We start from the raw sequence: 57671 nt of genomic DNA on the forward strand, positions 1-57671 counted from the left end.
CCCTGAGGGCTGGTTCCGGGTCAAGGAGCTAAGCGGGGGTGCTATGCTGGATATGCATATTCATGACACAGACGTCATTAACTGGATTTTCGGCATGCCGGAGAAGGTGCAATCCCTAAGCCGAAACATCGTGCCTGGCAGCGGTTATGATATCGTCTCCACGAATTATAGCTATGAAGACGGCAAAGTCCTCAACGCTCAATGCGACTGGACGCTGCAGGGAGATTTCGGTTTCTCCATGGTATACCGGGTTAATTTTGAAGGCGGAAATCTGGTGTTCGAGAACAATGAGGTAAAGGTTAATCCAAACGATGCTCCCGGCTTTATTGCTGAGCTTTCGCCGGATATGGGCTATTATCGGGAAATCCGTTATTTTGTCGAATCCATTATCAACGGGACGTCGATAACTGTTGCAGAGCCGCAGAGCACGCTGGCATCGCTTGAGATTCTTGAAGCTGAAATTCTCTCAGCCGACCGCGGCGGAGAAGCAGTGGAACTTGGCAAAATCGAGCCGACGGCAAAGGTCTAAAAAAGCATATCCGCAAAAAAAAAGGCGTTGAAAGATAACGCCTTTTTTTGTTTTCCTTAATAAGGATAAGCGTTCGGCACACTGCAATTAAACAAGCCGGTTTTTCAGCCACAATCGGTAAACGATATAGACCAGCAGCAGGAAAATCCCGTACAGTCCGACTACAAGCAGGGTGGTATTCAGATCGGTGAACATACTTTTGCCTAAATAGGAGAAGACCAGGATCGCCGGTATTTTACCGAGTGTCGATGCCGTAGCGAAGGTAAGAAAACGAATGGAAAGAAATGCAGGATAAATATTGACAATAGCCTGCGGGAAAATAGGAATCAGTCTTGCCAATAAGATGGTCAAAAACGGATTCTTCTCCAACATCACGGACCACTTCTCCAGCCGTTTATATTTCCCTAGAAGGCTTCTGCCCTGTTTCTGAAAATAGAACCGTACCGCCCAATAAACAAGAATGGAAGCGATCGATGCCGCCGCCCAGCTGAAAACAGCGCCAAAGAGCGGACCATAGAGGTAGCCAAGCAAGCCGATGATAATTTTGAAAGGCACTACTGGAATGAGCAAGAATCCCAATGTGATCAGAAACATCAGCGGATAGGGAGGGCGGCTGTACATCATCCAATCGGTTATTTCATGCCGGTAGACCAGCAGGAATAAAGCAGATATCAGATAGATCAGCAAGGTTTGCCAGAATTTCATCGCGATCTCCTTTGTGCCGGTACGTAAGGTATGTCTTATCCTTATTGTACATGCTGGCATGTGCCAATTGCATGCAATAGTCAAAAAAATTACAAAACAGTCATAATTCTGCCTTATGGATAGGTTCGCAAGCTTCTTATAATAAGATATCTGTTGGAAAAGTTGGAGGTCGATAAAATGGGGCTACAGGAGAAGAGCGCGGCAGTCCCGGGTGCGAAGATCAGAACAAGCAGCGCCAGAAGAAGAAAGGAAACGCTCGCCGGCTATTTGTTTACAGGTCCCATGCTGCTTGGGATTGTCGTGTTCACCTTGATTCCGGTTATTATGCTGTTCACCTTAAGCTTCACGGACTGGTCATTCGTAACCGGTTACAGTAAAATTCGATTCATTGGTTTCGGCAATTTTATCAAGCTGTTTCAAGATGACGCTTTCATCCAGACGCTGCTCCATAATCTGTTTCTCATCCTTGCCGTTCCGATTGGCATGGCCTTCGCTCTCTTGTTTGCGGTTATTCTGACCAAGCATGTGTATGCGCAGGGATTTTTCAAAATTATTTTTTTCATGCCGCAAATATCAAGCGTAGTGGCCGTTGCCGTCGTATGGCAAGTGTTGTTCCATCCGTCATACGGTCCAGTGAACGGGCTGCTGATGTCGCTTGGCTTGGACAATCCCCCCAAATGGCTGGCGGATACCCGTTATGCGCTGCCTTCGGTTATGATGCTGATGATTTGGATCGACATGGGCGTGTCTCTTATTATCTATATCGCCGGCATCAACAACATTCCGCAAGATCTCTATGAAGCGGCGGAAATGGACGGGGCAAAAACATGGCGCAAATTCAAAAGCATTACCTTCCCGCTGCTTACGCCTACGAGTTTCTTTCTGCTTATTACGGGCATTATCGGCAGCTTTAAAGTGTTTGCCCTCATTAAGGTGCTCACCGATGGAGGTCCGGCCGATTCTACCTCCGTTATTGTCAGCAAAATGTTCCAGGAGGGTTTCGTCAATTTAAAGACCGGCTATTCCTCTTCCATGGCTGTCGTGCTGTTCGCCGTCGTCTTGTTGATTACCTTTCTGCAGTGGATTGCGCAACGGAAGTGGGTGCATGAGTAATGGACAAAATTGCTGGATCGCGTAAAGGAAATACAGGGAAAGTCGTCATGACGGCCATCATGTTCGTCATCGGCATCGTGTTCCTCCTGCCTTTCATCTGGATGCTGTCCTCCTCCTTCAAGCCGGAAGCAGATATTTTCAATTATCCGGTGGAATGGATTCCCAAGCATTGGCAGATCATTGATAATTACCGCGCCGTATGGGCAGGCAAAGCGAATTTTGCCCTTTATTACTGGAACTCCGTCAAGGTTACTTTGATGACTACGCTGCTCTCGGTTGCAGTTTCCGCTCTGGCGGCTTACGGCTTTACAAAGATCCATTTCCGTGGGAGAAATATTCTCTTCTTCTTCATTCTGGCTACCTATATGGTGCCTACCGAGGCGACGCTGGTTCCTCTGTTCGTAATGTTTCGGTCCGTCGGGCTGTACAACACACATACGGGTCTTATTCTGCTGGGAGGCTTCAGCGTGCTGGGAACGTTCCTGCTGCGCCAGTTTTTTCAGGGGATATCCACTGAATTCATGGAGTCGGCCCAAATGGACGGGGCGGGGCACTTTACGATTTTTACCCGGATCATGCTGCCGCTTGTAAAGCCGGCGCTGGCTACTTATGGTATTCTTCGCTTCATCTGGACGTGGAATGACTTCCAGACTCCGTTCATTTTCCTGAGCGATAAGAAGCTGTTCACCATCCAGCTTGGTATGAATGCCTTTGCGGACCGCAACGGTCAGTTCTATTCCTTAATCATGGCGGCTTCCGTTTCGGCGATTATTCCGCTGTTAATCGTATTTATTATCGGTCAGAAGCATGTCATTGAAGGCATCAGCTTTGGGGGCGTTAAAGGGTAAGGAAAAACTCGCGAGGCTGAGCCGAGATGTTAAGAAAGTAAAAATAATTTTAAAACAGTCATATTTATTTGCTTCTTAATTAAAGGCCGGATGTTAGCATTAGTGCACAGTCAACATTTCATATAGGAATGTGGCGATAAAGGATTTATATTTCACAAGAACGATCTGAGGAGGATTCATATGGTAAAGAAAACAATGGGGATCTCGGTTATGGTTGCGCTTGCAGCAGGCTTATTGGCTGGCTGCGGCGGCAATACAAACAACAATGCGAATCCAGACCCGGCCAACACCAGCAAACCGGTTAATTCCGCGAATTCGGGTACGGAACCTGTGGACGAAGCCGTTACGATTAAGGTGGTAGGCTGGTCGCCAGGGGAACAAATCGCGCCGCTGATTGAAGAGTACAAGAAGGTGAAATCCAATGTGACCGTGGAATATATGCCGCTCGTTGACAATTCCGACTCTGTTGCAGGCATGCAGAAGCTTGATCTGCTGGTTGCCTCCGGCGATAAAATCGACGTCGCATTCCTGCCGGGAACCGGCGATTATTCCAAACGGGCCAGTCTGGATCTGCTTGCGCCGCTCAATGATATGATTGCGGCTGAAGGCATTACCCTGGCAGATGAATATATTGTCGATCCTTCCATTAACGGCAAGGTTTACGCGCTGCCGGATACGTATGAGAATTATTTTGTCCTCCTGAACAAGGATATGCTGGATAAAGCAGGATTGCCGATTCCGACAAAATGGACTTGGGACGAGTATCTCGAATATTCGAAGAAGCTGTCCAACGGGGAGGGGGCAAATAAAGTATTCGGCACCTACTTCCACTCCTGGCCGATGTACTTTGAGCTGGGTCTGATTAATCAGCCGAAGGACAATAATCTCATCAACAACGGCGCGCTGAAAATTGACAGCGCAGAAATCCGTAAATCGCTTGAAATTCGCGATCAGGCGGAGAATGTGGACAAAAGCGCGATTCCTTATTCCGATACGATCTCCCAGAAGCTCGCTTACCGTTCGGTTTATTTCTCCCAGAAGGCCGCGATGATTGTGACAGGCAACTGGATGATCACCGATGCTGGCGGAACGGAAGAGTTTCCGGCAAATTTTGTTTCAGCGTTTGCGCCCATGCCGTCCAATTCGGCGGACGCCCCTTCCGGACTGAGCCCGGCAAACGGCAACTTTATGGCGGTACTGAACAAGTCGGAGCAGAAGCAGGCTGCTTATGATTTCATCCGCTGGTATACAACCAAAGGGGAAGAGATCAACAATGGCTACTCTGCCTGGAAAAAACAGGATGTGGATAAATTTATTGCCGCTGTCAAAGAGAAAGCAAAAAGTCCGGACAAAATCGATGCGGATTCCTTATCCTATGTCATCAAGAACAGCCCGACAGCCCCTATGACGATACCGCCGGCTTTTCAATCCGAGCTGGATGAGGCTTATGTGAAGGAAGCGGAGAAGTTTATTCTCAAACAGCAGGACCTGGAGACCACGATCAAAAACGCCAATGCGGCTCTGCAAAAAGTCGCCGATGCCAACAAATAAGATCTGGTTTCTATGTTAGAATAAGATAAGCTTGGCATCCTTTCCCGATCCAATGCGATTGGCCGATTTCGGGAAAGGATGCTTTTCCTGACTAAAGCAGATTTCATCCGGCTGCTGCTTCCATCATTATATGGGCCATGCCTGCAAACACGATCTGTAATCCATTGCAACAGGGGGTAATCATGGCCGGCTATTTCCGCAATAAAAGCTGGAGAAGGAGTCTGCGTTACAAGCTTGTCGTTACTTCCGTGCTTTGTTTGCTGCTGCCTTCTTTGCTGACCTTGTGGGCAAGCGATTATTTAACAAGAAATATCGTCCGTGCCCAGGTTGTGGACAATGAGCGAAAAGCGCTTGAACTGACGGATGTTTATATTTCAGGCTTGTTCGATAATATGATCCGCATCTCCAATTCGATCCTGTTTGAGAATGATATTAATATATCCTTGAAGGAAATCTGGCAGCGCAGCCGCTCCAACCAGCAGGATTATGCGAAGGATACATTATCGGCCAAATATTATATTAACAAGAAGCTCGAAAATATCGCCTATGCCATGGATAACGTAACGATCGCGCTGATGACGACCGAAGGCCAATATTTTACCAACACGCCGAATCTGGACGATGCATTCAAGCCTTCCGAAATTGTCCATGAACCTTGGATGCAGCGGGTAAAGGAACTTCCGGCCTTTAAAGTGGATTGGGTAGGCTTGATAAGACGCCCTCATGATTCCGGCCGGTCGGGTGACCCTTTCTCCATCGCCATCGCGCGTAATTTGCGTATGTCCACCAATGAAACCTATGCCTATCTAATTGTCAGCATACGGGAAGACCAATTGAGCCAAATCTTCTATCACGACAGCAACGAGCGGCAGGAAACGCTCCTGCTCGACGAGCAAGGTACGATCATCGCCAGCAAGGATACCAGGAAGATCGGCAGCCCATTTGTATTCAGCAGAAAGGAAATGAATCCGGATTCCGGCATCGTTCAATACGATAAGGAAGCGTTTCTTCTGAGCAGGCACAGTTTGCCGTTCGGCGGCTATGAGCTGGTAAGTCTGAAGCCTTACAAGGAAGCAGTCAATCAGATTCATACGGTTTACAGGCTTAGCTTTGTGATCCAGATCGCAGCCGTGCTGCTTTTTCTCATTCTATTTATTTATATGATCCGGCAGTTTACCAAACCTGTTATGAAGCTCGGACAAGTCGCTTCGCAGGTGGAAGGCGGAAACCTGTCGATCCGCTCCAATATCCGGGGACAGGATGAAATCGGTCATCTGGGAAAAATGTTCGACCAGATGCTCGAAAGCGTCGAATGGATGATGGCGGAGGTTACCAGAGAGCAAACGCAAAAGCGCAAAGCGGAGCTGGCCATGCTTCAAGCCCAGATCAATCCGCATTTTCTCTTTAATATTCTGAATTCCATCCGACTTCGCATTCTGATGAGAGGCGACCATGAGAATGCCGAGCTGTTATCGTCGTTATCGGGTCTGCTGCGCATGACTATCCAGCGGGACGACGAATGTATGCCGCTGCACGAGGAACTGCATATCGTGGAGAAATATGTAGAACTGCTTAATTTCCGGCAGCTTGAGAAAGTGGATCTTGAAATCAATGCGGCATCGGATTGCCTGGCTGTTCCGATTCCCCGGTTCCTCCTTCAGCCGATTATTGAAAACGCTTATATTCATGGCCTGGATCAGAGCGCAGGCCGGATTCGTATCAGCGCCCGTCTGACAGGCACGCTGCTCGCGATCCGGATTGAGGATAATGGAAAAGGGATCGCTTATGAAAAGCTTGAGTTGCTTCGTCAGGAGATGAGCCGGGTCCGTGATGCGAGTCCATCCGTGCAGTCTGCAAAGCTGTCGAGCATCGGACTGTCCAATGTCTATGAGCGGATGTATCTGTTATACGGCCGTCAATTTAAGCTATCTATTGACTCCAAGCCTGGTATCGGGACGATGCTGCAAATCAACGTCCCCATCCGTATTTCACAATAATCATGCAACAAGGGGGTGAGCGGCTATGTATTCCGTCATGCTGGTGGACGATGATTTCCCGGTGCTGGAGTTTCTCTCCAACATGATCCCGTGGCGTGAGCTGGGACTTGAACTCCATTCCGCTTGCAAGAACGGAGCCGTCGCTCTGGAGAAGGCGGTGATCCATCCTCCGGATATGGTAATAACCGACATAGGCATGCCGCAGATGGACGGCATTCAACTGATCGCAGAGCTAAAGCAGCTCAAGCCGGATATCCGCGTTGTCATATTATCATGCATGGATGATTTCGGCTATGCCCAGAAAGCAGTCCGGCTGCAGGTGCATGATTATATGCTGAAGGAAACGATGAACCAATCCCAAATGTGCGAGCTGTTGTCCAGACTGCGGAGAGAGCTTGATCATGAGAAACAGCTCTCTGCGCAGATGGACAATATCAGAAGCATCAATGTCGAGAATGAATGGGCGTTCAAACAAAAACTGCTCCATAGGATGCTGCAGCCTGCCGGGAATACCGGTAGTCCGGGATGGATCCTGGAGGCGCAGAGGCATGGCATCGAAATGCAGGGCAAAAACTATTTGCCGGTCATGTGCTACATGAATCGGGACGTAGAGCTACCTCAACAATATCTGCAGGATTCGCCGATGATGGTGGCACTCATGGCCGCGGTCGAAGAATTGCTGCAGACGCAGCCAGGTGTTCTTGTCCTGCCTAACCATGAGAGGGAATATATCCTTCTGCTCCCCTATCGCCGGACATTAAAGGAAAATGCCTATGAAACGTTCAGTCCCCTCATTCAGGAGCTTTGTGTGCAGCTTAAAAACCAGCTTGGCGCCGTCACGACCTGCATCTTCGGCCGTGCAGGAAACGCTCCGCAAACGCTGGGCACCGAAGTTTCCCGGCTGCTTGCAAGTGCCGGGTCGCAGCGTTTCTATCTGGTTGAAGGCGGCGTCTATAATGATGCTGCGCTAGCCGGGTTTACCAGTGAAGATTTATACAAGCATTATGCGGACGCTTCAGGTGAAATCCGCGATGCGTTTCTGGAGGAAGATGAGGAGAAGCTGGATGAGCTAGTACTCCACTGGATGGGGCTGATCCGCAGCAGCCGTCATCCTCCGGAAATGGTCAAGGAATGGACGCTAAAGATCCTTTATGACATCCAATCCAGACTGCAGGTTTTGCAGCATTACCAGACCACCTTTTCCATGGAAGTGCTCCATAAGGCGATCGGAGAAATCAGCACAATGGACGAGCTGGTTGTCTGGATACGGAAGTTCTTCCGCGAGCGGCTGCCGCTTGTACGGTTGATTTACAGCCAATCCAGACGTTCGGAAATTCTGGAAGCGCAGCAGTATGTAACCAAACATATCCATTTGAAAATCACGCTTGAGGAAGTAGCGGATATGCTGCACATCAACTCCAGCTATTTCAGCCGTCTGTTCAAAAAAGAAACCGGTGACAACTTCATTCATTATGTCACCTTTGCCAAAATGGAGCGGGCCAAAGAACTGCTGGGAAAAACCAATATCAGTGTGGAGAAAATCGCCGAGCAGCTGGGCTACGATAATAAAAGCTATTTCACCAAGCTATTCAAGAAGCATACTGGCACAACACCTGGTGAATATAGAGGAGCTTGATACCTTGGGAGGGATCAACACGGTCATGGTACAACTCATACCCATCGCGAACATCGAGTTAGAGGCTGCGACAAGCCTGTGGAATGACGAACTGGGGAGCGAATTTCCCATGCGCCCGCAGCTGCTTCGTCAAAGCTGGACGGAAGACCGCAATGTATCTGCTGCGGGTTCCTGGGCAGCCATAGATGAAAGCTGCAACCGGCTTGCCGGTTTTGTCGTTGCCAAAACATGGAACGACCCGTCGGAGGGCATTTCTTTTCCTTCCGAAGGGGGCTGGATCAGCGTTCTGCTTGTCCATTCCGACTATCGGAGGCAGGGGATTGGCAGCCTGCTGCTTCATAAAGCGGAACAGGCTCTAAGGGAGGCGGGCGTAGTCGACGTTCATCTGGGCAATGATCTGCACAGGCGGCTGTTCCCGGGACTGCCCGTACCAAGCCAGGCAGCTTCCGCCTGGTTCGAGAGCAAAGGCTACCGCTGTACGGGCAGCCTGCAGGACTTGCTGTGCCAGTACCGGAAGGATGAACCTGTTGTGACGCCGGATTTCGAAGATATTTCCATACGCTTGCTGAGGGAGGATGAGCATGGGCGCATCCAGCGCTTCATGCATGAGCATTTTCCGGGAAGATGGGATTATTCCACGCGTGATTATTGGAAAGCAGGCGGGAGTGGGCGGGAGTTCGTCGTGATGGAAAAGGCTGGGGAGCTGATCGGATTTTGTCGTATCAATGACTCCGCTTCGCCGCTGCTTGCGCAAAATATTTACTGGTCGCCGCTTTTCGAGGGGGAGCTGGGAGGCGTTGGGCCGCTCGGCATAGACAGCGCCTATCGGGGAAGAGGTTATGGCGCGGCTATTGTCCAGGCGGGCATAAGTATCCTTCGCGGCCGCGGCATAGGTAATATCGTCATCGACGCCACGCCGATTGCCGCCTTTTACGAACAAATGGGCTACCGCATATGGCGTACCTATAACCTGTACAGCAAACATCTGTAAACCTGTCGACCAGCGCTGCGGCACTAACAAGCCCGGCCTGCCCCTCCAAATTGGAACTGGAGGAAGACCTGCCAGGCTTCTGGTAAAATAATTTTCTGAAATTTCTATGGGAAGAATTAAACCGTTTATGGTGCGTATGCTTCTGCGGCAACTCTTATAGCTGGACGTTCAATAATTTCCGGCGAACGGGCTTTGGGGGATGATTTTCCGGTCAGGGGCCTGCCCCATGAAGCGGTTCCTTCTCTCCCAGGTCAGATCGGCATCCTTGCGGGCCGCTTCCACATTGCCTTCATAAGCCGTATCCACCACCCATTTCTTGCCGAAGCCTGCATGAACGACTTCATCTGCCCAATCGAAATCCTGAAAGGTGGTCATTAACGGGTCTTTAGCGGTATCCCGGGCGAATTCCCATTCCTCCCGCTTGCCCGGCGGGTACTTCATAGCCGCCTGTTCAATCGCGACTGTCAGATGCACATATGCTTCTTCGGGACCGAACAGGTTTTTGGAAACTTCATAGAAGCCGATCCAGTTGGGAGCTTCATACACATCATAACCGAGCTTCCGCAGCGCCGCTTCGCCGAACCAGGAATGCCGGACTTCATCCCATAAATGCCGGGCAGTATCCAGGTAGAAAGCCCAAGGTCGGCCAGTTGTCTCAAACAGCACATAAGCAACGCCTTCGGCCGGCGACATCTCGAAGTAACGGGAGTACATCATCATTTTGAAGCGCCCTTCGTCACTATCTTCAAAATGGATGTCCTTGAATTTGGTGACGGAGGACGTGTAGCGGCTGTCGCGCGGACTATGGTCCGGCAGGACAAAAGGATCGGTGAGGAATTCGTCGGAATCCGGCATTTCCGCGGCTGGTCCGGTCCCATCCGCGCCACCGCCTGCGGCCAGCAGCCTTGCTAGATAAACGTTCCGCTGCTGCAGGAAGTCAAGCTCATCCTTGCCGGCGGATGAGGATAGATGGGCGATCGCTTCCCGGCCCCAGGCGATTTCATCCTCTCTGTCGAGAAGCTGGTGTCGGAGGATATGCAGCGTAGGCTGGTCTACGATAGGCTGGGCCGCTTCCATATACCGGCTGATTGCTTCTATCTGAGCCGGTTTAATAACCTCAAAAAGGGCACTCAGCAGTTCCAGTGTGCCGGGGGAGTCGAGTACCGCGTTCATGAGAGCATCCAGCACGGGGCCGGGACTTTTGTCAAACGCGGACGACCCCATACGAAGCTGCTTGCAGCGGCCGCGAAGCTGATCATGATGCACGGCGTCGAGCCATGACACGCGGGCCAGAATGCCTTTGATCTCATATTCCGGACAGGCGATCATCCGACCTGCGGCAATCCGCATGATTTTTCTGTCAAAATAAGCGATATGGCGCAGCCGTTCAGCCGATTCGGCGACAGACAGCCCGACTTTGTCCCAATCCTTGATGCCCATAAATGGATCCAGCATGGCGCAATATTCCTCCTCGTGCATATATAGTGACGCCCGATAATGAGGCGATTACCCATAAGATTAGCGGATTAAGGATGAAAAGGACATTCACCAAAGCACATGTTTTTTACACGATTTGGTCTATCTTTCAGCTATCATCAAGGGAAAGACCCCCTGTGGGAAGGAAGGTGAAAAGCATGGCTCTTCAGATTGAAGAATTGAAGCTATCCAATGCTTACGGTAAAGTATTCTGCGAGCCGGGCTGGCGGTGGAATACGGTCGGTCGTCCTTTTGAGGATTTTGACCTGTGGTATGTTTGGAGCGGAGAAGGGGATTTGATCCTGAACGGGGTGCGCGGTCCCGTCTCGGCTGGCAGCTGTTATCTGTTCCGGCCCGGGGATGAAACAGTGGGCAGGCATGATCCGGAGTCGCCCCTCACGGTGTCTTTTATTCATTTTCAAATGCCCCATAGCCTTGCAGGATGTTATCCGTCTTTTCATCAAATTAAAGACCGGCTTACGTTTGAAACCTACTTGACCCGTTATGCCCGTTCTCTGATGGAGAAACAAAGCCGAAGCGAAACGGAGGCCCTTCATCTGCTTTTCCTGCTGCTGCTTCAGTTTGCGGACGAAGGAACAAGTGAAACCGATACGGGATTGAATGAAAATCAAGAGCTGCTGTCAATCATTCATGAATCGGCCGGCTATATCCGCCAATTTCCAGGCATGAAGCATACAGTGGCCTCATTGGCCGAGCGTGCGCGTTTGTCGGAGCGGTATTTCTCCCGCAAGTTCCGTGCGATTATGGGCAGGACGCTGGAAGCTTATGTGATCAATATGAAGATTGAACGTGCCGAGCATCTGCTTCGTTATTATGGGATGAACGTCAGCGAGGTTGCCGATGCCCTGGATTACGGCAGCGTTTATTACTTCAGCCGCCAATTCAAGCAATACAGGGGTATCGCGCCGTCAGAGCTGCGCAAGCGTTAAAGCCGTATACCGGATTAGTCACTTTTTGAGCAGGAAGAAAAATTAAGTGCTAATAACTTGCAGGATATGCGGTTAATCTGTCAAATTATTTAATGAATCCGTCAATTTATTTTTATTTTAAGTTGTTATAGTTTAATAACATTCATACAAATGCATTTGAGGAGGCGTTTGAAATTGCTTGGAAACCGCTTAGGCGTTCTGACCGATGAGGTTTCGGTAGTATTGGAGGAAGCGTTGGACTGGATTGCGGCTCAAGGGCTGTCGCATGTGGAGCTGCGTGTCATAAATGGAAGAAATATAGCGGATCTGGAGGATCATGAAGTGCGCGAGGTTCGCTCACAGGTAGAGAAGCGCGGACTTTATATCTCCGCAGTCGCATCGCCTTTGTTTAAATGCAGACTGGATGCCAGCCGCACGGTGTCTTCCGGAGATACTTTCGGACAAAAGGAAGAAAGCGTCGAAGCGCATTTCCGCAAATTGGATCGCGTCATTGAAATCGCTCTCATGCTGGGTGCCCCGCGGATCCGCATATTCTCGTTCTGGAGAGAATTGCAGCCGGAGCTGTACAGCAAAGAAATTGCGTCGCATCTCAAAAAAGCAGCCGAGCGCGCAGAGCGCTCCGATGTTGTCCTGCTGCTGGAAAACGAGCCTTCCTGCAACGCCGGATTTGCCGAAGAGGTCGCCGATATCGTTGAAAGGGTTGATTCGCAAGCTTTGCGCGGGTTGTGGGATCCCGGGAATGAGGCCTACGGCGGGAGGGAAGCTTATCCTCGCGGTTATGAGAAGATCAAAGGTGCGATAGGTCATGTTCATCTGAAGGATGCATATATTGGTGCTGACGGATTGCCCCGGTGCGTTCCACTGGGTTCAGGCGATGTTCCGGTGATCGCACAACTGAAAGCTCTGGAAGAGGATGGATATGAAGGGCTGTATACCATTGAAACGCATTTCATTCCAGCGGGCGGTTCCCAGATGACCGGCACGCGCATGACGCTGGATGCCTTGCGTGCCTTACTTGGCGAGGTGAGAAGATAATATGAAGCAGTGGCGAATCGGGATCATCGGCTGTGGAGGTATTGCAGGCTTCCATATTCAGGCGATTCGGGAGATCGGACACGCGAAGCTGATTGCCGTATCCAGCCGCAGCCGGGACAAGGCCGAGACAATAGGAAAGCAGGAGAATTGCGATTGGACGGATGATTACAAGGAGCTGCTGGACAGGCGCGATATCGATCTTGTGTCGGTAACGACGTCCAGCGGCAGCCATTATACAATTGGCCGGGAAGCTCTGCTGGCTGGCAAGCATCTGGTCATTGAGAAGCCGATGGCGATGCTCGAGACCGAAGCGGCCGAGCTGATCGCCATCGCTGAAGCGAACGGACTGACGATATCGGTCATCTCCCAACGACGGTTCGAGCCCCAGCATCAGCTTCTAAAACGTCTTATGGAGCAGAACAAGCTGGGAAATCTGCTGTTCGCCGAGGTGTCGGTTCCTTACTACCGTTCGCAGGATTATTACGACAGTGCGGCGTGGCGCGGTACGATTCAAGAGGATGGCGGTTCATTGATGAACCAGGGCATTCATTCCATTGATCTGCTGCTTTGGCTCGTTGGACAGCCAGTCGCTGTCTCCGGTAAAATCGCCACTCAATCCCATCAGATCGAAGCAGAAGATATGGGGGTCGCGATTGTTACCTTTGCCGGCGGCGCAATCGGTACGATCATGGCCTCTACCAATATTAAGCCGGGTTTCCCGGCAGGCATTAATCTTTATGGAGATAAAGGAACGGTTAAAGTCAGCGGCAGCGATATTATCCATTGGTCAGTGGAAGGGATGGACGAGCCGGAGCTCGGACTGACCGGCCAAAGCGGCGGGGTCTCCGATCCTCTGAGCATTCAGCATATCTATCATCAGCTACAATATGAGGACATACTGGATGCGCTTGCGAGTAGCCGCGAGCCGCTCGTAACCGGAAGAGACGGCATGGCAAGCGTTCAATTGATCCGTAAAATCTATGAAAGCTCGAAGCTTGGCCGTGAAATGCGGCTGGATGAGCCTTCGACAGACATCCGGAGGGATTCTTGATGAAAATAGCAATGTTCAGCGGCGCATTAATCGAATACAGCATCCACGAAGCGCTTCAGATCGCCCAACGCATCGGCGTTGACGGCTTGGAGATTGCCGGCAATGAGCCTCATTTTTCGCCAACGACCAGCAGCTTGCGGATCAAGGAAATCAAGCGGCTGGCCGACAATCTGGGACTCGCAATTCCCGCTATCGGCGGTTATGCGGGAAGATTCTCTGAACTGGGCGATGCGGATTGCGAACGGGAATTCGAGAATATCCGGCGCATGCTGCCCAAGGCAGCGGAACTTGGAGCGTCGCTCTTCCGCGTTCAGACGGGAGGACCGAACGGTTTTCTGGCACAGGAGTATCACTATCAGAAATCAGCCCATTTTATTGACAGATGCGCCGAGGAAGCGCAGCAGTACAATATCCGTATCGCGCTTGAAATCCATAACCAGTCGATCATTGAGACGACAGATGACTGCAGCCGACTGCTGAAGCTCATCAAACGGGATAATGTCGGCTTTATTCATGACGCGGGGAACATGTATATTACGGACACCGATTACGGCCGTGATTCCGTTCTTCGGCTTGGCAGCCGCCTGTTCCATGTGCATGTAAAGGATGAGCTGCGGATACCCGAGGCAGGAGATCCAGGCACGTTCACCAATTTGACGCGGCATGGCCAGGAAGCCTTTGTCCAGTGCAGGCTTGGCGACGGAGGCGTCGACCATCAGCCTTTGTTTGCGGCACTTGAAGAGACAGGGTATGATGGCTGGGTTACCTTGGAGTGTTTCGCTCCTTACCCCATCGAGGAGCGGTTTCGGCATGACTTTAAGGAAGTGCGCAGCTTGCTGGCCAGCAAATCCTGAACATACAGCTTAACGAGGAAGAGGAGGATGTATAGATGAATCGGGAACCTTTAAAAGTCGGTATTATCGGACAAGGCCGGAGCGGCCGGGACATTCACGGGAACCTGCTGGTGCGGATCCCGGGCTATTACCGGATCGCGGCTGTCGCGGACGCGCTTGCGGAACGCCGGGAGCGGGCAGAGAAGGAATACGGCTGCCGGTCCTATGAGAGCTGGGAGGCAATGGCGGATAACGAGCAGCTGGATCTGATCGTGAACGCCTCGCCAAGCGATCAGCATTACAGCGTCTCGCTGGAGCTGTTAAACCGTGGGTTTCATGTACTGTGCGAGAAACCTTTGGCTAAAACGCCGGAAGAGGTTGACCGTCTGATCGCTGCATCGCAGCGTTCAGGCAAGATACTGGCTGTATTCCAGAATTCGCGTTATCAGCCTGCTTTCGTACAGATCCGGAAGGTTATCGCATCAGGCGTTCTGGGAAGAATTGTTCAAATCGACCTGACCAGCAGCAATTTTGCCCGCAGATGGGACTGGCAGACGCTGCAAAGCAATAATGGGGGAAATCTGATGAATACAGGACCGCATCCACTGGACCAGGCCCTTCAGCTGTTCGGCGGCGATACTACGCCCAATGTCACCTGCATCATGGACCGCGCCAACACCTTCGGCGATGCAGAGGATTATGTCAAGCTGCTGCTGCATGGGCATGGCCGCCCCACCATAGATATTGAAATTTCCTCATGCAGCAATTTTCCCGGCGAAGCTTTTGTGATCCAGGGAACGCATGGCGGTCTGCATGGCGATACGCGGCGGTTGGAATGGAAATATTACCGGCCTGAGGAAGCGCCGCCCCAACAGCTTGTCAGAGGACCGCTATTAGATTCGAATGGCATGCCGGCTTACTGCAGCGAACAGCTCAAATGGCATCAGGATGCCTGGGATCTGAACATGGAGGTGGGCAGATCGGCATTCGATCATATGACGGAGCAGGTTTATCGGATGCTGTACCGGACATTGACAGAAGGGGCTCCGCTTGAAATTACACCGCTTCAGGTAAGAATGCAAATGGAAGTGATGGAGGAGTGCCGCCGCCAGAATCCGCATATCTATCGTTTGGACTCGAATCCTGCAGATACGGCGGATCTCGTCTGACCACAACGATGTGAAATAGATATTGACCGAGCCGTCCCATAAAAGGATTGCTTTCTACTCTGCCATTGTGTAAAATAGTGGAAATTTAACTTTGAAGGAGTGGGAGTATGGGGTGGAATCTCAAGGGTTATAAGAGATGGACCTTACCTGTATCCCCCTTTTTTAATGAAACACTAAAGCGCTCCATGCTTTAGTGTTTTTATTTTGTTCGGTTCGTAAAGATTGTTGCTATTCTTCATCTCTCACAGCTTTTTCATTTCATGCAGAACGTACTTTTCCTGAATCCAGGGAAGACATTACAGAGGGGGAAAACTAGTGGTTGACATCATAGTTAGACGAAAATTTAAAGTTATTGGCAAGATGGGGGAGGGACTTGCCAGAGAAGGTCCTGTTTGGATACCGCCATTATGGAAAGAGGCAAACAGTAATTTTGCTCTGAAATAAGCAGTCTTGTAAAATTGAATTCTGATGGTAGTATTGCTGGGATTTGGGGTGCTATGAGTGATGTGGATGGAAAGTTTGATAGGTGGAAAAATGAGGGGAAATACCTAGCGAGGTGTGAAGTTTCAGATGACGCTGAAGCCCCGAATGGCTGGGTTAAATGGTCCATTCCATCATTTAAATATGTTGTGGTTAAGTGTAATCAAAATTCCTATAAAGAAATATTTAATCATATCATTGAAAAATATTTACCTGATCATGCTTACACATTGGTTGGAGCCGTTCAAGAATTTTATGACCCAAAAGATAATAACGGAGAATTGTCTTTATTTTTCCCTATTGAGAAGATCTAGCACTTTATACGATACCGCCTATTGAACCCCTCTATTAGATTAACGGGTTGATATGAAGCCGTATCACATAAAGCAACAATATTTTAGAAAAGAGCCTATTATTTTGTTCGGGAGGCGGGATTCCATGAGCATGTACAGAAGAGTACTGATTAAATTAAGCGGCGGCGCCATTGCCGGACAAAATGAGTTTGGATTTGACCCTATGAAATTAAATCATATTTCGGATGAGATCATGTCCGTGCTGGAGATGGGAGTTGAGGTTTCCTTAGTCATTGGGGGAGGAAATATATTCCGAGGCAGCATGGCCGAGAGCTGGGGCATTGAAAGAGCAGAGGCGGATAACATTGGGACGTTGGCTACGGTGGTCAACAGCCTGATGCTAAGGGGAGTGCTGAAAGCCAAAACGGATAAAGAAGTCAGGGTAATGACGGCCATACCGATCAATTCGGTCGGTGAGCCCTATATCCGGTTAAGAGCGATTCACCATCTGGAGAAGGGGTATATCGTGATTTTTGCGGGAGGCAACGGGCAGCCGTTTGTCACCACGGATTACCCTTCCGTACAGAGGGCGATCGAAGTGGATTGTCATGCTCTGCTTGTAGCCAAGCAAGGGGTAGACGGTGTTTACGACGGTGACCCGAGGCAGAAGCCGACGGCCAGGAAATATAAATCGCTGCATTACAATGACGTCCTTCATCATAATTTAAAGGTCATGGACCAGTCCGCGTTCATTTTAGCCCGCGATTATCATTTGCCCATCCATGTATTTGACTTCGATAAGCCTGGGGCTATGAAAGAAGTTTGTGAAGGTAAGCGCACGGGGACGATGATCAGCGGTCATTCCATTCTGGAGATGGAAGAGAGCTGATTGGGAGTTGTGGCTTCCCGAACAGCCAAGACAGAGTATGGAACAACGAGCAGCTTTACTTACGATGCACTGAACCGGGTCAGCACGTCTTCCCAATACAACCAGACGTATCAATATGATAACTGCGGCAACCGACAGACGATGACGACTAAGCAGCCGTTTGACCGACCCGACAGTACGACCACTTATGATAAACGGAATCACTTGAAAGCTGTAGTGCTTCCAAGCGGAAGTGTAATTTACCGATACAACGGGGATGGACTGCTATGGGAGCGAACAGAGAACAGGCAGACGAACCACTATTATGGGGACGTGGATCAGATATTGGCCGAAGCAACTGTCTCCGGTGGAACGGCAACGTTGAAAGCCCGTTACATTCGCGGCCAGGGATTGATCGCCCGCGAAGATGATAGGAACAAGGCGTATTATGTGCAGAACGGTCACGGCGATGTCGTCAACCTGGTGGGTCTCACAGGGATGGTCATAGGGAATAGTTACAGCTATGATATATTTGGTAATATTGCTGAGCAGCAGGAAACGATTGCACAGACCTTCAAATATTCCGACGAGATGCAGGATGCCTCAACAGGGCTCCAATATTTGCGGGCGAGATGGTATGATCCCAGTATCGGGTGGTTCATAGGAGAGGATACGTATGAAGGGGAACTTAGAAATCCATTAAGTCAGAACTTGTATACGTATGTGCATAATAATCCATTAACTAATATTGATCCGACTGGTAATTGGTGCACTTCTGCTGATGGAAATTTGTCTCGTCCGGGGGGGGGGGGGGGGGGGGGGGGGGGGGGGGGGGCAATGGTGGCAAAGCAGGATTCGAGATTTTTGGTGACGTAGGTACGTCAAAATATATCGATGATAGCATATTCTTTAATTTTGGTAGGGATATTATTGAGAATGGAAAAGTTACTGGGAAATTCTATCCTAAAAATGCTTTCCATATCGAAGCGGATAAAACGGGTATATCCAATGCATTTATTGGATGTGCATATGATAGTGAGTGTTTAAACTTTGTAACCTTTGGAGTATCAGGAGTCGTTGTGAAAGCCCCAGGAGTAGTCAAATCAGTTGGTAATGGTTTGAGTAAAGCATGGCCCTGGATAACAGGATTATTTGCAAAAACTAAATACATGGGTAAATCGTTTGAATCTTCTGGGAAGAGCGTACAATTGGGTGTTGATCCACGTACATTAAACCCCACCAAGGATTTAAGCACATTAAATCCTACTAGGGTCCAGAATGCTGTAAAGTATGGGGGAGACAAGACTATCATCGTTGATCGAAAGGGTAATGTACTTGATGGACATCATAGGTTACAAGATGCTATTAATACAGGTAAATCGGTAGATATACAAATTGGACATAACTAGGAGGCTCACGAATGAATAAAGAACTAGTGAAGTTTCTACTAATACTTAATAAATTACTTATTATTTCTCGATATAAAATAAATGAAACCAATGTATTGTCCACTCTTAACCTGATACAAAAAAAATCTGTTCATTTAATGAATGGTAGAGAAGAGGCTATAGAACAATTAATAGAGGAAGCACTGCTGATAGATGGTAAGATAATATTAGATATTGAAAATCAATATTCCAGTAGCTATAACGAAATTTTATCAGAAACTCAATGCAATACTATATTTCAATATCTCCAATTAATCAATGTCGTTATTGAGGAGATAAAAGCCTTAATTTTACTGAATAAATATCAAAGAGCATTCGAATTAGTGGATGCCATTCACTGCTTACCAGAAATGTTAATTCAAAAGAATTGGAATGCGAGGGAGTATTGGGAGGTATTTATACATCCATATAGAGAAAAATGGGATTCCTCTTTTTTGTTTGAAATGGAAAATACAGATATAAAATAACTTAAATTTGGTAGAAGCCAAATGCAAGTGTAACAATGAACTGTAACCCGTAAAATGTCACTTTTTTAAGTGTCCATCTTATGGGTTACAGTTCACAACACCATATGGCTTTCTCTTCACTTTTCACTCCCCCCCCCCCTCCCCCCCCCGGTAACGAATGAAGCAGGCGGCTGTAATCGAACTTAACCATCATTAGCTCAGTATGACATTTCAATATTTGTTTGTACGCACGAATTCGGGGCGGATGCTACCTACTGTCCGGCTGCATGGGGAGTCCGGAACGCGACTTCGCTGCAGAAGATTGTCACACTGTTTCGTAACCAGCCTCCACTGCCTCGGAGGATTAACCTGTATTCAATCATTATCATTGGGAATATGTTCGTAAGATTATGCTTTTTAGAGTAGGAAAATATACCCTTACATAGTTAACGAATAATTAGAGCGAAGTTTGATATGAAGGAGACCATTTTATCTCCTCTTGCTGCGGAATCATCATGGCGAAAACAAACTGGAGATCTAAAGCATGTAGACATGACGATGTTATTCTGACCAGCCCCATAATGACCTAAATAGGTCCCCACTGCTATGCAAAATATATTTGGCAATGTGGACGGAACGATTAAGAAGCAAGAGGCACGTATATGACTTGGCTTAACATTGATAAGCAGACGAAAATGGCGGTAAGCGCGTAAATTATAAACCCTTCATTGCTTATATTCCAGTTCGTGCTTTATAATGAATTCATTATGAATCATCATGTATTATCCGTGCCGTTTCATTTTCTGGCATGGAAGGAGCCGCTATTTAGCAAATATGTAATGGGTATTTTCTAGGAGACTATTTAAACATACGGGACCCGTATGTTCAAATGGTCTCCTTTTTTTGTGCCCAAAAACAAGGAGGAATTTGGAATGCGAGAATTTGTACCGGCTGGCTTCACCATGAGTCAGTCGCCGATCAAGTGGTTTTGGGTTTTCATCCACGAAACGCTGAGGAAGTATACCATCTACTCAGAAGATGAACTCAATGATCGGCGATGGGACTTGCACGATGAAGGATTTGATTTGCTCTGGGATTCTGCCATGAGCCGCCCCGAAGCAGTCCGGTATATGGAAGAGTTCTATCCGGATTACTCTCGGTTTGAACCGATCCCCACGCCTATTATATTCCGTCAGGCGTGTGACTTCATCAACAAGAACCATCGACATCATGTTGCTCCTCAAGGGATGAAGTTTGCCCTTGGTATTAGCAATGGCCAAAAGCTGGTCGGCGTTCTCACTGCGGGCAGACCAATAAGCCGTCATCAAGATGATGGACTCACGTTGGAGATTACCCGCGTCTGTGTGAACGGGGCTTACATTCATCTTTGCAGCAAGCTGTACGCCACGGCGCGGCGTATCGCGCGGGAGATGGGCTATCGCTCCCTCATCAGGTACATTGGATGAAGAATCCGGTTCAACTTTACGAGCTACCGGTTTCAGTTCATGGGTAAGAACACTGGTGGCAGTTGGAACAGTAATTCCTGCTCCAGGGTAGACAAGCATCCAACAGGACTTAAGAAACTCTGGAAAATCGAGATCAAAGGCGTTTAATCGGAAATCATCAAATTAATGGAGGTATATCGAAATGCCTTTGGTAAATTGGGTTTTATCGCCTTTCAAACAATGTGTACAGATGGGAATGATCTGCGCGATTCTATCGGCATTGTCGGATGAAGAGGTTCGACTTTACACCGTCCGAAGCAACGGACTTTCCGTTCATAGGTCACATAGACTTCCATCCTGGTTTACTTCCGATACACTGAACCGGGAAGCACGTCTTCTCAATACAATCAGACGTATCAATATGATAGCCGTGGCAACTGACAGACGATGACGACTAAGCAGCCGTTTGACCGACCCGACAGTACGACCACTTATGATAAACGGAACCACATGAAGGCTGTAGTGCTTCCAAGCGGAAGTGTAACTTACCTATGGGGATGGACTGCTATGGGAGTGAACAGAGAACGGACAGACGAACCACTATTATGGGGACGTGGATCAGATTGTGGCCGAAGCAACTGTCTCGGAAGAAAAGCAACGTTGAAAGCCCGATACATTCGCGGCCAGGGCCAGATCGCCCGCGAAGATGATAGGGCAAGGCTTATTATGTGCAGAACGGTCATGGCGATGTCGTCAACATGATGGATCGTATGGATGACCAGGCTGAACAGCAACAACTATGATATTTGGCAGTATTGCTGAGCAGAAGGAAACGATCGCGCAGCCCTTCAAATATTCCGGCGAGATGCAGGATGCCTCAACAGGGCTCCAATCTTGAAGCTGATTAAAACCATATTCTATGAAAAAAGAACAAGGTTGCCAATTAAGGCGGCCTTGTTCTTCTTTCTCAAACGAATTGCTTCTGTGAGGAGACAATACTTCTATAATCTTTGGGGGACATGCCTTCATTTTTTTTGAAACACTTGCTGAAGTAGAATGCATCATTAAATCCAACTAATTCCGATACTTCCCTAATATTATAATAGCCTTCCTTAATCAGTTCTTTAGCTTTGTTAATGCGCACTTGAATCAAATACTCGATCGGAGTGCTGCCGGTAATTTCTTTGAACATCACTTGTAGGTAAGATTTGCTTATTTGTATATAATTGGAAAGTTCTTGCATTTTAATTCGATGGGTGTAATTCTCCAGAATATATTGGGATACCTTATCGACCTTACGGATCTTGTCGTAATTAAGAGATTGTTTAGAAGAATGCCAGAGGAATAATAGATTCAGAATCTCCATGTAATATGCTCTTTCTTTTATTACTTTGTTAAACGTATTAGGTGATACCCATTCTTGGGAAAGCGATTGGAATAGAGAGAGTATTCTAGAAAATAAATGGGTGTCTTTGATTTGAAGAAAGGAGTTTATAGGAAGAGGAATGTCCTTTTTATACCAATGATCGTTATCATATAGTAAACAAGAGTATTGAAAATCCATGCCATAACATTTCATGGGGTTATTCTCAAAGGTATATCCCCACCTCACATCGCCAGGTTTAAAGTAGATTAAATCACCTTTGGATACATGATGTTCTTCATTGCAGCCAATCACTGCTTCTCCATCATAAACCAGAATGAAGGAATGCGTTTCCCAAACTTTCCTGGGGTTTACCCACGAGCCATTGACTTTCCTATGCACGACTCGGCTAAAATGAGGAACCATATTATGTAATTCGCCAAGTGCATCATTCATTCAATCGCCCTCTGATCTGAATATGAAATCATTGATTAAACAGATGGTATCACAAGTGGATATTTCATTTCAAGTGTGAATAATAGATACAACGTTGCTTGATCTGCAAGTCCATATGAAATGAGCTCCATCGCCGAAGTGCAATTATATAGTACATAAACAGGTTATTAATACATGGTTTAGACTTTGTTTATTATGATAGTATGGCCTTATTCCAGATTCAATCGATTGAGGAGGTCAAATTATGAGGATCCACTCCACGAACCCTTTATTTAATATCCGAAATAGCGTGCACCATCCAAGGTTTATTGCTCACCGTGGTTTCACTGTTGATGGGCCTGAGAATTCATTTCCTGCTTTTACGGCAGCCGGCGCCAAACGTTTCTGGGCGATCGAGACAGATGTCCACATTACACTGGATGGGGTTCTGGTCTGTAATCATGATAGTACAATTGACAAAATGTATGACGGGACAGGGAAGATCAGCGAGATGACGTGGGAAGATATCCAGAAGTATGCCATAAATGTCGGAAATCACGTTGAAACATTCCCATTGGATCAACGAAAGATGCCGACTTTTGAACAGTATCTTCGGATATGCAGGTATTATGGGAGTGTCCCCTTTATCGAGTTGAAAACGACAGGCATCGTTAATGCCGTACTTGAAATGGTTCGAGAATATAATATGGAAGATTATTCGGTGATCTCTACCACTAAATTACCGATGTTGAAAGAGGTTCGGGAAATTACAGAACGTCTATATATCCATCATATATTAAGTAATATGGAAACAGCACCGGAGTTAAGCGAATTAGGAAATGCAGGAATTCAACTTGACTACGCTGATGTATCTTTGGTGCCTGAATCGGATGTCAAGCATCTACACAATCTTGGCCTTAATGTATGCATTAGATCGCAGGATACGGAAGAAGGAGTCAAAAATGCGATCAAAATAGGAATGGACTACATACCGACGAATACCATTTATCGCCTGACTGTCTGAAGGCAATTGGCAATTCTATCGATCATCCGTATTAGACGAGAAGGAGAAGGTGAGACCTTACAAGATGAAATTTGATTTGCATACACATCATGACCGATGCGGTCACGCCGAAGGAAAGATTGAACAATATATTCAATCCGCCCTAAAGCAAGGACTTAAGGCGATTGGCATATCCGATCACTCTCCCTTCTTCGGTATGGAGGAGGATCAACCCTTACCCGGCATCGCGATGGCCAAGAGCGAGTTTCCCCATTACATCAAGGAAGTGCTCGAGCTTAAGAAGAAATACGAAGGTCAGATCGATGTGCTGTTGGGGGTAGAATCCGACTTCTTCCCCGAATATGCCGAAGTCTACAGACAAGTATATTCACAATATCCTCTTGACTATATCATCGGTTCCGTACACTATGTGGAAGGCATCACTATTTTCAATAGAAAACGCTGGGACCAGTTGGATGAAGCCGGCAAAATCAGGCTTAAGGACAAGTACCATGACCTGATCGTGCAATCCGCTCGCAGCGGGATGTTCGATATTCTAGGACATATTGACGCGATGAAGGGACGTTACCCTGAATTCAGTGAAATCCCATCCCGGAATCTGGAGAAAGCCATTAAGGCCATCGGCGAATGCGATATGACGATCGAGATTAATACCTCAGGCAGTACCAAGGATGTTGGCGGATGGTATCCGTCCGATCACATTCTCGAACTGGCATTGCACTCGGGCGTTAAGGTAACTATGGGTTCGGATGCCCATATTCCGGGAAGGGTAGCGGATGAATTCGAGTTTGTTACGAGGCGCTTGAAAGAAATCGGTTTCCATGAATGGGTTTATTTCAAAGAGAGAAAACGAATCAGCGTACCACTATAATGGCAAGCAAGATTGGTCTGCAAGCCGTATTGCACCCCTTAGAATAACACTGGGAAACCCTTTGGGTGTGTCCCATGGAAATTCTTGGGGGTGCATTTTCCTGTTCAACATCCCCTTTGCCGTGGTTGGCAGCTATAGGGTTCATTAGCAAGTTTGTGCCTTCCACGCATGCTATTCGGATCGTCTACAATAAAGGAGCAAATCTGCTAGGTAAATTATGATGAGTAACGTGAATTAGAGAAGGAGAGCGATTTTGAATGGAAAAGGGCTATGATGTGCTGATCGTCGATGATGAACCGATCATTCGCAAGGGTTTAAAGAAGATGGTAGAAGTGAGTGGCCGTCCGATCGCTGAGATTCGCATTGCTTCTTCTGGAGAAGAAGCGCTTGAGCGTATAAAGGAATCACTTCCTCACTTTGTATTTACAGACATTCGTATGTCTGATATGGATGGAATCGAACTATCCAAAATCATTCAGCAGCAAGGTTGGCCCTTGCAAGTCGTCGTCATTTCGGGCTTCGGGGAATTTCAATATGCTCAGAAATGTTTATCCTATGGTGTCAAGGAATTCTTACTTAAGCCGGTCCGATCAGATGAGTTCGGCAGAGTGCTGGATAAGTTGATCGACGGCGTCGGAATATCGAAAGCAAGAATAAGCCTTTCTATGTTGGAATTTGATATCGGCATGGAACGGATCAGTGATGCGATCTGGTACTTGAATGAGGACAACTTGCATTCGTGTCTAACTGATTGGAAGCGCTATACCGTCACACTTCATCTGACAATGCAAGACTTTATCCAGCTGTATCAAGACGGACTTGATCGTGTAAACAAGCTTCTTAATCAGAAGGACATATACCCATTCGATAAAGTGCCTAATTTGGTGTCAGCCTCGAACGCGATGCTGGATGAAGGACTTGTATGTGCGCATTTTGAACAATCGATCTTTTCGATATTTCAAGATTTGCAGCGTAAGCGTAAGGGGAACGTTATTGACCCCATCAAAGCGGCCAAGGACTATATTGAGTCGCATTTAAATAAAGAAGTTTCGCTGGAGGAGGTGGCTGTTTATTTGGGGCTGAATCCCTCCTATTTCAGCCAGCTCTTCAAACAAACGACCCGGGAGACATTCGTGCACTTTCGTATGAAGAAGAGGATGGAAAGGGCACAACGACTGCTGCATAATGCTTCGCACCGCATGTACGATATCGCGGAAGAGGTCGGCTATACGGATTACTCACATTTTGCCAAGACGTTTAAGAAATGGTTTGGTATCTCTCCTACAGAGTATCGATCAAAGCTCGGGATCGATTAGGAGGTGCATGCAATGAATCATTTCTCTTTGTCGCGACGACTAATTTTGTATTTCTCCATCGTGATTGTAGTTACATTGTCGCTGGTTGGCATTTACTCCTATGTGGCTGCATCGAAGGTGTTGGATGAACAACAGGAAAGCAGGCTGCGGCAGATCGTTGGCGGTACGGTCAATCAGACCGAATTGTATTTACAAAGCTACGAGCGAGCCGGGAATGTCCTCATAACGAATGATAGTGTCAAGCGTTTTTTGGATATAGATCCAAAGGACAGCTACTCCTACATTACGTATTTAAATGCGATCAAAAGGGACGCGATCGCCACCGCATTCGAGCATTTTCCACATATGAATTCCATTTATTTACTCGGTAAACACGGTCGTTATATTCTTGAAAACAATTATGTTGCCCCTTATTATGAAATTGACAATCCCAGAGAATTGTATGATACGTACGCTGATATTATACAAAACAACAGCCGAATGCATATTCTCAACATGGCTTTAAGACCGGAATCGGATCGACGCGTTATTACGCTGGTGCGTCCTTTTCGCGGTTATTCGTCCTTTGATTACAACGGTGTGTTGGCCATAGAAATCAATGTTGCGGAGTTATCGACGTTGTGGGAGAGAATCGATCTTGGGCATGGGGGTTATTTTTTTATTGTGGATTCGGAGGGGCGTTATATATTCCATCCCGACGAAGATCAATTCGGTCAACCGGTCCCTGCATTTATCGCCGATTCCTTACAGGGTGACGAAGGTTCTATCATCGTAACTGATGAATCAGGAGCAAAGCATATGAATGTATGGAATTATTCCCCTTATTCCCGCTGGAAACTTGTCGTTTCCGTACCCATGAAGGAGCTGCGACTGCCTGCAACCGTGGTAAGGAATGTCGTGATTAGTGTTGGAGGATTCGCTTTGGTACTTGGTTTATTGATGGCTTTCCGTATTGCCCAATCCATCACCAAGCCAATCAAGATATTGAAAGAAGGCATGCGCCAGACCGAGCGGGGCAATTGGCAGATGATCCCGAAGTTGGTGAGAAAGGATGAGATCGGGTCACTGATCCAAAGCTACAACAAGATGGTGAAGAGGCTTTCAGAAATGATCGAGAAGGTATATAAATCTGAGCTTGAGCGCCAGCGTGCAGAGTTTCAAGCTCTGCAGTTGCAGATTAATCCGCATTTCCTATACAACACCCTTGAGACGATCAATTGTTATGCAGTAATTAAAGAATCCAATGAAATTAGAGAAATCGTTGATGCTATGGCTTTTATGCTGCGTTATGCACTTCATATGAATCTGAATGAGATTACGGTTGCGAACGAACTAAACCATGTTCGGAATTACTTGATTATTCTAAACCATCGTATGGAGCATGAGTTTGAAATCGATGTGGATATCGCGTCTGAATTGTTACTAGAGAAGATGGTGCGATTTACGCTGCAACCGCTTATCGAGAACGCATTCGAGCATGGCTTCCGCAAGAGAATCGCAGAGCAACATCGAATTCGTATACATGCCTGGATAGATGAGCACGATTTTTGCATGACGGTAGAGGATAACGGGTCAGGGATATCCGCAGAGAAGCTAGCGGAAATAAGATCAACACTGCTGTCGAAGCAACTTTCCAATAAAATTCCGCAGGGAAGACTCGGGGACAGTATAGGGCTGTTAAATGTACATCGGCGCATCCAGATGGCCCAGGGTGAACAATATGGACTATCCATCGATAGCTATCCAGGCAAGGGGACGATGGTCACGATCCGAATGTACCTTGAAGGCAGGGATACCTTCTATTGAATGACCTAAAAAAAAACCATGATGGATAAAATGAATTCCTGTTCTGGCGGGTTGGCAGGCGATAAGATAGGGAGACAAAATAAAGAAGGAGGCATATCTTTTGAAATCACAACCCGCAACAGCTGATCGCCCGCCCGCTCGCCAAATTCAGGAGGTACCATTGCTTCGCTATATATTGAAGCATAAAATGCTGTATTTGCTATCGCTGCCAGGAATCATTTACTTCATTATATTCAAGTATATTCCGTTGGCTGGCGTTGTTATAGCCTTTCAGGATTATAATATTTTTAAGGGCTTCTCGGGAAGTGAGTGGGTGGGACTGGAACATTTCCAAAGAATGTTCCAGTATATGGATTTCTTGCGAATACTAAAAAATACGTTACTTATCGCCCTTTATGACTTGTTGTTTGCATTTCCTGCCCCGATTATCATCGCACTCTTGTTGAATGAAATTCGCTTACTGATGTACAAGCGTATCATTCAGACGGTCATCTACATGCCCCACTTTCTTTCCTGGGTCATTATAGGAGGTATTTCCATGGCCGTTCTTGGTGTTGATCAAGGACTGTGGAATCATATTCGTGATTGGTTCGGACTTGAACGGCTGTTCTTCCTGGGAGATGCGAAATATATTCGCGAAGTCCTTGTCGGCGCAGGGATATGGCGGGACACGGGCTGGGGGACGGTTGTTTATTTGGCCGCGATCGCAGGAATTAATCCAGTATTGTATGAAGCCGCCGAGGTGGACGGAGCGAATCGTTGGAAGCAGACGATATCGATCACCGTTCCATCGCTATTGCCGACAATTGTCATTTTATTTCTACTGCAGATTGGCAACTTCCTAGACTTTGGTTTTGAGCGGGTCTATATATTTCTGAACACACTGAATATTTCCAGTGGAGATATTTTGGATACGTATATTTATCGGGTAGGTTTGCTTGATATGCAACTAAGCTATACAACCGCCATAGGTATGTTCAAGTCTGTTGTAGGGTTGTTGTTACTTGTACTCGGAAATACAATCAGCCGTAGAGCAACTGGCGAGAGCTTGTATTAGGAGGTGAGGATCAAATGAGAAAAGTTACAAAAGGAATGCGCATTTTTCAGCTTTTTAATGTGATATTCCTTGGATTAGTCGGAAGCGTTTCGATCATACCGATTGTGAATGTATGGGCACAATCGTTCAGTGGAGCTAATGCAATTCTGAACGGCAAAGTATTATTGTGGCCGGTCAATTTTACGCTAATTAATTATGATTATGTGCTTCACAACGAAACGATCTGGAGAGCGTTTGCGATTTCTATCTTTCTGGCATCTGTTGGGACAATGATCAATCTGGTGATGACGTCTTCACTTGCCTACCCGCTTTCACGGCCGGAGTATCGGGGTTCCCGCGTAATCCTGTTGTTTATTATGTTTACGATGATCTTTAGCGCCCCGCTGGTGCCGGTCTATTTATGGATAAAGCAGCTCCAGTTGCTCGATACGCTTTGGGTCTTAATTATTCCCGGTGCCATTAGCGCGTTTAACTTCTTTGTCATGCGTTCGTTCTTCCAGTCAATTCCTTCCGAACTTATAGACAGCGGGCGTATGGACGGCTGCGGAGAAGCTCGCATTTTGTGGGGGATTGTCCTACCGTTGACCAAGCCGGTGATGGCGACGATCGGCTTGTTTTATGCAGTCAATCATTGGAACAACTATACATCTGCTGTTTATTTTATTAATGACCGAAAGCTCTATCCTTTGCAAGTGAAGGTTCAAGAGATTATTTCCAATGCAAGTATGGTTATGCAAGAGGGTGTGTCCATCGATATCAGTCAGATGACGCCAGAAGGGATTAAGATGGCCGTCGTTCTCGTATCGGCGCTTCCTATGATTATCGTTTACCCGTTCTTGCAGCGCTATTTCGTTAAGGGATTGCTCATTGGCTCGATCAAATCGTAAGCCATCACCTAAAAAAAAACCAGAAATCATAAAGAAAAACAATGTACCTTTCGTCTGCATGGCATTAGAGTAAATAAAGAATATTGGCGATATTCATAATATTGAAACATTGGGGGAGTAGAAGTGAGTAAGAAAAGAGTGCTTTTGGCAGCGGTTTCAATGGTCCTCGCGTCTGGCGTATTGTCGGCATGCAGCAGTTCGAATAATGGAAATAATGAGGGGACCGGAAATCCGAAGAAGAGTGCAGATCCATCTCAGCAAGAGGAGGCAGCCAAATTTTCTCTGGTCTTTACCGGCCGCGGGCAGTATGTTGAATCGCTTACTGATATCAATAAGGATCCATATGTAATGGAGATGGAAAAGCTGTCGGGAACTGATCTGGATATCCAGTTGATTCTAGATAAGGATTTTGACCAAAAAATGACGTTATTGATGAGTTCAGGGGATATCCCGGATGTGGTTCTTGCGAGAGGGGGAATTTATGATTCGGCGCTTGCTGGAGGAGCTAAGGCAGGAGTGTTTATGGAACTGGACGACTTGCTGAAGGAGCATGGTCAAACCTTGCTGGAGAAGATCCCACAGGCGGCATGGGATCGAGTCAAACTTGACGGCAAGATTATGGGGATCCCTGCCTGGAGATCAGTTACGAACAGCGAAGCTACCTATATTCGAAAAGATTTTATGGAGAAAGCTGGGATCACCGAAGTACCGAAAACAGTGGACGAATACTTGGACATGCTGAGGGCATTTAAGAAAAATGGCGTGGAAGTACCAATGCTGGCTCAAGATAAATTCAGGCAGTCGAAGCAATTCTTTGGGGCGTATGATGTCCACCCTACACAATATGAATTAATCGATGGCCAGGTAGTTCCAAAGTTTTTCAAAGTGGATGCCATGATGAAAGCGTTGAATGTTTACAAGACGTTACTTGACGAGGAACTAATCAGCAAGGAATTTACGACGAATAATGCAAACAATCTGGCCAACAACGTATACACCAATAAGCACGGCTTATTTATGCTCGGACCGGCATCGCTGAACGCTGTGAATGCCAAATTATTGGACTTGAATGCCGAGGGAGAATTTATCAATGCAATGTCCCCAGTGGGGCCGGACGGCAAGGGAGGACCACCGGAAGGCAGTCCCGTCGTTTCGGTGATCATGGTGAATAGCAAAGTGTCTCAGGAGAAAGCGGAGAATATTATCAAATTCTTTGAGTGGCAAGTGTCTGAGGAAGGCGCAAAATTCCATACGTATGGGATTGAAGGAAAAACGTATACGGAGGAAAATGGCAAGATCAACTATACTCTGCCTACAGAACCAGAAGAGATTAACCGACAAGAATTCCATCAACATTACTTATGGTGGATTAACGAGAAGTCTTACCAGCCAAGAGAACTAATCGATCCCGCATCCAAGCCAGTTATCGATTGGCTGACGAATGAACTGGTGAAGGAAGGCCGCGGTTCGATTGAATTCGATCCGCCGCTGGAAGGAATTCAGAAAAATCCTGACTTGGCGGGCGATTCCGACTTCATCATGGAGCATATTATGAAAATGATCTATGGGCAAGAACCAATTACGAACTGGCCCAATGTGATTGAAGAATGGAAGAAGCGCGGTGGAACCGGGCTTATCGAAGAAGCGACCGAACGCTACAATAGCAAGGATGGAGTATACCTGCCGATTGACTAGGTAATTACACGGGTTAAGCACACTTCCACTTGGTCGAAAGATGATGACCAGGCTGAAGTGTGTTTTCTCTTTGGGTTTCAAGTCGATAAGTACCTGTTACGAAGTGAAATCGAAGTAAGGTGGGAACGGGATATGGCTAGCAAAGATAAGAATAAGCCGAACATCGTATTTATTTTGACTGACGATCAGGGGCACTGGGCGATGGGGTGTGCGGGAAACGACGAGATCAGAACACCGAATATGGACGCATTAGCGGATAGAGGTGTACGTTTTGAAAACTTCTTTTGCGTCTCGCCGGTATGCTCCCCTTCACGAGCTTCGTTGATGACAGGGAAAATACCTTCCTGTCATGGCGTTCAGGATTGGATTAAGGTTGGGAATATGCATTACGAAGGGCAAGCAATCGAATATTTAAAGGATCATAAAGGGTATACGGATTATTTGGCTGAGAACGGCTATGTATGCGGGATATCAGGGAAGTGGAATCTAGGTGATAGCTTGAAGCCGCAGAAGAGCTTCTCGCACTGGTTTGTGCACAGAGCTTCTGGATCGTCCTACAACGATATACCGATGGTAAGGGAAGGTGACGTTGTCGAAACCAAAGGTTATCTAACGGATGTCATAACTGAGGATGCGCTTGAATTCATCGACAGTCAAAGTCAGCATGACAATCCATTCTATATAAGCATTCACTATACTGCACCGCATAGTCCGTATATTGATCAACATCCTGGGGATCTTGTAGCTTCTTATGATGATTGCGAGTTTAAAAGCTGCCCACAAGATCCGACTCACGAATGGGGTCAAGAATATCCCATTACTCTGCAATACAGTGACTCACTTGCATCGCCAGAGAGGACACGACCCATCGACGTCAAAGAGCATCTTAAAGGGTACTATGCTTCGATTACTGCAGTAGATAACAATCTTGGCAAGATTGTAAAGAAAATTGAGTCATTAAACCTTTCAGAAAGCACACTTATTATATTTACCGGAGATAACGGATTTAACTGTGGTCATCACGGCATTTGGGGCAAAGGCAACTCAACGTACCCTCACAATCTATATGATACTTCTGTCAAAGTCCCAGCGATCTTCAGCCAGCCTGGCCGTATACCTCAAGGGGTTGTAAGCAGTGCGCTAGTAAGCGGTTATGATGTAATGCCTACATTATTAGACCATGCCGGCGTTACTTTTACACCAGAAGAGAAGATGCCTGGAAGGAGCCTAGGTCCCATCATGCAAGGCACATCGTCAGATGATGAAGAATCTGTCTTTGTATTTGATGAGTTGGGTGCTGCGCGAATGATTCGGACAAAAGAATGGAAATATATTCATCGTTATCCGCTAGGGCCATGTGAATTGTACGATTTAACGCAAGATCCGGGTGAGAAATACAATTTGCTCGATAAACAGAATGCAAAGCTAGACTCGCCAGATCAGGATGATTTAGTCGCAAAGTTGAAGCATCAGATGGAATTATGGTTTTCTAAGTATTCCGATCCTGATAAAGACGGACGTCACTCAGGCGTGTCGGGAAGAGGACAAATTAACTTAGTTGGCCTTCAATCAGAAGGGAAGCCTTCATTTAATCCTCTGGAAAAGGTCAAGAACATTTTATCTCATGAAAGGTAGTATACGATGAATGTACTGGATGTCATATCGATTGACCTTTTATCTCAGAATTGGCTTGATAATAGGGAAATTTTTTTACGTATTATTATAAGCGGAATCCTCGGATTGCTTATCGGCTGGGGTCGAACAAACAAACACAAGCCGGCAGGTGTCAAAACCTATTCATATGTTACATTGTCATGTACTTTAATCACAATTATTTCTATACATAGTGCTGCCCAGTACAGTGGAGATTTTGAATCAACGATGATGGACCCAATGCGCCTTGCGGCACAAATTGTCACAGGACTTGGATTTATCGGAGCCGGTGTTATTCTAAAAGACGGTTTACAAGTGAAAGGATTAACTTCAGCAGCCATGATTTTTTTTTCAGGTGGGATCGGAATTGGAATTGGTGCAGGCTTTTACGAATTTACCATCTTTGCCATGATTACATCCATGGTGATTTCAAAAATCGGAAGCTTTCTGGAAAGAAAACTAGAACGCAAACAGCAAAAGGCGGATCCTATTCCATTCGACTGGGAATTAAAGCTTTAAACCAAAGGAGGATCAGCCATTGAAGCTGGCGGTTGGCATTATCCTTGATTTTATTGAGCATCATTCATGTCATTTATGGAGAAAAAGCACATATCAGTTTATTAAGGAAACTGGATTCAAATGAAAGCTTAATAGGTTTGTTAGATCAGATAATCGTTAATCATGTGCCTTCAGCCCAGTTGCCTGTAATATTAAACCGCAATCTTTTTATGTGCCTTTTCTGCAGTTTTTACCACGATCACTTTCAGACTTAGCCGCAATGGAGCGTTGGCATGTTCTACGGAAAAAGTCTTTTTTATTTTTATGAGATTTTTCACAAACGCTTTGAATCCCTTCTCCTCGTTATCGGACATCACTTTTCATAAAGTGTTGACATTTACACTAGTGTCATACTTTAGAATTTGCTTTGAGGGTAATGAAACCTAACCATATAAGGAGGAAACAATATGAGTCGATTATCAGATAGAGATGAAGCAATAACAATGAGCAACGACCGCTCACCGGTGACCGTCATCGGTTTAGGTCTCATGGGCAAGGCGCTGGCCGCCGCTTTCTTGAAGGGGAGCCACTCAACAACCGTCTGGAACCGTTCTGCAGGGAAAGCCGATGACCTCGTCGATCTGGGAGCGGTTCGTGCTGAGACAATATCTGAAGCGGTGTCTGCGAGCAAGGTGGTGGTTGTCTGCTTGTCTACCTATGAAGTTATGGATGAGCTTCTGGCTCCCCTGGGTAATGAACTCTCAGGGCGTGTACTCATTAACCTTACCAACGGAACACCGGACGACGCCCGCAAGACTGCAAAGTGGGCTATCGACTGCGGTGTCGACTATTTGGACGGGGCGATCATGGCCGTTCCACAGATGATTGGAGCGTCCGATGCCCTTCTCTTTTATGGTGGACAACAGGACCTCTTCCAGGCACACGAGCCGTTGTTAAAGCTCCTTGGGGGCAACACTACCTATCTAAGTGATGATCCCGGTGTTCCCATGCTGTATAACTTGGCGCTCTTGACGATACTCTATGGAACCGGAGAAGGTATGCTACACGCGCAAGCCATGCTGAGTACGGCGAACATCTCCGCGACACAATTTCAGCCTTACGCGGCTGCGTGGTTTAACAACGTGATTCTACCGTTATTTTCGTCCCTTGATGCCGCGCGTGAAGTTGACGAGGGTGATTATGCCACAGAGGTGTCGAATATCAATACCAACCGGTTAGCGCTTGGACACATTATAAAAGCAAGCGAGGAATTGGATATATCTGCCAAGTGGCTGGCTCCCAATAAAGCTTTATTAGATCAAATGGTTAACGATGGCTACGGCGAGGATAGCCCTTTTCGTGCATTCGAGACCATCAGTCCGGTGCGGCGGAATAAACGTTCATAATCGAAATTGTCAGATCGACTTGCGTCACAACGGTCGCTCATGACCCCTCCAACGATTTTGCGAGATAAGAGATCCATGAGAGTGGACACGTTTCTGAAGCTGATCAAATGCCTTCGTCTGGAATCTTTTGCGTTCTATCGTTTTGCGGTAGCGGCCATCTTCTATATACTAGTCATGATGTGATATACAGCCAGCTGACTCCTGAGGAGAAAAGCTGGCTTTTACTCATTAAGGGAATGTTCAGAGCGGAAGCCGTCCAACTGACGGGCAAATTCGGCTCACACTCAGCTGGAAAGAGGGGATTTTTGGCCGGGATCGAATTACTTCTTATTACGCCGGATAAGGAGGAACAGCATGTCTAGCAATGGGAAATGTTTATTGCTGCTTCGACCGATCGAAGAAAAGGAGATTTTGAACCTGAATTCTCAATAAGAATTTATGGGGAGGAATCCACGTGGAAAAGACAATGAGGGCTTTGTTAAACGATTCAATCTTGAAGGAAGCCGCAGGCATGTATGGATTTGATCATGGCGGGTTGACCGACTTGCACGGGTTTCAAAATTTTGTTTATCTTGCGGAGCGGGATTTGCAAGCGTATATTTTAAGAATAGCCCACAGCTCCCATCGGTCGTTGGAAATGACGGAGGCCGAGCTGAAATGGATTCAATATTTGGTTCGCCACGGGGTGAATGCGGCCGCGCCGATCACTTCGATTGACGGCAAGCTTGCGGGTAGGGTGAAGCTTGACGATTCTTATTTTGTGGTGACTGCTTTTGAGAAAGCGGCCGGCGGCAAGCCTGACTATATGACGTATCTGGAAAACAACGATATGATCCGGAAGCTGGGCCGCATGACTGGGAAAATTCACGCTTTATCAAAAAAATTCCCGGCTGACAAGAGATGCTTGCAGCGGAAGAATTGGTATGGAAATCATTACCTGAGCAAATTTGCGGATTATATTCCTGCTCCCTATACGCATGTGATAGAGAAAACCAATCAGTTTCTGAACGTTCTGCATTCATTGCCTCGGGATCCGGATTGTTTCGGCTTGATTCATGGGGATATCCATCTGAACAATTTCCATGCTCATAACGGCGAGCTGACCCTTTTTGATTTTGATGAATGTGAATACAATTGGTATGTGGCGGATATCGCCAATCCGCTGTTCTATGTGACACCCCTTCCGAGCGATGGCAAAGAGAAACGGGATCGGGCAGCGAAGCGGTTTTACGATCATTTTATGGACGGGTATGCCCGGGAGAATACGCTTGACGCGTTGTGGCTGAAGCGGATGCCGATGTTCCTCAGACTCCGTGAAATTCTGGTATATTCGGGCGCTTTCCGCAGTCTGGATTTAAATGATCTGCATCCCTGGTCGAAAGAAATGATCGAGACGACAACAAGAAATCTTGAACATGATTTGCCTTTTCTGGCGATCGATTTTGCGTAAGCAGCAGGAAGATATGACTGATAGGGAGGAGGTTACGCATGAACCCCGAAATTAAAATCCGGCAAATGGCAGAAACCGATGTGGCCAAGGTATATCAGGAACTGTCGGAGCATGACATCAGAAAACCGCTGGAATATGTTCAAACCTGTTGGGAAGGAAACAAAACGGGAGAACGGATCACGCTTATTGCCGAATACGACGGCAGATTTGCCGGCTGGCTGCATCTTTTAACCAAATCGTATTATCCCTTCTTTGCTGAGCAGGGCATTCCGGAGATTAATAATTTTGATGTCGTACCACCTTTGCGCCGACTTGGAATAGGCAATGCTTTAATGGACACCGTCGAGCAAATCGCGTTTGACCGTTATGGAATCGTAGGGATCGGAGTTGGCCTTTATTCCAGTTATGGAAATGCGCAAAGAATCTATGCCAAAAGAGGATATATCCCTGACGGCAGGGAAATTATGTATCACGGCGAGCCGCCCGAGCTGGGCAGTTATGTCGAGGTAGGACATGATTTGGCGTTGTATATGACAAAAAGCCCAATAACTCAAAACAAGATGGAATAGCCATTATGGATCGACGGCAGGCCAATCGGGATTCCCCGATTGGCCTGTTTGCCGTATAAGATCAAGCGCGAAACGCAGCAGGACGTTCCTGGCTGGCTTCAGCCAATGCAAGGCGAAGCGCATCTGCCGCAAGGTCCGCTCCGTATGAAGGCGTACCCGGCTGCTGGCGCCAGGATTCATGCAGGCCTCCCGCATCCACCGGATCAAATCCAAGCTCATCCACTAGCTTCATCACGACCGCTTTGGCGGCAGGATCGTCACCTGCTACCGGCAGCGCGATCCGTCCAGGCGAGCCTGCAGGCAAGCCGCGTTCCAGCAGGTTCCTGGCCGCAATGCCATTGAACACTTTCGTTACAGGCCTTCCCAGATGCTGCTGGACCCAGGCGCTCTCGGTTAAGCCATCCTCAATTTGCCCAATCCGCCCATCGCGCTGAGGGTAATAATTGCTGGTATCGATAATGGCGGTATGCCTGCCCGCTCCGTCGAGAATGCCGGAAGGGAGAAAGGGGATATTTTTCTGCGGAATCGTAACAATCACAATGTCGGCTCCCTGCGCGACCTCTGCCGCATAAGCCGGCTTGGCTCCGGTTTCAACAGCCAGATCCTGAAGTGTCTCCGGTCCGCGGGAGTTTGCAATATGCACATCATGTCCCAGTTGTGTAAGACGGCGGGTAAGATTGCCTCCGATATTGCCGGTGCCAATAATTCCGATTTTCATTAATATCCCTTCTTTCTTGGATAATAGAGTCCTTACGAGATAACTGTAACTAAATCAATTACATTAGTCAAACGAAAGTTTTAATAAAATGTTAAAGGATATCATTCGTAATTTAAGTAATATATGGAATTTTATAGATTTGCTTGTGTTACAATGGAAATAATCTGGAAGTAGGCACCTAATAATCTGGAATGGAGTGGATGGATTGAAAGGCGATTGGCCAGGAAGAGCTGAAACTCGCATTCGACGGCAAGAAATCGCTGGACGAAGCGCTCACTACCGCACAGGTCAAAGGCCAACAGCTCCTGTCCTCGGAACAGGCAAAGGACAAAGATAAACCGGCCGGGAAGGCGGCTAATGAGGGCACTACCGAGGCCCAACTGACAACGGAATAAAGTATTTATTCATCAACAAACGGCTTCCTGTCATGCCCTATGCGGCAGGCAGGGGCTAATTTCAGCTTACACCCCGAATATTAAATAACCAACGGTCATATACAGAAACAGCAACAACAAGAGCGTTGAATGACCGATAAAGGCCATCAACGCAATCTTGTTCCTTCTGGATAATGCTGAAGCAGCCGCGAGCAATCCAACCGGACTTGTCACAATAACAAGGATATATCCAATACCCTGTAAGGGATCTCCGGCTTTAAATGGGAAAACAATACTGTATAGGATGGCAAACGAAGCCAATATAAATAGCGCCAATGAGAGTATAGATAAAATCCGTTTGATCATATTCGCCAGCACCTTCCAGTATCTTTATGATACCTTGGCTGCCATATGAAGGTAAGTCCTATTTCTCTGTGGTACCTGCTTTGCGGCATAATCGGGACTGTCCGATTTCAGTATTTGGAAATGAGAACCATCATGATCGACATGTCAATTAGAAGGGCTAATGGAGAATTAACAGAGACGAGGAATGGAAGTGATTATCTGAACCGTCACGTATGGTCACATACGATATGTCACCCATGTTGATAAGGTCGATGGTGGCAGGGTTCATGTGGCAGGAGGAACATGCTAGTTTTTAATCATGGACAGGATGGTATGATAGACTTGGCTTGCTTCGTTATTCAGTTTCAGTTGATCTTTGTATTGACTTTGCATATGGCGCAGAAGCTCGCGGCAATGCCTGATTTTCTCCTTTTTGGGAAAGGTTGAATTATTAACCAGCCGAGCACTTTCCATAAAATCCTTTGGAGTCTGATACATGATTGAATCCCCCGATATCATTGCTTATTCGATATTAAACATCTTCAATGGGTCTCAAACGGCTTTGCTGTTGATTATTCCAAATACGTGTTTACTGCCGACACAATTGAATCGATATTCATCAGCAGACTGGCGTTATCGGTCGATTTTTGTCGTTTACAGGCGGGTTCAATGATATTTGAATGATAGGAAAATAGTGGGAAATAGTTGTGAGGCCTCTTTACTGCATGCTTTATAACCCTTACAATTTAGGTATATATTAGGATGTTGGCCTGTCGAATTTAATAAGGGGTGACGGAATGATGAACAAGAATACAGAGGACGTTATCGAGCTTGTAGAGTATACCCCGAAATATGCGCAGGCTGTCGCCGCCATGTGGAACTGCAGTCAGGAAAGCTGGGGCGGAGGCAGCCGCATCCGCAGCGGGGAAGAGGTGGATCAGGAGCTCCGGAACGCCGGAAATCTCAAGGTTTTTCTGGCACTGGACGGGGATGAGGTAGTAGGATACTGCAGTTTCTCCCAATACCAATTTGATGAAGGCGCGCTTTATGTTCCTCTCCTGAACGTACGACCGGATTACCATGGGCGCAAGATAGGCAGGATGCTTATTCTTCAAGCGGTGAAAACCACGGTGGAGATGGGTTGGCCACGACTTGATCTGTTCACTTGGGCGGGCAATACCAAAGCGGTGCCCATGTACAAGAAATGCGGTTTCTTCTGGGAGAAGAAAGAAGATGCCGTGCATTTGATGAATTATATGCCTTCGGTGCTGAAGATGGAAGCGCTGCAGCCTTATCTGGAGAAGCTTGACTGGTATGCTGACAGTAAACGGGTGATCGAGATTTGTCCGGATGGGCGTACGGAGAACGGTTTTGATTTCCTGGAGTATGTCTGGGAGAAAGACGACATCCGGCTAAAGGTGGAATTTGAGAAAACGGGCAGAGGCATATGCCTGATCGATACCCCTGACTATACGATACATACGTTAATCGAAGATCATAATCTGGTATTTGGAGGCCGTTATCCCGTCCGGTACGAGATTCGCAACAAAACGGGAAAACCTCTCCTGTGCGCCATTAAGGGACGGGACGACAAGAATATCCGTTTCGGATTGGAACAGACAATTGAGGTGTCGGATTCCCATATTGTTGAAGGTGAATTTGAGCTTATGCCCGTCCATGAGGAGCAAAGTGACTGGAAGACGCACCCGGCCGTTGTTTCTGACTGGAGAATCAACGGGAAATCCATTGAGCTGCGGATGGGCGTAGCTCCCCTGTTTCCGGCCAAGATGAAGCTGGAAGTGAAGCCGCAGGAGCAGTATCTCGGAGTTCGGGAAGAGGCGCTTGTTTCTTTTGAGAATAATTATCCGGAAACGACGGTGTTTGAATTCGAGTTTCCCTCGAGCGGGTTCATAAAGTTCGACAACCCAATGCTGTCCGTTGAGATTCCGGCGAAAGGGAAAATCGCTGTGTCGGTGCCGTATGTTTTGAACGATTTCGGGCTGTTCTCGGAGGATATGGTCATTACGGCCCGATGCGGCAGCTTGCCCCCTATCTCGTTTACAACAAGGCTTTGGGGTCTCTTTAAGGGATTATCGGGGAGGTATGGAGGCGATATTACGGATCATTGGATCGCCGTGAACGGACCTTATTCGATCGGCCTGAACAAAAACAACAATGAACTATGGGCCTCCCATTTCTTGAGAAGCCACCACACAAGCTGGACATTTCCCCGTGTCGGGAAACCTTATTCGCTGGAGTTTAGCAAGAAGAAGGCAGAGCAAGTGAGGATATTCGCCGAAGGAGATGTCATGGTTCTGGAAGCGGATTACCAGTCGGAGGATTTTCCCGGTGTTTCGTTTACTTCCTGCAACCGGTTGAATGCCGTTGGAATCGTGGAACGTTATTTTGAATTTCGTGAGCCTGGCGTATCCTTGGGAGAGGATATCCGTTTGATCGACGGTTTCTACCACCACTCGGAAGGGCTGGTGCTCCCTTATGACGGGCATTACTATGATTTGAAGGACCAGTATGCCGCGAACTACAACGACTGGGAGATAGATCGTATTTCAGAAAATTGGCTGTTCAGCCGGCATGAGAAATGCTCCCACGGCTTCTGTTGGGATCCGGAAGCCAAGCTGGTGAAGAGCGAATGGCATCTGGGCATTGAATATCAAGTGGGCCGCATGCCTTCAGGAGAAACCGTCCGCAGCGGATCTACTTTCCAGGCGATCGGAACATTCTCGGACTGGTGGGATTTCCGTTCTTATGCATGCAAGCGCAGAGACCGGATCCAGCCTCTTCTGAAGAATCATATTGAACTGAGCGTAAATGATGGCAACCCGTTCGCTACACATGATGCCGACTTGCATCTCAATCAGCACCGGAATCAGCCGCTTACCGGGGAATTGACCCTGTCCTTTCCAATCTCTGCCCGTGAAGCTGTACATGATTCTTTCCGCAGGGAGGATTCCAGGCAATCGGGATCTTACAAGCTTATGTCTCTGGAGCCGGGGACAGTTGAACAGGTCAGGATGGTTTTTGAAGCTGAGGAATTGAGCATTAAACGAAGTACGGTACTGGTTCCGTTAAGCGGGCAACCTGTGCAGCAGGAAATTCGCGGACCGGAAGGGGAACCGACTTTCACTTGCTCGAACGGTGTCTTGACGATTGAGGCTGCGCCTTCATCATTTGGTGCTGCCCTCCATTCTCTTGTTCATAACGGGGAGGAGTGGCTCGATAGCTCATACCCGGCACCAGGCCCGCGCTCATGGTGGAATCCCTGGCATGGTGGAATTTCCGCGGGCATTCAGGGTGTTTCGCCCCTCAGCCAGCAAGAGGAGAAGAGAGAGGCTGATTTTGTTTCTCTAATGGATAATAGGGGGAATAGCTGGAGCGGTTTGAAACTCCGAACCTGCTTTGAGAAGCTGGAACGCTCACGCGGCATGGAGTTGGATTTGTATGCGCTGTTGCTTCCTGGCGCACCAGTATTATGCTGCGTTACCCGGTTGTCCAACAGGACGGGAATGTCTTACAATCAATTCCATAGCTCGATCGGCAGTTTCTTCACCCCAGGCGGTCTACCAGATCAGGGATGGATGGAAGCAAATGCGGATACCAGATACAGATGCGGAAAAACCGGTACAGATATCCGTTCGGAAGGAATTGTCCGGATCGGGTCCGACAGCCGCTCGACCATTTTGCACGCTGTCAACAGGTATCCCGGATCTGGGGCCCAGGTTTATACGAACAACCTGGTCATCCATCATTCCGCCTCGCAAAGCAGTCCGCTGCCTGCTCAGTCGGAGGTATGGTCGGCTCCTGTATTTTTTGTTTTTGCCGAAAAACCGCTCGATTATCAGGATATGCGTTCGTTTGCCGAAATCAGCTTTGAATCGACAGGGAGGTAAACATGTCAATTATCGATATCCACATTCATTTGTCAGACATTGAAAGCTTCCACCACACGGCCCGCGACCTATCAGGCGTGGATTATTCTGCAGCCGGACTCAAGAAAGAGTTTGACGACTGCGGGGTAGTCCTGGGCATTGGAATGGGCGTGGAGGAAGAGACAGCAGGGGCATTCCCGGATTCTCTGGCCGCCAATCCCATGGGTCTTGACCTAGAAGAGTCCGTTCCTTCTTTCTTGATGGAGTGCGTCGGTATCAATCCCGCAAGACTGGCATTGCCGGAGAAGCAGGCGGAGCTGGACCGGATCGAGCAAAGACTCGCTTCCCCAGAGGTAGCTGGAATCAAGCTTTATGCCGGATATTACCATTATTATGTTACTGATAACGTCTATGGCCCGGTTTACGAGCTGGCCAGACATTACAATATCCCCGTCGTGATCCATACCGGAGATACCTATTCCATGAATGGGCTCTTGAAGTATTCTCATCCTCTTACCGTGGATGAGCTGGCTTATCAGCAGCGGGATGTCCGTTTCATGATTTGCCATCTGGGCGATCCGTGGGTAATGGATGCGGCGGAGGTGGTTTCCAAGAATCCCAATGTGTACGCCGATCTTTCCGGACTTGTTGTAGGAGACCGCCAGAAGTTCGACCGCTTTCAGCATGAGCCGCTGTTCATGGATCACTTCAGAAGAGCATTGGTATATGCGGACAATTATGAGAAAATGCTGTTCGGCACAGACTGGCCGCTTGCGCCTGTCCAAGTGTATATTGATTTTGTCCGACAGCTCATTCCGGAGAAGTTTCATGATGATGTTTTTTACCGGAACGCCTTTCAAGTGTTTCCGCGGATCAGACAAAGGCTGGATCAGTTGAACCTGTAAAGAGAGAGGCGGCATATGCGGGTATTCGTTAAATCATAGAGATTTCGCACCCCGGCCGAAGGTGGAATTGTTTCGGTTATCCTCTACGGGTATAATGGACTCGAAAGAAATTGTGTGAAGGAGGCCGTTTACTTGAAGACATTTGAACAGCTGTTGGATGTTTATGCGGAGCTGATTGTGAAGGTGGGCGTCAACGTCCAACCAGGACAAGAGGTTTTTATTAATGGAGCGACTATTGAAATCGCATCTTTTGTCCGTCTTGTGGCCGGGAAAGCCTATGAGGCGGGTGCCAGCAATGTCCATGTGGATTGGACGGACGAAGCATTATCCCGGTTGAAATATGAGAAAGCCGCAGAAGAAGTCTTCACCCGTTTTCCGGAGTGGGAGACAGCGAAACGAAATGCTTTTGTGAACAATGGCGCTGCTTTTATTTCCATTATTTCACCAAACCCGGATTTGCTGAAGGGTATCGATCCCCGGCGGATCGGTAATTTCCAGAAGGCTTCGGGTCAAGGGCTGACCGAATTCCGCAGGGCGCTCCAATCCAATAAAGTCAGTTGGACGGTTGTCGCCGCTTCCACCAAGGACTGGGCTGAGAAGGTGTTCCCTTCTTTATCCGGACAGGATGCCATTGATAAGCTCTGGGCGGCGATCTTCGATTCCGTTCGTCTGCATGCGGAGGATCCGGTTAAAGCGTGGGAGGAGCATAATGCCAATCTACATAAGAAAGTGCAGCTGCTCAACGACAGGAAAATCCATAAGCTCCATTACAAGGCTCCGGGTACGGATCTGACGGTGGAGCTTAACGCCAAGCACACTTGGGTAGGCGCAGGCAGCACCAATAAGGATGATGTTCCGTTCATGGCCAACATGCCGACGGAAGAAGTGTTCACCGTTCCCCAGCGTAATGGCGTGAACGGCTATGTTTCCAGCACCAAGCCGCTCAGCTATGGGGGCAATATTATCGACAGGTTCAAGCTGACCTTCGAAGAAGGACGAATCGTGAAGGTTGAAGCCGAGGAAGGGCAGGATATTCTGCAGCAGCTGGTCGATACCGACGAAGGCTCGCATTATCTTGGAGAAGTGGCGCTTGTTCCGCATGAATCGCCGATCTCGCAGTCAGGTGTTCTGTTCCTGAACACCTTGTTCGATGAGAATGCATCCAACCATTTGGCGATTGGGAATGGTTATGCGTTTAATATTGAAGACGGCAAATCGATGTCACTCGAGGAGCTAACCGAGCATGGCGTCAACAGCAGCATCACCCATGTCGATTTTATGATCGGCTCGGCAGAAATGGATATCGATGGAATTCTGAGGGACGGCTCGTCCTTGCCGATATTCCGCAAAGGCAATTGGGCGATATAAACTCCAGGCTGTTCCAGGGCAATTGCTGCTGGAACAGCTGTTTTTTATCAGAGCGCAAGCTAGTGGCTTTCATCAATGAGCAGAAACAGGAGGAGCAATCATGCCATTAACCCTTATGTCATTCAATCTGCGCATCAATGTCAAGCAGGATGGGATAAACGCATGGCCAAACCGGATTATTGCAGCGGCAGCTGCAATCAAAGAGTCAGGTGCAGAGGTGATTTGCACGCAGGAGGGAAGCTTCGCCATGCTCCAGGAGCTAAAGGCGCAGCTGACGGATTATGAATGGATTGGTGAAGGGCGGCGCGGTGGAAACGAGGATGAGCACTGCGCCATCTTCTATCGCCAAGGCGTCCTGGAGCTTGTGGAAAGCGGCAATTTCGGATTGTCGGAGCGTCCCGGGCAGTTGGGCTATGTCAGCTGGGACAGCGCCTGTCCGCGCTTATGCACCTGGGTTCGGTTTAGAAAGCAGAACGGACAGGAGTGGGAAATATTCAACACCCATTTGGATCATATTAGTCAGGAAGCAAGACGGAAGGGAATCGGGCTTATTGTTAAACAGTTAGCCGAGAGGTCCACCGTTACCGGGATACCAGCGGTGCTGGCTGGCGACTTTAACTGTGAACCGGATGACGAGGTGATTGCAGCATTGAATCGTGAGGGATTCGTCAACGCCTATTCGGCAATGGAAAGGCAGGAGATCGGAAGCACCTGGCATGGCTTTAAAGGGGGAGAGACAGGCGAGCCGATCGATTACATTTTCGTAGCACCTGAGGTTCAAATCTCCTCGGTCTATGTGGACCGGAACAAATATGACGACCGTTATCCGTCCGATCATTATCCGGTTATAGCCACTCTTCATATATAGTGATCTATGTGATCTGCCATTTCCTGGTAATGACGATTTCGAGAGCAGTCCAGCCTTTCCAATAAGGCTTGGGCTGCTTTTTGCAGCGGGCTCTTTTTTGCATTCCTTTTTGAATCGCTGACTATTGTAAGTCACCTCCGACATGAAATTGCGGAAAAAGCGCAGGACATCGGTTATAATCGTCCTATCCGCTAAACGTAAGGAGAATGTCCTGTGAATAAAAGTGTGGTTGTGATTGACGACAAGCCGCTTATTCGGAAAGCTATCGTTCAAACCATTAATTGGAGCAAGCTGAACTGTACGGTTGTGGGTCAGGCTGAGGATGGGGTCGAGGGTAAGCAGGTCATCCTGGACTGCCGTCCCGATATCTTGATTACAGACATCAAGATGCCCGGACTTAGCGGGCTTGATCTGGCAGAGCTCATGCAGACTACGTTTCCTTTATCCAAAACGATATTGATTACCGGTTATCAGGATTTCGAATATGCGCAGCGGGCGGTACGGCTGGGCGCTTATGATTTTATCGTCAAGCCCGTGCGTAATGACGAGCTGGAGCGTGTGATCTCGCTGGCCGTCATGGAGATGGACAACAGGCATCTGGAATTAAGCCATACCGAGAGTATGTCGGAAGCAATGAGCAAGTTGAAAGAACAGCATCAGAGCTCGCTGCCGTTTTTGCGGAGCAAATATGTGACCGGGCTGATAGACGGCTCGCCGGAGCCGGGAACGCAGCCGCAAGAAATCCGCGATCAGTTAGGGATCTCCTGCAGCCGCTGCGCCATTCTGATTGTTCGTTCGAAGATGAGCTTTGCGACCATGCAGGGATCGGACAGTACAAGAATCAAGCTGGACATGCAGGCGAAGCTTGCTGATATTGCGCGAAACTCCGCAGCACTGCGCGAATTCGAAGTCATCGAATCGCTTCATCATGACGAGCTCGTGCTGGCCGGCTTGTTTGCCAAGCCGTTGCCTCCCCGGGAAATCAAGATGAAGCTGCAATCCGTCTGCCACGAATTGATCGCAAAAGCGCGGAATCATTACGGCTTGATATGCTGCATTGCTGTGAGCCCCCAATATAAACAGCTGGAAGATCTGAGCCATGCCCATAGAGAAGCTTCCATCCTGATGGACAGCAATTTTTTCAGGGCGGAGGAGCCCGTCTTATTCCCCGAGAATACACATGCCGCTGGGGATGCATGCAAGCATTCCATCATTCGCGATCTCGAACAATTCAACCAGATTCTTGAACATGCATCGGGCGAGGAGACGGTCCTGCATCTGGAGAAGGTGCTTGGACAAATTACAGAATACAGCGAAGGCAATATACTTGTCGCCAAAGGCTTGTTGTCTGATGTCTGCCTTGCCGCAGCCCGCTACTATTTCCGTCTGACAGGGGATGAATTCGGCCTGAACAAACGAATCGACGAAATTCTCGGCGATGTGTACCGGCTGCCGGATATGAAAGCCGCTTCCGATTATTTGGCGTCCTTTGTCAAAGAAATCAAGTGCAAGCTGGAGTCAGGCGACAAGGAATACAGCCTCGTAGTGAAGAAATCGGTGGACTACATCAACAACCATTTCTCGGAGAATTTAAGCTTGACGCTTGTAGCTGAACACCTCGGCATCAGCTCCAGCTATCTGAGCCGTCTGCTGCGTCAGGAAACCGGGATAAACTTCGTGGACTTGGTGTACAAGGCCAGAATTGACGCAGCCAAGCGACTGCTCAAGGATCCCAGAAACAAGGTGAATGAGGTCGGCGAAATGGTCGGCTACAAAGAGTATGCTTATTTCTATCAGGTTTTCAAGAAAATAGAGGGGATATCACCGAAGGAATATAAGAACCGGGGAAATGAAATGAGAAGCGCAAGTGCCAATCCTGACCCAGAGTCGAAGGATGGATAACTTAAAATGATAACGTTTACAATCGACTGGTGTTATGCATGCGATGAAAACATAGCGGAATGGGGAAGGAATGCTTCCTTCTATATGCGAGCCGGGGGTGACAGCAATGCGCGCCATTTTAAATTATTTCTTGAATGCCAAGCTGAGAACCAAGTTTTTGTTGTCCTTCACAGCGATTATCCTGGTGACGGTTCTGATGATCAGCGGTGTCAACTATTTTGTTTCTGTTGGTGCAATCAAACGCAATTCCGGTGAATTCTCGAAGTATCTGATCGGCCAGATCGGGATTAATCTGGAGAAACGGACCACAGACATCGAAGAAGTAGCTTTCCAACAGTACCGCAGCGCAAGCTTGAGCCAGCGTCTTGGCCAGAAAGCGGTCACTGCGGAGGAAACCTATGTCAGAGACAAGTATATATCGGATTTTCTCACTGAAATGCTGTTTACCAAAGATTATTTCCTCTCTGTGCTAATTATTGATGTGAACGACAAAAGGTATTCCTTGGAACGAAATACATTACAGAATTACAATGAGAAGCTTCTGAACCGGCTTGATATGGACAGCATCCGGAACAAACGCGGCAAGGCGGCCTGGTTTCAGGGAGAGAACGGGACCATCTATATGGCCAGATCGCTTTACGATATCTCCACTTATAAATATGCCGGCATGATTGCCATTGGCCTTGAGAGCAGCTATGTCAGCAGCATTATTACGAATGTGCACACGTTGATGGATGGGGATATTCTCATTCTGAACGAGAAGAACGAGCTTTTTGTACCGAATGAGAACGGGACTGACCTGGCCAGGTATTATTTGGACAATAAGCTGTATTTGTTTGATTCGGACAAGAAAGGTTTTGCTTTCGGCGGCAAAAATTATATCACTACACTGATCTCAACGGTGTACGATAAATGGAAAATCGTGCAAATTATCGACGTCGGACAGCTGACACGCGGAACGGACAGCATTAAATATTGGACGATCAGCACCATTCTGATCTCGCTGGTCATCGCTTTTATGATGGCGGCTTTCATTTCCAAGAATATTACCGCCAATATCAGGCTGCTGCTGCAGAGCATGTCCAGCTTCTCGCTGGATTTCAATTACCATGTGATTGTGCCCAAGAGCCGCGACGAAGTGGGTCTGCTTGCTGCCAAGTTCAATTCCATGGCCGAGAAGATCAATGATCTGTTCAACTCGGTCTACCGCGAAAAGCTGCTGAAGCAGAAGGCGGAATACCGCACGCTGCAGTTCGAGTACAAAGCGCTGCAGGCTCAGATGAATCCGCATTTTCTGTACAATACGCTGGAATCGATCTACAGCATGGCCAAGATCAAAGGCGAAGAGGAAATTGGCGAAATGGTCTATCTGCTCGGTCAGCTGCTGCGCGAGAGCATTGGCAAAAAAGGGGATGTCATATCGCTGTTGGACGAAATTGCTTTTATTCAGAACTATCTGTCCATTCATAAAATCATCTATGGCGACAAGATTGAAGTGGTGTACCAGCTTGATGAATCATTAATGGATTCCCGCGTGCCCAAGTTTATTCTGCAGCCGCTCATTGAGAATTCCGTGATTCATGGCATTGAGGAGAAGCCTGGCAAAGGTATAATCGGGATCCAGATCAGGTCCGAGGAAGGTGATCTGGTTATTGAGGTCAGCGACAACGGCGTAGGCATGGAGGCCGATAAGATACAGCGTCTGCTTGCGCCGGAGCTCTACGGGCCACCACCGGACAATAACAGACATACCAATGTGGGCATTATCAGCGTGCATAAGAGGATCCGGATTTTGTATGGCGAGCAGTATGGTCTGAGCATAAACAGCCGGGTTGGGGAAGGCACGATTATCCGGATCCGGCTCCCGATCCTGCATGAGGACTCGGCCAAAATCTCATAAGCGTGCCTTCCCTGAAGGTGACAAGCTTACCGCCCCCGTTGTCAAAATAGCTAATATAAACGCAAGAATCTCCAATAGTAAACGCTTACCGTTCTTGTAAAATGGGAGTTGATCGAAGCGCAGGAAGGAGTGGAAGGCAATGACCGGGGCTTTAACCAAAGCAGAAATCGAAGGAACAATCGAGCATGTCCTGCATGGGATGAGGAACCTGAAACCAACCATTAAGGAGAATGTCAAGGACAGCATTATTTCCATGGATGTCTGGGACTGGTCACAGGGCGTCGGCTTGTTCGCTCTGTATTTGTATTACAAGGAAACCGGCAGGAAGGAGATTCTGGGCGAATTGACAGCCTGGTTTGACCGGCATATCGCCAAGGGGCTGCCAGGAAAAAACGTCAATACGATGTGCCCGCTGTTAACCATGAGCTATCTCTATGAAGAGCTCAAGCGTCCGGATTATCTGGCAATATGCCGCGAATGGGCGGAATATGTGCAAGAGGAAATGCCTCGCACACCGGAAGAAGGACTTTCCCATTTGACGGTCACAAGCGCCAATGAAGGCCAGTTATGGGATGATACGCTGTATATGACCGTGCTTTTCCTTGGCCGGATGGGTGTGCTATTGGGCAGGGATGATTATGTACAGGAGAGCATGCATCAATTTCTGGTTCATCTGAAATATTTAACCGATGTCCGGAGCGGCCTGTTCTTCCATGGCTGGACCTTTATGGAGAACAGCCATTTTGCCGGCGCTCTGTGGGGACGGGGAAATGCCTGGTATACCGCGGGTCTGGTGGATTATCTGGATATGGTACCCGTACCCGGCGGAGTCCGAAAATTTCTGATCACTTCGCTGGAAAGGCAGGTTGAAACGCTCGTCAGCCTCCAGAGCGAGGAAGGCATGTGGCATACGCTGCTGAATGATCCGGATTCCTATGTGGAAAGTTCGGCGACAGCCGGATTTGCTTACGGGATATTGAAAGCGGTACGCAAAGGCTACCTCCCGGCAAAATACCGCGCCCCGGGGATGCAAGCCCTTCAGGCGGTGAGGAGCCGCATTGACGGGGAAGGGATGGTACAAGAGGTCTCCTACGGAACCTGTGTAGGCGACACCATGCAGTATTACAAGGACATTTCGGTCTGCCCCATGCCGTACGGGCAGGCCATGACGCTGCTGATGCTGGTCGAGAGCCTGAAGCACCCATAGCGGTGCGTTATCCGAAAGGAGAACATCCGATGAAGGAACCTGTAAATTTGGTTGAGGACTGGCAGGCGGTCAAGGACAAAATTAAAGCGCATACATGGGCCAGGCAAATTGTCGAGAACATAAAGCCCGTTACGGATAGGTGGGTAGCCCATTACGAGGATGATGTATCGCGGGTCGCCGGCTGGGGCCATCATTATTTTTGCGATCATTGTTTTGCAGGGCTTATATTTGACCCGGAGAAACCAAGCGAGCATACATGCAGCGGCTGCGGCCGCCCTAGAGTCGCACAGGAAGTGGATGATGCCTGGTGTTATATGTACCGTTCGACGGTGTGCTCCCAGGTGTTCTATGCAGCCGTTCTGCATCATTTATATGGCGGTCCCACCTACATGGCGTTTATCCGCAAGGTGCTGAGCTTCTTCAGCGATCATTACGGAATGTTCAATGTCCGGACACCGCCGGGGCAAGAGGGGAGGTTCTCCGGAACGGATTTAACGGATGGAGTGTCCGTTATATGGCTGCTGAACGGAATGGAGCTTGTGCGCGATGAATTCACCATGGACGAGCTCGAAACGTACAAACGCCGTTTCTTCCTGCCAGAGGCGGAATTCCTGATTGAGAAGGTTGGCTGCACACCTAATATTATTTGCTGGATGAAAGCGGCTGCAGGCATGATTGGCCTTTTCTTTAACGAGAGGCAGTGGTGCGAGCTTGCCGCTGAAGGCGAATACGGCATCAAGAAGAAGCTGTCGGACGGTCTGCTTCCGGAGGGCTTCTGGTATGAGGCGTCATTCCATTATCATTTCTATTGCGCAGAAGGTATGACCTACTATCTGGCCTTCTGTAAGCTATATGGATATGAGTTCAAAGAGATGGAGGAGGCGCTGCTGCGGATGTACCGTTATCCGGTAAAGTACGCTTTTCCAAACGGCGAATTCCCCAACCCGAACGATGGCTGGCCGCTGCTCAAATTCGGCAGTTACGCCCAGCAATACGAATGGATCCGCAATATACATGATGAGCCTGCTTACCGTTATGCCCTGGCGCAATGTTATGACCGGGAAGATTCGGGCCATGAGAATACCAATATCGGCGGTGTCGCCAGACTGCTGTTCGGCAGAAATTGGGAAGAAGAGCGCTTCCCGGAGGAATTGCGGGGCAGCGATCTGCCTGACGGGAAGTCGGAGGTGGATCCCGATATCTATTTTGCTATGCTGCGCGAAGGCGATGCTGCTGTATTTATGAAATACGGCTATGTCCTGAGGGGGCATTCGCATGCCGATATTATGAATTTCGAGCTGTTCTTCAAGGATGAAGTGATCTCCCGGGATATTTCCAACAGTGGATACGGCTCCGATCTGTTCCGGGAATGGCAGCGTAAAACGATTGCGCATAATTCGGTCATGGTGGACACGCTCAACCAGCCGAACAGGCCGACGGGCCGTATTGTGGAATTCGACCAGGACCGCAACAGCATTCTGGCGGCAGCGGATGAGGTCTATGACGGCATTGGATTCTCCCGGAGGCTCCAGCTTCATGAAGGTTTGCTGAAGGATGAATTCCAGGTCATCCCGGCGCCGGGACATGTGGAGGAGCATACCTTTGATTGGATGTTCCACTGCTCCGGCGAGCCGCAATCGGATCTGCCCTTTACGAAGACGGACCCTCCGGGCGAAGAGGACGGTTATCAGCTCATGCTGGAAACAGCATCCTGCGATACCGACCAGGACTGGGAAGTGAGCTGGATAACAGCAGATAAACGGCTGACCTTGAAGATGGAAGGCAGTCCGGGAACAACCGTTTACTTATTCAAAGGCTACCAGCACCGTCTTGACGTTATGAGATGGGGCGTGATGGTCAGAAGAAGGGGGACGGCAGCGATCTATAAAGCGGAGTACCATTTTGCCTCGCTTCCGGATACACCGATAACCGAATGAGATAAAGGAAAAGACAAGAAGAATGCGTCCGGGATTACGGTCCACATTTCGGACGCTTTTCTTATGATCAGGAGGGAAATTCATATGGACGACAGATCGAGACCGGCTTCATCTTTAACCAAGGAAGATATTTGCATGCATGTGGGGGATGAATACGACCGTTATATGGGAGCCATCGTGCCCCCCATCTTTCAGAATTCATTATTCACGCGCAAAACAAAGGATCACGGCTATACCTATACCCGTGTGTCGAATCCCACCACGGAAATTGCCGAGAAGAAAATTGCCGCCCTGGAGGAAGGGGAGGAAGCAAGATGCTTCTCGTCAGGGATGGCCGCTATAACGGCTGCATTGATGAGCGTATTGGAGAAAGACGGTCATGTCGTCTGTCCGCGCAACGTCTACCCGCCGACAAAGGGATTTCTGGATACCTATATGGTTAAATTCGGCATCCGGACGACATTTGTTTCAGGCGAAAGCACGGAGGAAATAGAAGCGGCGCTGCTCCCCGATACGAAAGTGATTTATCTGGAAACACCGTTGTCCAATGTATTCACGCTTCAGGATTTGCAAGCGATTGCGGACATCGCCCGGGCTAAGGGAATTGTCACAATCGTTGACAACACCTGGGCAACCCCGCTTTATCAGAATCCGATTGCTTTTGGAATCGATATGGTTGTGCATTCCGCCACCAAATATATGGGCGGACACAGCGATATTCTAGCCGGCGTTATTATCGGCCGCAAATCGCTGATGGATGAGATTACCCACCGCGAACGCGGCATGTTCGGTGCAGTGATGGATCCCCACCAGGCCTGGCTGCTGATCCGCGGGCTCCGCACGCTCCCGGTGCGGATGAAGCAGCATCAGGAGAATGCCCGCAAAGTGGCTGCTTTTCTTGAAGGACATTCCATGGTGGAACGCGTGCTGTACCCGGGGCTTCCCAGTCATCCGCAATATGATCTGGCATGCAGGCAGATGATGGGCTGCTCCGGGCTGTTCAGCTTCGTACCCAAGGGAGACCGGCAGCAGATTGTCGGTTTTATGAAGCGGCTCCGGCTGTTTGAGGAAGGACCAAGCTGGGGTGGTTTCGAAAGCCTGATCAACTCACCGGGTCTGTGGCTGAGCGAGGAAGCCTCCGCGCAAACGGGAGTTCCGCAGGGCCTTGTGCGGATTTCGGTCGGACTTGAGCATGCGGACTCGCTGATGGAGGATTTGGAAACCTCCTTGAACAAAATCACTATTGCTTAGAAATGCCCGCTCCGAGCGAAGGCTGACTTCTCCGATATGAAGATAAGACCCGTATTTACGTTCACAACAAGAAAACTAATAAAATGTAAAAATCAACGCATTTAAAACGCTTACATCAGGTTATACAATAAGATCAATCTACCAGGAAGGCAGGAATTCTATGGAAGCGCAAACAAATATCAATACGGAATTACCACTGGATATAACGGCGAATAAACAGAATTCGCGGTGGAAGAGAATCCGGAAAAATCTGGACCTCTACATCTGTTTAAGCCCCGGTTTGATTTTCTTTTTTATCTTTGCTTATATACCGATGTTTGGCCTTCTGATTGCCTTCAAGGACTACAATATTTTCAAAGGCGTTCTGGAAAGCCCGTGGAACCATTTTCAATCGTTCAAGGACATGATCAATCTGCCGGATTTCTACAAAATCGTGCGCAACACGCTCATGCTGAATGTGCTGGGACTGGTGTTCGGATTCCCGGCACCGATTATTCTGGCGATCCTGCTCAATGAGGTGCGCAATAAATACTTCAAGCGGGTTACACAATCTCTGCTCTATCTGCCGCATTTTATGTCCTGGGTACTGATGGGCGGTATGATTTACGCTTTACTCTCGCCCAAGTTCGGGATCATTAACCAGGTGCTGCAATGGATCGGCCTGGAACCAATTTATTTTATGGCCAGCAACAATTGGTGGATCAGTATCTTTGTCGGTTCCGGGATCTGGAGCGGAGCTGGCTGGGGAACGATCATTTATCTGGCGGCGATGACCACGCTCGATCCTCATCTGTATGAAGCTGCATCCATCGACGGAGCGGGCAGATGGAAGAAAATGATCCATATTACGATCCCGGGCATTATGCCGACCGTCATAATTCTGCTGATTCTCAATGTCGGCCACATGGTCTCGATCGGCTTCGAGCAGCCTTATGCGCTGATGAACCCAAGGGTCATGGACGTCGCGGATGTACTGAGTACCTTTATCTATGATCTTGGCATCCGGCAGGGCGGGTTTGGTTTGACGACGGCGATCGGAATGGTCCAGTCGGTCGTGAACCTGATGCTGGTTGTCGGAGCGAATTATTTGGCCAACAAAATGGGCAGGGAAGGCATCTGGTAATTTAGACAAAGATGAAGGAGTGATCCTATGGCAGAGCAGGCCCAGCCAGCAGCTAACCAGAATTATCGCCGGAAGCGAAAACATTCCTTCTGGGACATATCGTTTAATGTATTTAATTACTCCATTATTTCGATCATCGCTTTTGTTTGTATCTTCCCGTTCCTCAATACCTTCGCTAATGCATTCAGCAGCAGCCATGCCATTCAGTCCGGCAAGGTCGTGTTATGGCCGGTTGAATTTCAACTGGATGCGATGCGGTCTGTATTCTGGGACAACAATGTCATCCGCGCTTTGTTTGTCACTATTTTTGTGACGGTGGTCGGCACAACGCTCAATATGGTTCTTACGATTATGACGGCATATCCGCTTTCCAGAAGGGATTTGGTAGGCCGCAAATATTTTATGAACTACATGATTTTTACGATGATGTTCAGCGGAGGCCTCATTCCCGGCTATCTGCTGATCAAATATCTCGGGATGCTGAATACCCTGTGGGCGCTTATTATTCCCGGTGCTGTCAGCGCGTTTAATGTCATTATTATGAAGTCTTTCTTTCAGAATATGCCGGAGGAACTGCGGGAAGCGGCCGTCATGGACGGCTGCGGCAATATCCGGTATATGCTGCGCATTGTGCTTCCGCTCTCCGGAGCGGTTATGGCCACAATCGGCTTGTTCTATGCAGTTGGGCACTGGAACAGTTACATGAATGCGATCATCCTGATCGACAATTCCGATTTATTTACCCTTCAGGTACGGCTGCGGAACATCCTGCTGCTGTCGCAAATGGATACTTCTCTTGAAGTTATGCAGCAGCAGGGGAAGCTTCAGGTTATTGAAGAATCTTTGAAAGCATCTACGGCAATCTTTGCAACCGTTCCGATTCTGATCGTTTATCCATTCCTGCAAAAATATTTTGTCAAAGGCTCTTTCCTTGGCTCCGTAAAAGGCTGACAGCTCCAGAAGATACGGCTAAAGGGAGTCCTTTGCAGCTTAGTCAATTCTTCTCTGAGAAATATAAGCCCGGTACTGGTGAAACCTTAACCTTCCTTATATGTTCAAGAAAACGGCAGGATCAGACGTATCCTAGCAGGAATCGTCTGTTAAATCATATTTACCTGTGGCGGTATGCAAGCACGATGTACTAATTCCAGTAATCCATGAGGAGGAAAGACGATGGTCAATGTGCGTAAAGGGGTCAGGATCAGCCTGGCATGTGTTCTGATGTTCAGCTTGTTGCTGCTGGCTGCTTGTTCAAATTCAGGAAAAAATGACTCGAAGACGAATACGGAGGGTACAAACAACAAGCCTGAACAAACCACGAACACAGGTGAAAAAGAAACGCCTCCCGTCAAGCAGGTCAAGCTGCGTGTCATGATTTACGACCGGGGGAACGCGCCTGAAGGAATGAAGCTTACCGAGGCACCAATGGTGAAGTGGGCCCAGGAGAAGGTGAAGCCACTTGGCATCGATCTGGAAATGGTGCCGGTAGCCCGTGCGGAAGCGGAGAATAAGCTGAATGTATGGCTGGCTTCCGGGGAAGCTCCGGACATCATCTTTACGTATGACAGCAATACGCTTTACAAATATGCGGAGCAGGGCGGTATTTGGGAGTTGGATGACCTGCTCAAGGAATACGGGCCGCAGATTATCAAAAACAATCAGAAAGCGCTGGACCAAACCGGTATTTACGAAGGCAAACGATATGCCATTCCGGCACTGAGGGCGAATCCAAATGTCGGTGCGGTATTCAAAATACGCCAGGACTGGCTGGATAAATTGAATATGAAAGCACCGACAACCATCGATGAGCTGTATACGGTACTCAAAGCGTTCAAGGAAAAGGATCCCGGAAATGTCGGCAAGGATAAAGTCGTTCCTTATGATTTCCCGGCTATAGGCAAGGCGTTCATGTACCAGCTATCCTCGGCGTTCGGGATTAATCCGAAGCTTATGAACAACGGGACGGACCTGGCAGGCGGAGTGTGGGAGAATGACAAATATATTTCCAATATTGCCGCGCCTGGTGCGCGCGACATGTTCAAATTCCTCAATAAGCTTTATGTGGAAGGTCTGATCCCGAAAGAATTCGGAACCGACGTGAACAATCAGCAGTTCAATCAATATATTGCCCAAGGCGTGACCGGATTTATGGAGAACAATGACTCCGGCTGGGCAGCTACCGATTCCACGATGAAAGCCGTGCCTGAAGCCAGATGGATGCCGATTGATCCGCTGAAAACGGCAGATGGGAAGCAGATGGCCGGCGGCGCAGCTGATTACGGAATGTTTATTATGGTACCGAAAGCGAGCAAAGAAGATCAGGCGGTAGCTGCCGTCAAATATTTGAACTGGATGGCGGAACCGGCTAATATTGTCGCTTTGCAATCCGGTCTGGAGGGTACACACTATACCCTTGATCCTGACGGATCACATGTTGTGATCGATCCGGATAAAAATAAAAATGAACTTGAATGGTATGCATCAAGTGGGGATTTGGCGATCATTCAGCAGGGACAGCCGCTAAACTCGTATGATGTGCTGAAGAAGTCGGCAGAGAAAAGCAAATTGTTCGATCCTGAATATTACGCGGCCGTAAACACCAAATACAATGAGATTTTTGCCAACTTTACGCCAAAAACCGTTGAACTGACGGATCCAAGGCCGTTTGCGCAAAAAAATCAGGAAACAATCAAAAAGTTTATCAACGAATCGATAACCAAAATTATCGTTTCACCAAATCCTGATAAAGAATATGATGCCATGATTGAAGGCTGGAAGAAACTTGGCGGCGAAGAATTTGACAAAGAATTAACAGAGGCCTACAAAAAAGCCAACTACCAGCCGTAACACCGGAGAACGTGAGACCGCTGATTGCTCAGCGGTCTCTTGGCATCCATCTTGTTAATCGGTAAGGAGTACCAATTTAAAAGGGGAGGAATATCGGATGAGTATGCTTATCCGTAATCTGAGAGTTGAATATTTGCATCATCCG

General features: G+C 48.0%; 49 protein-coding genes (2 of these 49 only partly in view). 43 read left to right on the top strand and 6 right to left on the bottom strand.

Going from position 1 to position 57671, the window contains the following annotated elements; translation table 11 throughout:
* Positions 1 to 529 carry the 3' portion of a Gfo/Idh/MocA family protein gene (locus tag IEY46_RS06405; protein WP_188990220.1) on the top strand. 509 nt of this gene lie to the left of the window's left edge, so only the last 529 of its 1038 coding nucleotides appear in the window; its start codon lies beyond the left edge, outside the window; it ends in the stop codon at positions 527 to 529.
* A gap of 87 nt (positions 530 to 616) precedes the next feature.
* On the opposite strand, the gene IEY46_RS06410 is transcribed toward IEY46_RS06405, so the two are convergent.
* Complete coding sequence (locus IEY46_RS06410) at positions 617 to 1234, bottom strand: TVP38/TMEM64 family protein (RefSeq protein WP_188990222.1); 618 nt, start codon at positions 1232 to 1234, stop codon at positions 617 to 619.
* Between the two features lie 177 nt (positions 1235 to 1411).
* On the opposite strand from IEY46_RS06410, the gene IEY46_RS06415 reads away from it, so the two are divergent.
* The 6 genes from IEY46_RS06415 to IEY46_RS06440 all read left to right on the top strand — a co-directional run bounded on the left by IEY46_RS06415 (position 1412) and on the right by IEY46_RS06440 (position 9370).
* A complete protein-coding gene (locus IEY46_RS06415) occupies positions 1412 to 2347 on the top strand; it encodes a carbohydrate ABC transporter permease (protein WP_188990224.1) in 936 nt (311 codons plus the stop codon).
* Positions 2347 to 3195 carry a carbohydrate ABC transporter permease gene (locus tag IEY46_RS06420; RefSeq protein ID WP_188990226.1) on the top strand — a complete coding sequence of 283 codons (849 nt, stop codon included), beginning with the start codon at positions 2347 to 2349 and terminating at the stop codon, positions 3193 to 3195. The genes IEY46_RS06415 and IEY46_RS06420 overlap by 1 nt, the downstream gene beginning before the upstream one ends.
* A gap of 180 nt (positions 3196 to 3375) precedes the next feature.
* Positions 3376 to 4746: an ABC transporter substrate-binding protein gene (locus IEY46_RS06425; RefSeq protein ID WP_188990235.1), complete on the top strand. Its 1371-nt coding sequence runs from the start codon at positions 3376 to 3378 to the stop codon at positions 4744 to 4746.
* A 182-nt stretch (positions 4747 to 4928) separates the two neighbouring features.
* The gene (locus IEY46_RS06430) at positions 4929 to 6743 is read left to right on the top strand and encodes a sensor histidine kinase (protein ID WP_188990237.1); all 1815 of its coding nucleotides are present in this window, start codon (positions 4929 to 4931) and stop codon (positions 6741 to 6743) included.
* A gap of 25 nt (positions 6744 to 6768) precedes the next feature.
* On the top strand, positions 6769 to 8379 hold the full coding sequence (locus IEY46_RS06435) for a response regulator transcription factor (RefSeq protein ID WP_188990239.1): 1611 nt from the start codon (positions 6769 to 6771) through the stop codon (positions 8377 to 8379).
* Between the two features lie 4 nt (positions 8380 to 8383).
* Positions 8384 to 9370: a GNAT family N-acetyltransferase gene (locus IEY46_RS06440; RefSeq protein ID WP_229750103.1), complete on the top strand. Its 987-nt coding sequence runs from the start codon at positions 8384 to 8386 to the stop codon at positions 9368 to 9370.
* Positions 9371 to 9538: 168 nt separating this feature from the next.
* Here IEY46_RS06440 and IEY46_RS06445 read toward each other — a convergent pair whose 3' ends face one another.
* Positions 9539 to 10825, bottom strand: a complete 1287-nt coding sequence (locus IEY46_RS06445) for a hypothetical protein (protein ID WP_188990242.1) — start codon at positions 10823 to 10825, stop codon at positions 9539 to 9541.
* A gap of 179 nt (positions 10826 to 11004) precedes the next feature.
* On the opposite strand from IEY46_RS06445, the gene IEY46_RS06450 reads away from it, so the two are divergent.
* The 11 genes from IEY46_RS06450 (at position 11005) to IEY46_RS06500 (ending at position 20885) form a co-directional block, all read left to right on the top strand.
* On the top strand, positions 11005 to 11796 hold the full coding sequence (locus IEY46_RS06450) for a helix-turn-helix domain-containing protein (protein ID WP_188990244.1): 792 nt from the start codon (positions 11005 to 11007) through the stop codon (positions 11794 to 11796).
* A 174-nt stretch (positions 11797 to 11970) separates the two neighbouring features.
* On the top strand, positions 11971 to 12831 hold the full coding sequence (locus IEY46_RS06455; RefSeq protein ID WP_229750104.1) for a sugar phosphate isomerase/epimerase family protein: 861 nt from the start codon (positions 11971 to 11973) through the stop codon (positions 12829 to 12831).
* Position 12832: 1 nt separating this feature from the next.
* Positions 12833 to 13882, top strand: coding sequence for a Gfo/Idh/MocA family protein (locus tag IEY46_RS06460; RefSeq protein WP_188990248.1), 1050 nt, complete (start codon positions 12833 to 12835; stop codon positions 13880 to 13882).
* Positions 13882 to 14736, top strand: coding sequence for a sugar phosphate isomerase/epimerase family protein (locus IEY46_RS06465; RefSeq protein WP_188990250.1), 855 nt, complete (start codon positions 13882 to 13884; stop codon positions 14734 to 14736). The genes IEY46_RS06460 and IEY46_RS06465 overlap by 1 nt, the downstream gene beginning before the upstream one ends.
* 35 nt (positions 14737 to 14771) lie before the next feature.
* Positions 14772 to 15884, top strand: a complete 1113-nt coding sequence (locus IEY46_RS06470; RefSeq protein WP_188990252.1) for a Gfo/Idh/MocA family protein — start codon at positions 14772 to 14774, stop codon at positions 15882 to 15884.
* A 458-nt stretch (positions 15885 to 16342) separates the two neighbouring features.
* On the top strand, positions 16343 to 16678 hold the full coding sequence (locus tag IEY46_RS06475) for a GyrI-like domain-containing protein (RefSeq protein WP_229750105.1): 336 nt from the start codon (positions 16343 to 16345) through the stop codon (positions 16676 to 16678).
* A 124-nt stretch (positions 16679 to 16802) separates the two neighbouring features.
* Positions 16803 to 17546, top strand: coding sequence for a UMP kinase (pyrH, locus tag IEY46_RS06480; protein ID WP_188990254.1), 744 nt, complete (start codon positions 16803 to 16805; stop codon positions 17544 to 17546).
* Between the two features lie 9 nt (positions 17547 to 17555).
* Positions 17556 to 18401: an RHS repeat-associated core domain-containing protein gene (locus IEY46_RS06485; RefSeq protein ID WP_188990256.1), complete on the top strand. Its 846-nt coding sequence runs from the start codon at positions 17556 to 17558 to the stop codon at positions 18399 to 18401.
* A 203-nt stretch (positions 18402 to 18604) separates the two neighbouring features.
* Positions 18605 to 18934: a ParB N-terminal domain-containing protein gene (locus IEY46_RS06490; RefSeq protein ID WP_188990258.1), complete on the top strand. Its 330-nt coding sequence runs from the start codon at positions 18605 to 18607 to the stop codon at positions 18932 to 18934.
* Between the two features lie 11 nt (positions 18935 to 18945).
* Positions 18946 to 19440, top strand: a complete 495-nt coding sequence (locus IEY46_RS06495) for a hypothetical protein (RefSeq protein ID WP_188990260.1) — start codon at positions 18946 to 18948, stop codon at positions 19438 to 19440.
* Positions 19441 to 20351: 911 nt separating this feature from the next.
* Positions 20352 to 20885 (top strand): XF1762 family protein, encoded by a 534-nt coding sequence (locus IEY46_RS06500; RefSeq protein WP_188990262.1) that lies wholly within the window; start codon positions 20352 to 20354, stop codon positions 20883 to 20885.
* Positions 20886 to 21831: 946 nt separating this feature from the next.
* On the opposite strand, the gene IEY46_RS06505 is transcribed toward IEY46_RS06500, so the two are convergent.
* Positions 21832 to 22683 (bottom strand): helix-turn-helix transcriptional regulator, encoded by an 852-nt coding sequence (locus IEY46_RS06505; RefSeq protein ID WP_188990264.1) that lies wholly within the window; start codon positions 22681 to 22683, stop codon positions 21832 to 21834.
* A 244-nt stretch (positions 22684 to 22927) separates the two neighbouring features.
* Here IEY46_RS06505 and IEY46_RS06510 point away from each other — a divergent pair, with 244 nt between their 5' ends.
* The 12 genes from IEY46_RS06510 to IEY46_RS06565 all read left to right on the top strand — a co-directional run bounded on the left by IEY46_RS06510 (position 22928) and on the right by IEY46_RS06565 (position 36894).
* Positions 22928 to 23686 carry a glycerophosphodiester phosphodiesterase family protein gene (locus tag IEY46_RS06510; RefSeq protein WP_188990266.1) on the top strand — a complete coding sequence of 253 codons (759 nt, stop codon included), beginning with the start codon at positions 22928 to 22930 and terminating at the stop codon, positions 23684 to 23686.
* 64 nt (positions 23687 to 23750) lie between these two features.
* Positions 23751 to 24557 carry a histidinol-phosphatase gene (locus tag IEY46_RS06515; RefSeq protein ID WP_188990268.1) on the top strand — a complete coding sequence of 269 codons (807 nt, stop codon included), beginning with the start codon at positions 23751 to 23753 and terminating at the stop codon, positions 24555 to 24557.
* Positions 24558 to 24814: 257 nt separating this feature from the next.
* Entirely contained in the window at positions 24815 to 25873 is a 1059-nt protein-coding gene (locus IEY46_RS06520; protein WP_188990270.1) for a response regulator transcription factor, read from the top strand.
* Between the two features lie 12 nt (positions 25874 to 25885).
* Positions 25886 to 27679 carry a sensor histidine kinase gene (locus tag IEY46_RS06525; RefSeq protein WP_188990272.1) on the top strand — a complete coding sequence of 598 codons (1794 nt, stop codon included), beginning with the start codon at positions 25886 to 25888 and terminating at the stop codon, positions 27677 to 27679.
* Positions 27680 to 27779: 100 nt separating this feature from the next.
* The gene (locus IEY46_RS06530) at positions 27780 to 28736 is read left to right on the top strand and encodes an ABC transporter permease (protein ID WP_373288768.1); all 957 of its coding nucleotides are present in this window, start codon (positions 27780 to 27782) and stop codon (positions 28734 to 28736) included.
* 14 nt (positions 28737 to 28750) lie between these two features.
* Entirely contained in the window at positions 28751 to 29623 is an 873-nt protein-coding gene (locus tag IEY46_RS06535) for a carbohydrate ABC transporter permease (RefSeq protein WP_188990274.1), read from the top strand.
* 123 nt (positions 29624 to 29746) lie between these two features.
* Complete coding sequence (locus IEY46_RS06540; RefSeq protein ID WP_188990276.1) at positions 29747 to 31318, top strand: extracellular solute-binding protein; 1572 nt, start codon at positions 29747 to 29749, stop codon at positions 31316 to 31318.
* 132 nt (positions 31319 to 31450) lie between these two features.
* Positions 31451 to 32953, top strand: a complete 1503-nt coding sequence (locus IEY46_RS06545) for a sulfatase family protein (protein WP_188990278.1) — start codon at positions 31451 to 31453, stop codon at positions 32951 to 32953.
* Positions 32954 to 32959: 6 nt separating this feature from the next.
* Positions 32960 to 33490, top strand: a complete 531-nt coding sequence (locus tag IEY46_RS06550) for an MgtC/SapB family protein (RefSeq protein ID WP_188990280.1) — start codon at positions 32960 to 32962, stop codon at positions 33488 to 33490.
* 446 nt (positions 33491 to 33936) lie between these two features.
* Positions 33937 to 34875 (top strand): NAD(P)-dependent oxidoreductase, encoded by a 939-nt coding sequence (locus IEY46_RS06555; protein WP_229750106.1) that lies wholly within the window; start codon positions 33937 to 33939, stop codon positions 34873 to 34875.
* A 454-nt stretch (positions 34876 to 35329) separates the two neighbouring features.
* Entirely contained in the window at positions 35330 to 36325 is a 996-nt protein-coding gene (locus IEY46_RS06560) for a phosphotransferase enzyme family protein (RefSeq protein WP_188990282.1), read from the top strand.
* Positions 36326 to 36363: 38 nt separating this feature from the next.
* Positions 36364 to 36894, top strand: coding sequence for a GNAT family N-acetyltransferase (locus tag IEY46_RS06565; RefSeq protein ID WP_229750107.1), 531 nt, complete (start codon positions 36364 to 36366; stop codon positions 36892 to 36894).
* Between the two features lie 61 nt (positions 36895 to 36955).
* Here IEY46_RS06565 and IEY46_RS06570 read toward each other — a convergent pair whose 3' ends face one another.
* From IEY46_RS06570 to IEY46_RS06580, 3 genes are all read right to left on the bottom strand, one after another.
* Positions 36956 to 37612, bottom strand: coding sequence for an NADPH-dependent F420 reductase (locus IEY46_RS06570; protein ID WP_188990284.1), 657 nt, complete (start codon positions 37610 to 37612; stop codon positions 36956 to 36958).
* A 461-nt stretch (positions 37613 to 38073) separates the two neighbouring features.
* Positions 38074 to 38352, bottom strand: a complete 279-nt coding sequence (locus IEY46_RS06575) for a hypothetical protein (RefSeq protein WP_229750108.1) — start codon at positions 38350 to 38352, stop codon at positions 38074 to 38076.
* Positions 38353 to 38637: 285 nt separating this feature from the next.
* Complete coding sequence (locus IEY46_RS06580; protein WP_188990286.1) at positions 38638 to 38829, bottom strand: hypothetical protein; 192 nt, start codon at positions 38827 to 38829, stop codon at positions 38638 to 38640.
* 299 nt (positions 38830 to 39128) lie between these two features.
* Between IEY46_RS06580 and IEY46_RS06585 the strand changes: the two genes are divergently transcribed.
* The 13 genes from IEY46_RS06585 to IEY46_RS06645 form a co-directional block, all read left to right on the top strand.
* A complete protein-coding gene (locus IEY46_RS06585; protein ID WP_229750109.1) occupies positions 39129 to 42239 on the top strand; it encodes a GNAT family N-acetyltransferase in 3111 nt (1036 codons plus the stop codon).
* A gap of 2 nt (positions 42240 to 42241) precedes the next feature.
* Complete coding sequence (locus tag IEY46_RS06590) at positions 42242 to 43123, top strand: amidohydrolase family protein (RefSeq protein ID WP_188990290.1); 882 nt, start codon at positions 42242 to 42244, stop codon at positions 43121 to 43123.
* 132 nt (positions 43124 to 43255) lie between these two features.
* Positions 43256 to 44491, top strand: a complete 1236-nt coding sequence (locus tag IEY46_RS06595) for an aminopeptidase (protein ID WP_188990292.1) — start codon at positions 43256 to 43258, stop codon at positions 44489 to 44491.
* Positions 44492 to 44591: 100 nt separating this feature from the next.
* Complete coding sequence (locus IEY46_RS06600; RefSeq protein WP_188990294.1) at positions 44592 to 45359, top strand: endonuclease/exonuclease/phosphatase family protein; 768 nt, start codon at positions 44592 to 44594, stop codon at positions 45357 to 45359.
* A 213-nt stretch (positions 45360 to 45572) separates the two neighbouring features.
* Positions 45573 to 47261, top strand: coding sequence for a response regulator transcription factor (locus IEY46_RS06605; protein WP_188990296.1), 1689 nt, complete (start codon positions 45573 to 45575; stop codon positions 47259 to 47261).
* Positions 47262 to 47367: 106 nt separating this feature from the next.
* Entirely contained in the window at positions 47368 to 49161 is a 1794-nt protein-coding gene (locus IEY46_RS06610) for a sensor histidine kinase (RefSeq protein ID WP_188990298.1), read from the top strand.
* Positions 49162 to 49300: 139 nt separating this feature from the next.
* Positions 49301 to 50368, top strand: a complete 1068-nt coding sequence (bglB, locus tag IEY46_RS06615; RefSeq protein WP_188990300.1) for a beta-galactosidase BglB — start codon at positions 49301 to 49303, stop codon at positions 50366 to 50368.
* A 29-nt stretch (positions 50369 to 50397) separates the two neighbouring features.
* Entirely contained in the window at positions 50398 to 52305 is a 1908-nt protein-coding gene (locus IEY46_RS06620; protein ID WP_188990302.1) for a heparinase II/III domain-containing protein, read from the top strand.
* A gap of 84 nt (positions 52306 to 52389) precedes the next feature.
* Positions 52390 to 53556, top strand: a complete 1167-nt coding sequence (locus IEY46_RS06625; protein ID WP_188990304.1) for a trans-sulfuration enzyme family protein — start codon at positions 52390 to 52392, stop codon at positions 53554 to 53556.
* Between the two features lie 160 nt (positions 53557 to 53716).
* Positions 53717 to 54679: an ABC transporter permease gene (locus tag IEY46_RS06630; RefSeq protein ID WP_188990306.1), complete on the top strand. Its 963-nt coding sequence runs from the start codon at positions 53717 to 53719 to the stop codon at positions 54677 to 54679.
* Positions 54680 to 54706: 27 nt separating this feature from the next.
* Positions 54707 to 55630, top strand: coding sequence for a carbohydrate ABC transporter permease (locus IEY46_RS06635; protein ID WP_188990308.1), 924 nt, complete (start codon positions 54707 to 54709; stop codon positions 55628 to 55630).
* A 222-nt stretch (positions 55631 to 55852) separates the two neighbouring features.
* Positions 55853 to 57526, top strand: a complete 1674-nt coding sequence (locus tag IEY46_RS06640) for a type 2 periplasmic-binding domain-containing protein (RefSeq protein WP_188990310.1) — start codon at positions 55853 to 55855, stop codon at positions 57524 to 57526.
* 97 nt (positions 57527 to 57623) lie between these two features.
* On the top strand, positions 57624 to 57671 hold the 5' portion of the coding sequence (locus IEY46_RS06645) for an alpha-L-rhamnosidase (protein WP_188990312.1). Its footprint extends 2670 nt past the window's final position; the window shows 48 of its 2718 coding nt (coding positions 1-48); its start codon is at positions 57624 to 57626; its stop codon lies beyond the right edge, outside the window.

Origin of the sequence: Paenibacillus nasutitermitis, assembly GCF_014641075.1 — a bacterium.
Classification (GTDB): Bacteria; Bacillota; Bacilli; order Paenibacillales; family Paenibacillaceae; genus Paenibacillus_Z; species Paenibacillus_Z nasutitermitis.

Coding starts and splice junctions, on each gene's coding strand:
- IEY46_RS06515 (WP_188990268.1), top strand. CDS start 23,751: ATGAAATTTGATTTGCATACACATCATGACCGATGCGGTCACGCCGAA.
- IEY46_RS06565 (WP_229750107.1), top strand. CDS start 36,364: ATGAACCCCGAAATTAAAATCCGGCAAATGGCAGAAACCGATGTGGCC.
- IEY46_RS06590 (WP_188990290.1), top strand. CDS start 42,242: ATGTCAATTATCGATATCCACATTCATTTGTCAGACATTGAAAGCTTC.
- IEY46_RS06635 (WP_188990308.1), top strand. CDS start 54,707: ATGGCAGAGCAGGCCCAGCCAGCAGCTAACCAGAATTATCGCCGGAAG.
- IEY46_RS06430 (WP_188990237.1), top strand. CDS start 4,929: ATGGCCGGCTATTTCCGCAATAAAAGCTGGAGAAGGAGTCTGCGTTAC.
- IEY46_RS06555 (WP_229750106.1), top strand. CDS start 33,937: ATGAGTCGATTATCAGATAGAGATGAAGCAATAACAATGAGCAACGAC.
- IEY46_RS06585 (WP_229750109.1), top strand. CDS start 39,129: ATGATGAACAAGAATACAGAGGACGTTATCGAGCTTGTAGAGTATACC.
- IEY46_RS06450 (WP_188990244.1), top strand. CDS start 11,005: ATGGCTCTTCAGATTGAAGAATTGAAGCTATCCAATGCTTACGGTAAA.
- IEY46_RS06600 (WP_188990294.1), top strand. CDS start 44,592: ATGCCATTAACCCTTATGTCATTCAATCTGCGCATCAATGTCAAGCAG.
- IEY46_RS06570 (WP_188990284.1), bottom strand. CDS start 37,612: ATGAAAATCGGAATTATTGGCACCGGCAATATCGGAGGCAATCTTACC.
- bglB (WP_188990300.1), top strand. CDS start 49,301: ATGACCGGGGCTTTAACCAAAGCAGAAATCGAAGGAACAATCGAGCAT.
- IEY46_RS06610 (WP_188990298.1), top strand. CDS start 47,368: ATGCGCGCCATTTTAAATTATTTCTTGAATGCCAAGCTGAGAACCAAG.
- IEY46_RS06510 (WP_188990266.1), top strand. CDS start 22,928: ATGAGGATCCACTCCACGAACCCTTTATTTAATATCCGAAATAGCGTG.
- IEY46_RS06410 (WP_188990222.1), bottom strand. CDS start 1,234: ATGAAATTCTGGCAAACCTTGCTGATCTATCTGATATCTGCTTTATTC.
- IEY46_RS06625 (WP_188990304.1), top strand. CDS start 52,390: ATGGACGACAGATCGAGACCGGCTTCATCTTTAACCAAGGAAGATATT.
- IEY46_RS06460 (WP_188990248.1), top strand. CDS start 12,833: ATGAAGCAGTGGCGAATCGGGATCATCGGCTGTGGAGGTATTGCAGGC.
- IEY46_RS06535 (WP_188990274.1), top strand. CDS start 28,751: ATGAGAAAAGTTACAAAAGGAATGCGCATTTTTCAGCTTTTTAATGTG.
- IEY46_RS06495 (WP_188990260.1), top strand. CDS start 18,946: ATGAATAAAGAACTAGTGAAGTTTCTACTAATACTTAATAAATTACTT.
- pyrH (WP_188990254.1), top strand. CDS start 16,803: ATGAGCATGTACAGAAGAGTACTGATTAAATTAAGCGGCGGCGCCATT.
- IEY46_RS06575 (WP_229750108.1), bottom strand. CDS start 38,352: ATGATCAAACGGATTTTATCTATACTCTCATTGGCGCTATTTATATTG.
- IEY46_RS06525 (WP_188990272.1), top strand. CDS start 25,886: ATGAATCATTTCTCTTTGTCGCGACGACTAATTTTGTATTTCTCCATC.
- IEY46_RS06445 (WP_188990242.1), bottom strand. CDS start 10,825: ATGCTGGATCCATTTATGGGCATCAAGGATTGGGACAAAGTCGGGCTG.
- IEY46_RS06520 (WP_188990270.1), top strand. CDS start 24,815: ATGGAAAAGGGCTATGATGTGCTGATCGTCGATGATGAACCGATCATT.
- IEY46_RS06640 (WP_188990310.1), top strand. CDS start 55,853: ATGGTCAATGTGCGTAAAGGGGTCAGGATCAGCCTGGCATGTGTTCTG.
- IEY46_RS06465 (WP_188990250.1), top strand. CDS start 13,882: ATGAAAATAGCAATGTTCAGCGGCGCATTAATCGAATACAGCATCCAC.
- IEY46_RS06415 (WP_188990224.1), top strand. CDS start 1,412: ATGGGGCTACAGGAGAAGAGCGCGGCAGTCCCGGGTGCGAAGATCAGA.
- IEY46_RS06505 (WP_188990264.1), bottom strand. CDS start 22,683: ATGAATGATGCACTTGGCGAATTACATAATATGGTTCCTCATTTTAGC.
- IEY46_RS06580 (WP_188990286.1), bottom strand. CDS start 38,829: ATGTATCAGACTCCAAAGGATTTTATGGAAAGTGCTCGGCTGGTTAAT.
- IEY46_RS06435 (WP_188990239.1), top strand. CDS start 6,769: ATGTATTCCGTCATGCTGGTGGACGATGATTTCCCGGTGCTGGAGTTT.
- IEY46_RS06630 (WP_188990306.1), top strand. CDS start 53,717: ATGGAAGCGCAAACAAATATCAATACGGAATTACCACTGGATATAACG.
- IEY46_RS06620 (WP_188990302.1), top strand. CDS start 50,398: ATGAAGGAACCTGTAAATTTGGTTGAGGACTGGCAGGCGGTCAAGGAC.
- IEY46_RS06500 (WP_188990262.1), top strand. CDS start 20,352: ATGCGAGAATTTGTACCGGCTGGCTTCACCATGAGTCAGTCGCCGATC.
- IEY46_RS06425 (WP_188990235.1), top strand. CDS start 3,376: ATGGTAAAGAAAACAATGGGGATCTCGGTTATGGTTGCGCTTGCAGCA.
- IEY46_RS06470 (WP_188990252.1), top strand. CDS start 14,772: ATGAATCGGGAACCTTTAAAAGTCGGTATTATCGGACAAGGCCGGAGC.
- IEY46_RS06420 (WP_188990226.1), top strand. CDS start 2,347: ATGGACAAAATTGCTGGATCGCGTAAAGGAAATACAGGGAAAGTCGTC.
- IEY46_RS06550 (WP_188990280.1), top strand. CDS start 32,960: ATGAATGTACTGGATGTCATATCGATTGACCTTTTATCTCAGAATTGG.
- IEY46_RS06545 (WP_188990278.1), top strand. CDS start 31,451: ATGGCTAGCAAAGATAAGAATAAGCCGAACATCGTATTTATTTTGACT.